The 49,013-nt window shown below is 49.4% G+C and carries 39 protein-coding genes and 1 pseudogene; 14 read left to right on the top strand and 26 right to left on the bottom strand.

What is annotated here, in order from left to right:
- Window positions 1-59 precede the first annotated feature (59 nt).
- Window positions 60-395 (top strand): serine/threonine protein kinase, encoded by a 336-nt coding sequence (locus ST42_RS11255; RefSeq protein ID WP_044073573.1) that lies wholly within the window; start codon window positions 60-62, stop codon window positions 393-395.
- Window positions 396-449: 54 nt separating this feature from the next.
- Window positions 450-1,934, top strand: a complete 1,485-nt coding sequence (locus ST42_RS11250) for an oligosaccharide flippase family protein (protein WP_044073572.1) — start codon at window positions 450-452, stop codon at window positions 1,932-1,934.
- A 55-nt stretch (window positions 1,935-1,989) separates the two neighbouring features.
- On the opposite strand, the gene ST42_RS11245 is transcribed toward ST42_RS11250, so the two are convergent.
- The 4 genes from ST42_RS11245 to aroQ form a co-directional block, all read right to left on the bottom strand.
- Window positions 1,990-2,997: a glycosyltransferase family 2 protein gene (locus tag ST42_RS11245; protein WP_044073571.1), complete on the bottom strand. Its 1,008-nt coding sequence runs from the start codon at window positions 2,995-2,997 to the stop codon at window positions 1,990-1,992.
- A 105-nt stretch (window positions 2,998-3,102) separates the two neighbouring features.
- Window positions 3,103-3,651: a GNAT family N-acetyltransferase gene (locus ST42_RS11240; RefSeq protein ID WP_082028647.1), complete on the bottom strand. Its 549-nt coding sequence runs from the start codon at window positions 3,649-3,651 to the stop codon at window positions 3,103-3,105.
- A 12-nt stretch (window positions 3,652-3,663) separates the two neighbouring features.
- Window positions 3,664-6,291, bottom strand: coding sequence for a DNA mismatch repair protein MutS (gene mutS, locus ST42_RS11235; RefSeq protein ID WP_044073570.1), 2,628 nt, complete (start codon window positions 6,289-6,291; stop codon window positions 3,664-3,666).
- A gap of 263 nt (window positions 6,292-6,554) precedes the next feature.
- Window positions 6,555-6,971, bottom strand: a complete 417-nt coding sequence (gene aroQ, locus ST42_RS11230) for a type II 3-dehydroquinate dehydratase (protein ID WP_044065688.1) — start codon at window positions 6,969-6,971, stop codon at window positions 6,555-6,557.
- 169 nt (window positions 6,972-7,140) lie between these two features.
- Here aroQ and xerA point away from each other — a divergent pair, with 169 nt between their 5' ends.
- Entirely contained in the window at window positions 7,141-8,058 is a 918-nt protein-coding gene (gene xerA / locus ST42_RS11225) for a site-specific tyrosine recombinase/integron integrase (RefSeq protein ID WP_042518080.1), read from the top strand.
- 334 nt (window positions 8,059-8,392) lie between these two features.
- On the opposite strand, the gene ST42_RS11220 is transcribed toward xerA, so the two are convergent.
- From ST42_RS11220 to ST42_RS11190, 7 genes are all read right to left on the bottom strand, one after another.
- Window positions 8,393-8,929: an RNA methyltransferase gene (locus tag ST42_RS11220; protein ID WP_042518078.1), complete on the bottom strand. Its 537-nt coding sequence runs from the start codon at window positions 8,927-8,929 to the stop codon at window positions 8,393-8,395.
- Window positions 8,926-9,354 carry a SufE family protein gene (locus ST42_RS11215; protein WP_022316900.1) on the bottom strand — a complete coding sequence of 143 codons (429 nt, stop codon included), beginning with the start codon at window positions 9,352-9,354 and terminating at the stop codon, window positions 8,926-8,928. The genes ST42_RS11220 and ST42_RS11215 overlap by 4 nt, the downstream gene beginning before the upstream one ends.
- Before the next feature lie 54 nt (window positions 9,355-9,408).
- Window positions 9,409-10,662 (bottom strand): peptidase U32 family protein, encoded by a 1,254-nt coding sequence (locus ST42_RS11210; RefSeq protein ID WP_044073569.1) that lies wholly within the window; start codon window positions 10,660-10,662, stop codon window positions 9,409-9,411.
- Between the two features lie 113 nt (window positions 10,663-10,775).
- Window positions 10,776-11,012: a hypothetical protein gene (locus ST42_RS11205; protein ID WP_156139356.1), complete on the bottom strand. Its 237-nt coding sequence runs from the start codon at window positions 11,010-11,012 to the stop codon at window positions 10,776-10,778.
- A 130-nt stretch (window positions 11,013-11,142) separates the two neighbouring features.
- Window positions 11,143-12,144, bottom strand: coding sequence for a 2-oxoacid:ferredoxin oxidoreductase subunit beta (locus ST42_RS11200; RefSeq protein WP_022316903.1), 1,002 nt, complete (start codon window positions 12,142-12,144; stop codon window positions 11,143-11,145).
- A gap of 26 nt (window positions 12,145-12,170) precedes the next feature.
- Window positions 12,171-14,021, bottom strand: a complete 1,851-nt coding sequence (locus ST42_RS11195) for a 2-oxoacid:acceptor oxidoreductase subunit alpha (protein WP_044073565.1) — start codon at window positions 14,019-14,021, stop codon at window positions 12,171-12,173.
- 521 nt (window positions 14,022-14,542) lie between these two features.
- Window positions 14,543-15,136, bottom strand: coding sequence for a hypothetical protein (locus ST42_RS11190; protein ID WP_044065694.1), 594 nt, complete (start codon window positions 15,134-15,136; stop codon window positions 14,543-14,545).
- Window positions 15,137-15,293: 157 nt separating this feature from the next.
- Between ST42_RS11190 and ST42_RS14380 the strand changes: the two are divergent.
- A pseudogene (locus tag ST42_RS14380) lies at window positions 15,294-15,456 on the top strand (IS982 family transposase); the annotation flags it as partial.
- 506 nt (window positions 15,457-15,962) lie between these two features.
- Here the strand turns inward: ST42_RS14380 and ST42_RS11185 are convergent.
- From ST42_RS11185 to miaB, 4 genes are all read right to left on the bottom strand, one after another.
- Window positions 15,963-17,096, bottom strand: coding sequence for a glycosyltransferase family 4 protein (locus tag ST42_RS11185; protein ID WP_044065696.1), 1,134 nt, complete (start codon window positions 17,094-17,096; stop codon window positions 15,963-15,965).
- Window positions 17,093-18,031, bottom strand: a complete 939-nt coding sequence (locus ST42_RS11180; RefSeq protein WP_044065697.1) for a lysophospholipid acyltransferase family protein — start codon at window positions 18,029-18,031, stop codon at window positions 17,093-17,095. The genes ST42_RS11185 and ST42_RS11180 overlap by 4 nt, the downstream gene beginning before the upstream one ends.
- 18 nt (window positions 18,032-18,049) lie before the next feature.
- On the bottom strand, window positions 18,050-19,876 hold the full coding sequence (locus tag ST42_RS11175) for an ABC transporter ATP-binding protein (protein ID WP_044073563.1): 1,827 nt from the start codon (window positions 19,874-19,876) through the stop codon (window positions 18,050-18,052).
- A 200-nt stretch (window positions 19,877-20,076) separates the two neighbouring features.
- The gene (gene miaB, locus ST42_RS11170; protein ID WP_022316929.1) at window positions 20,077-21,426 is read right to left on the bottom strand and encodes a tRNA (N6-isopentenyl adenosine(37)-C2)-methylthiotransferase MiaB; all 1,350 of its coding nucleotides are present in this window, start codon (window positions 21,424-21,426) and stop codon (window positions 20,077-20,079) included.
- A 198-nt stretch (window positions 21,427-21,624) separates the two neighbouring features.
- On the opposite strand from miaB, the gene ST42_RS11165 reads away from it, so the two are divergent.
- Both ST42_RS11165 and ST42_RS11160 read left to right on the top strand, forming a co-directional pair.
- Entirely contained in the window at window positions 21,625-22,629 is a 1,005-nt protein-coding gene (locus tag ST42_RS11165; protein ID WP_052488335.1) for an NAD-dependent epimerase/dehydratase family protein, read from the top strand.
- A gap of 160 nt (window positions 22,630-22,789) precedes the next feature.
- A complete protein-coding gene (locus tag ST42_RS11160; protein WP_022316927.1) occupies window positions 22,790-23,743 on the top strand; it encodes a phosphatase PAP2 family protein in 954 nt (317 codons plus the stop codon).
- A gap of 197 nt (window positions 23,744-23,940) precedes the next feature.
- On the opposite strand, the gene ST42_RS11155 is transcribed toward ST42_RS11160, so the two are convergent.
- Both ST42_RS11155 and rbfA read right to left on the bottom strand, forming a co-directional pair.
- Window positions 23,941-25,170 carry an FtsX-like permease family protein gene (locus ST42_RS11155; RefSeq protein ID WP_022316925.1) on the bottom strand — a complete coding sequence of 410 codons (1,230 nt, stop codon included), beginning with the start codon at window positions 25,168-25,170 and terminating at the stop codon, window positions 23,941-23,943.
- A 7-nt stretch (window positions 25,171-25,177) separates the two neighbouring features.
- The gene (gene rbfA / locus ST42_RS11150) at window positions 25,178-25,513 is read right to left on the bottom strand and encodes a 30S ribosome-binding factor RbfA (protein WP_022316924.1); all 336 of its coding nucleotides are present in this window, start codon (window positions 25,511-25,513) and stop codon (window positions 25,178-25,180) included.
- Window positions 25,514-26,524: 1,011 nt separating this feature from the next.
- Between rbfA and nadA the strand changes: the two genes are divergently transcribed.
- Window positions 26,525-27,517: a quinolinate synthase NadA gene (nadA, locus tag ST42_RS11145; protein WP_044073560.1), complete on the top strand. Its 993-nt coding sequence runs from the start codon at window positions 26,525-26,527 to the stop codon at window positions 27,515-27,517.
- Window positions 27,518-27,614: 97 nt separating this feature from the next.
- Window positions 27,615-28,739 (top strand): glycosyltransferase family protein, encoded by a 1,125-nt coding sequence (locus tag ST42_RS11140; protein ID WP_044073559.1) that lies wholly within the window; start codon window positions 27,615-27,617, stop codon window positions 28,737-28,739.
- 15 nt (window positions 28,740-28,754) lie between these two features.
- Here ST42_RS11140 and ST42_RS13305 read toward each other — a convergent pair whose 3' ends face one another.
- From ST42_RS13305 to leuS, 8 genes are all read right to left on the bottom strand, one after another.
- The gene (locus ST42_RS13305) at window positions 28,755-29,837 is read right to left on the bottom strand and encodes a glycosyltransferase family 4 protein (protein WP_052488334.1); all 1,083 of its coding nucleotides are present in this window, start codon (window positions 29,835-29,837) and stop codon (window positions 28,755-28,757) included.
- Window positions 29,838-29,847: 10 nt separating this feature from the next.
- Entirely contained in the window at window positions 29,848-30,792 is a 945-nt protein-coding gene (locus ST42_RS11130) for a glycosyltransferase family 2 protein (RefSeq protein WP_082026164.1), read from the bottom strand.
- Window positions 30,753-31,532 (bottom strand): glycosyltransferase family 2 protein, encoded by a 780-nt coding sequence (locus ST42_RS11125; protein ID WP_044064388.1) that lies wholly within the window; start codon window positions 31,530-31,532, stop codon window positions 30,753-30,755. Before ST42_RS11125 ends, ST42_RS11130 begins: the two co-directional genes overlap by 40 nt.
- 22 nt (window positions 31,533-31,554) lie before the next feature.
- Window positions 31,555-33,093 carry a phosphoethanolamine transferase gene (locus ST42_RS14645; RefSeq protein ID WP_042518055.1) on the bottom strand — a complete coding sequence of 513 codons (1,539 nt, stop codon included), beginning with the start codon at window positions 33,091-33,093 and terminating at the stop codon, window positions 31,555-31,557.
- A gap of 134 nt (window positions 33,094-33,227) precedes the next feature.
- Window positions 33,228-35,348 (bottom strand): type IX secretion system anionic LPS delivery protein PorZ, encoded by a 2,121-nt coding sequence (gene porZ, locus ST42_RS11115; RefSeq protein WP_044073558.1) that lies wholly within the window; start codon window positions 35,346-35,348, stop codon window positions 33,228-33,230.
- A 49-nt stretch (window positions 35,349-35,397) separates the two neighbouring features.
- The gene (locus ST42_RS11110; protein ID WP_022316914.1) at window positions 35,398-36,009 is read right to left on the bottom strand and encodes a non-canonical purine NTP diphosphatase; all 612 of its coding nucleotides are present in this window, start codon (window positions 36,007-36,009) and stop codon (window positions 35,398-35,400) included.
- Between the two features lie 214 nt (window positions 36,010-36,223).
- Entirely contained in the window at window positions 36,224-37,189 is a 966-nt protein-coding gene (locus ST42_RS11105; RefSeq protein WP_042518119.1) for a YitT family protein, read from the bottom strand.
- Window positions 37,190-37,440: 251 nt separating this feature from the next.
- Window positions 37,441-40,299 carry a leucine--tRNA ligase gene (gene leuS / locus ST42_RS11100; RefSeq protein ID WP_044073556.1) on the bottom strand — a complete coding sequence of 953 codons (2,859 nt, stop codon included), beginning with the start codon at window positions 40,297-40,299 and terminating at the stop codon, window positions 37,441-37,443.
- Window positions 40,300-40,659: 360 nt separating this feature from the next.
- Between leuS and ST42_RS11095 the strand changes: the two genes are divergently transcribed.
- From ST42_RS11095 to ST42_RS11075, 5 genes are all read left to right on the top strand, one after another.
- Window positions 40,660-41,784, top strand: coding sequence for an AAA family ATPase (locus tag ST42_RS11095; protein WP_044073574.1), 1,125 nt, complete (start codon window positions 40,660-40,662; stop codon window positions 41,782-41,784).
- Between the two features lie 342 nt (window positions 41,785-42,126).
- A complete protein-coding gene (gene ychF / locus ST42_RS11090) occupies window positions 42,127-43,227 on the top strand; it encodes a redox-regulated ATPase YchF (RefSeq protein WP_022316910.1) in 1,101 nt (366 codons plus the stop codon).
- A 75-nt stretch (window positions 43,228-43,302) separates the two neighbouring features.
- Window positions 43,303-44,142, top strand: coding sequence for a prolipoprotein diacylglyceryl transferase (lgt, locus tag ST42_RS11085; protein WP_044073555.1), 840 nt, complete (start codon window positions 43,303-43,305; stop codon window positions 44,140-44,142).
- Between the two features lie 80 nt (window positions 44,143-44,222).
- Window positions 44,223-45,059, top strand: a complete 837-nt coding sequence (locus ST42_RS11080) for an RsiV family protein (RefSeq protein ID WP_044073554.1) — start codon at window positions 44,223-44,225, stop codon at window positions 45,057-45,059.
- 22 nt (window positions 45,060-45,081) lie between these two features.
- Window positions 45,082-45,717 carry an O-methyltransferase gene (locus ST42_RS11075; RefSeq protein WP_042518044.1) on the top strand — a complete coding sequence of 212 codons (636 nt, stop codon included), beginning with the start codon at window positions 45,082-45,084 and terminating at the stop codon, window positions 45,715-45,717.
- A 177-nt stretch (window positions 45,718-45,894) separates the two neighbouring features.
- Here the strand turns inward: ST42_RS11075 and ST42_RS11070 are convergent, their stop codons facing one another.
- Entirely contained in the window at window positions 45,895-46,698 is an 804-nt protein-coding gene (locus tag ST42_RS11070) for a gluconate 5-dehydrogenase (protein WP_022316906.1), read from the bottom strand.
- Between the two features lie 337 nt (window positions 46,699-47,035).
- Between ST42_RS11070 and ST42_RS11065 the strand changes: the two genes are divergently transcribed.
- Window positions 47,036-47,686, top strand: a complete 651-nt coding sequence (locus tag ST42_RS11065) for a hypothetical protein (RefSeq protein WP_044064395.1) — start codon at window positions 47,036-47,038, stop codon at window positions 47,684-47,686.
- The last annotated feature ends 1,327 nt before the right edge of the window (window positions 47,687-49,013 follow it).

The following is a 49,013-nucleotide window of genomic DNA, read 5'->3' as shown; positions in this document are numbered from 1 at the left end:
CAGGGAGGGGACTGGGGACTGGGGAAAAACTATAACAATTAACATTTAAGACTATCATTATGGAAAACTATGAATGGGCAAAAGAGATGAACTGTGCCGTTACGGTGTGCGACGCCGAAGGCATCATCATCTACCAGAACGACAAGGCGGTGGAAACCTACAAAAAACATGGCAACCTGATTGGAAAGAATCTCTACGAGTGTCACTCGGAGAGATCTAAAGAGATTATCCGCCACCTGCTCGCCACCGGCGGCAGCAACGCCTATACCATTGAGAAACAAGGCGTTCACAAAGTGATTTACCAGACGGCATGGAAGAAGGACAGCAAGGTTGCAGGCATCGTGGAAATCTCTATGATAACACCTGCCGATATGCCTCATTATGTGAGAGGATAACATTTCTTTTCAAAATTAAATAATATTTGAGTCCTTCTCACGTTAGTTAATTTGATGGAAAACAGCAACAACAGCTACTCACACATACTGAAATACACGAGCCTGTTCGGCGGCGTGCAGATGCTCAATATCCTTATCGGACTGGTACGCAACAAGTTAGTTGCCGTATTGCTCGGTCCGGCGGGTATGGGACTCGTGGCTCTTTTCTCATCAACGATAAAGCTCGTGGTGGACTCAACGAACTTCGGTCTCCACATCAGTGCCGTGAGAAACATATCCATGGCATTCGACAACGGTGACGAAAAATGGCTCAGACACGAGATTGAGGTGTTCCGCCACTGGATTCTCATAACGGCATTGTTCGGTCTCGTGGTCTGTGCCGCACTCAGTTCGCTGCTCAGCGACTGGACTTTCTCATTCGGCGACCACACGTTGCACTTCGTGCTGCTGTCGCCCGTCGTGGCACTCACCACACTGACCGTAGGAGAGACCGCCATACTGAAAGCCACACGGCGACTGAAAGCCCTCGCCGTAACTTCTATCTACGGGGCAATCGGTGTGTTCGCCATCTCGGTGCCTATATATTGGATATACAACTATAAAGGCATCGTGCCATCGCTCGTGCTCATGGCACTGGTGCAGGCGATAATAGTGCTGCAGTGTTCCCTGAGGCTCTACCCCCTACAGATGCGGTTCCGCCTCGACTGCATAAAGGAAGGCACGGCATTCCTGCGGCTCGGCATAGCTTTCGTGGTGGCAGGAATGCTCGGCAGCGGTGCGGAACTCGCCATCAGAGCGTATCTCAGCAACGCTTCGGACGTGGACACCGTAGGACTTTACAATGCCATGTATGTGATGATTTTCACATACGCCGGAATGGTGTTCACGGCAATAGACACCGACTATTATCCTCGTCTGTCGGCTATAAAGACGCATGGCGAAAAACTGAACGACACGGTGAACAACCAGATTGAAGTTTCTATGAACATCGTGTCGCCACTCATCGTCCTCTTCATCCTCTTCATGCCAATCCTCCTGCCATTGCTGTATAGCGGCAAGTTCAACGCCGTGATACCTATGCTGCAGGTGGCAGCGCTCTCGATGTATGGCCGCGGAGTGTTCCTGCCGCTGGAATATATAGCACTGTCGAGGGGCAATTCCATGACTTTCCTCACGATAGAGATATTCAGCGACGTGGTACTGGCGAGCCTCGTCATCCTGGGTTTCAACATGTTCGGACTGCTCGGCATCGGCATCGCCATAACAACGGCATATATGCTGGAAATGCTTTTCGCCAGGATGGTATGCAGGATAAAATACAAATACAGGATGTCGTCCACAGTAGTGCGAACCATCCTCTTCCATCTTGCCGTAGGCATCTGCGTCTACGCCTCCACCCACATCGAGAGCAACCTGCTGTATTGTATTGTCGGAACGCTGATATTCTGTGCCGACGCATGGTTCTCACTCAACGTGGTGAAAAAGCATACGGCTATAATGGAGAAACTGAAAGGAAAATTCAAGAAGTTTGTCGGATAGCACAACAAAAGAGGGAGGATTGTTCTGGCGGTGATAAAGCCGAACTGCATTGGCATTATTTACCCTTATAGATACGGAACAACGATTTCATATTGCGACACGTGCCGAAAAAGAAATACCATACGGCGAAACATCTCTCCAATGGCGATAGGCGACGCAATACCGCCATTCTATAGCCACCAAACTTGATATTGCGCTCAAAGCCACGGAAATGCGCTATAACGGCTTTTCTCTCGTCAGGGCTTATATTTGCCCACTCACGCATATACGACACGCTGAGGGTGATGTAAATGGCCATAAGCCAGGATTTCAGCTTGGGGAATGACTTGCGGTCGTGGAAAGTATCAGAAAACAGTTTGTCGATCATTACGGCAGTGTCGAGGCGCTGAAACCATCGGATGGAGAAACACTTGGTGATGGCATTCTCGTTGCCTTGATAATAATAGAAAGTGGAATCGCAAAAACCAACCCTTCCGGCTGCGAGGAACTGTAGTCGCGTGTTATATTCGTCACTGTCGTAATGGTTGGTGTCCTGCCTGTCTTCGTCAATGAGCCTTCTGTTTATCAATGCGAAGCCATGGATAGAAAAGTCTATGCTACGATAGAAAGCCTCCTTGCCGGAGAACACCAAGGAATGGTCGCCATTCGGAGGATAAGAACCTTGTACCGCAGAAGTCGTTCCGTCAGCATATTCAAGCAGCATATCGGGTATCACGATGTCGAGGCTGCGCTTTTCCGCCTCGCCCACAGCCTTTTCAAGCAAATCAGCATCTATCCTGTCGTCTTGCGACATATAGAAGAAATATTCTCCCTGCGCCCATTTCTCCATCATCGCCAGATTGCGGGCTGTATTCCCCTTGCCGTCGTTATGCTTTGAGAACACACGAATCCTGTTGTCCCTTCTGGCTAACCCGTCGAGAATGGCGCGACTGTCGTCTGTCGACTCATCATCGAGAGCGATAAGTTCCCAGTCAGCAAAGGTCTGGCTGATCACCGAACCGATGCTGCGCTCCAGATATTCGCTGCCGTTATATACCGGCATATAGATAGAAACCTTGGTCATGATGGTGTTATTATAAGTTGACGAGTTGACGAGTTGACAAGTTAACGAATGGACAAATGGAGGAACAGACAAGCATACATCCCTATCGGAACAGCATACTATTCATCACAGCAACAGCTGCATATCCACTACATCGAGACGCCTGCCAAGTTTATAGCCCACCTGCTTGAAACAGGAAACTTCTTCGAATCCCATACTCCCATGAAAGGCTATGCTGCCCTTGTTTTCTGCCGTTATGCAGGCTATGAGAGAATGGCAACGGCCGGTCTGGCGACATGCCTCTATCAGGAGGTTCATCAGCTTAGAGCCCGCGCCATGCCCCGTGTGCTGCGCATCGAGATATATTGTCACCTCCCAGGTATGCGAATAGGCAGCCCGCTCCTTCCAGAGATGGGCATAGCAATACCCCACTACCCTGCCGTCTTGCTCTGCCACAAAACAGGGAAACTCGGCAGCGATATGCTTCACGCGTTCTGACATATCGCCAGTAGTAAGAGGCTCGGTCTCAAAACTGACGGTGGTTTCAGTGACATAATGATTATATATCCGTGTCATTTCCTCTACGTCGGTAGGACAGAAAGTACGGACAGTGAGTCCGGAAGACACCTTCGAACCGCCTTTATTCCGGTTTCTCTCTGAAAATTCTTCTTTCATGTTCATGCTCCTTTATTTTCCTCCCACAATCGTCTTTATGTCGTTCAGTTTGTTCAGCGCCTCCATCGGCGTGAGGTTGTTTATGTCGAGACCGAGAATCTCGTCGCGCACCTGACACAACACAGGGTCGTCGAGCTGAAAGAAGCTCAGCTGCTCACCGCTGCCCGGCACCGAGATATTGTCTACTGCCGCCTTTCCGGCTGCCCCCACGCCACTGTTGTCAGCCTCAAGCTGCTTGAGAATCACGTTCGCCCTATTGATGATACTCTTCGGCATACCAGCAATCTGCGCCACGTGGATACCGAAGGAGTGTTCCGATCCGCCACGCTCCAGTCGGCGCAGGAATATCACCTTGCCGTTTATCTCCTTCACGCTGACGTTGTAGTTCTTTATCCTGCTGAAGTTCTTCTCCATCTCGTTCAGTTCATGATAGTGTGTGGCGAAGAGGGTGCGCGCTGCCGCACGCGGCTGCTCATGCAGATATTCCACTATTGCCCAAGCTATCGAGATGCCGTCGTAGGTACTCGTTCCGCGGCCCAGCTCGTCGAAGAGCACAAGACTGCGCGGCGTCACGTTGTTGAGGATATTCGAAGCCTCCGTCATCTCCACCATGAATGTGGATTCTCCCATTGAGATATTGTCGCTCGCCCCCACACGTGTGAATATCTTGTCCACGATACCAATCTTGGCACTCTCTGCCGGCACGTAGCATCCTATCTGTGCCATCAGCGCGATGAGTGCCGTCTGGCGTAGCAGAGCCGACTTACCCGCCATATTCGGTCCGGTGATAATCATTATCTGCTGCTTCTTGTCGTCGAGATATATGTCGTTGGGCACATACTTCTCTCCCACCGGCATCTGTGTCTCTATCACGGGGTGGCGGCCCTGACGGATATCTATCACGATGTCGTCTTGCAGAATCTGCGGTCTCACGTACCGGTGTTCCTCCGCCGTCTTGGCAAAGGAGAGCAGACAGTCGAGCTGTGCTATGATATGCGCATCCTTCTGAATGGTGTGTATATAATGCTGGGTGTTCTGCACGAGTTCACCGAAGAGCTTTGTCTCCAGCTGCAGTATCTTGTCTTCGGCTCCGAGAATCTGCTCCTCATATTGTTTCAGTTCCTCGGTGATATATCGTTCCGCCTGTGCGAGCGTCTGCTTCCTTATCCATGTGGCAGGCACCTTGTCTTTGTGGATATTCCTCACTTCAAGATAATATCCGAACACATTGTTGTAGCCGATTTTCAGACTTGATATGCCGGTCTCCTCTGTCTCCCTCTCCTGGATTTTCAGCAGATAGTCCTTGCCGTTATATGCTATGTCGCGCATGCGGTCGAGTTCCTCGTCCACTCCGCTGCGTATCACGTGTCCTTTGTTCACGAGCTGTGGCGGGTCTGGCTCTATCTCCATCTCCAGTCTGTCGCTGAGTTCCTTGCAGGCGTCAATCCTGTCTGCCATCAGCGCGAGAGTCTTGTTATCCGACCGCTCGCAGGCATCCTTGATAGGCTGCATGCAGAGCAGGGCATTCTTCAGCTGCACCATTTCCCGTGGCGACACACGTCCTGTGGCAACCTTTGCTGTGATGCGTTCCAGGTCGCCCACTCCATTGGTGTTCTCGTCGATGATTTCCCTGAGTGACGTGTCCTTGAAGAATTCCTCCACCACGTCGAGCCGCTTGTTTATGTCGGCGGCATTGCGCAACGGGAAGCACACCCATCTGTTGAGCATTCTGGCTCCCATCGGCGAACAAGTGCGGTCTATTACGTCGATGAGCGAGCATCCGCCGTCCTGCATCGAACGTGTCAGTTCGAGCGAACGCACGGTGAAGCTGTCGAGTCTCACATATCGCTCCTCGTCTATCCGGGATAGCGACGTGATATGGCTGATATGTGTATGCTGCGTGAGTTCCAGATATTGCAGGATGGCTCCGCATGCCACGATACCGCATTTGAGATGGTCTACGCCGAAGCCCTTGAGGTTTTTCACCTCAAAATGCTTGTGCAGTTTCTGGCGGGCGGTCTGTTCATTGAACACCCATTCGTCGAGTTCGAAGGTGAAATGCTTTGTTCCGAAGAAGCGTTCGAAGTCTGCCTTCTTGCCTCTTTCATATAGCACCTCCTTTGGCTGGAAGTTACCTATCAGCTTCTGCACATAGTCGTATGGTCCTTCGGTGGTGAGAAACTCTCCCGTAGAAATATCGAGGAACGCCACTCCGCAGGATGCCTTGCCGAAGTGTATGGCTGCGAGGAAGTTGTTCTCCTTGTAGTTCAGCACGTTGTCGGTCAGGGCAACACCCGGCGTTACAAGTTCGGTGATGCCTCGCTTCACGAGTTTTTTCGTCAGTTTCGGGTCTTCGAGCTGGTCGCAGATAGCCACTCTTCTGCCTGCCCTGATGAGCTTTGGCAGATAGGTGTCGAGGGCATGATGGGGGAATCCAGCCATCTCGGTAGACGGTTTCGTGCCTGAGTTGTTTCTCTTGGTGAGCGTGATGCCGAGGATGCGACTTGCGTCAACGGCGTCGTCGCAGTATGTTTCATAGAAGTCTCCACACCTGAAGAGCAGCAGTGCGTCGGGATGTTTCGCCTTGAGCGAAAAGAACTGCTGCATCATAGGCGTCAGCCCATTGTCGTTTTTTGCCATATTATATGTGAAACTATTGTCGTTTTTGTCTTATGCCCCTGACCGTCTCCTCGCTGCCGCATCACGACGGTATGGATGTGACAATGGGGGCAAGTTGCAAAATTACGTCTTTCGGATTTAAATACCAAGAACGGAAAAGATTTTTTATTCCAAACCGGTCATCAGGAACACTACATTGAACGACCTATGACCGTTTTGGGATTATGGTTGCTTGGCTCATAAAAAAAACGGTGCTCCGCATTATGTAAAGCAACCGGAACAGGTCAGTCCAGCAGTCCTTCTATCGCCAGTCTGTATGAATTGAGTCCGAAGCCGCATATCACTCCCTTACAGGCGGCGGAAATAAAGGAATGGTGGCGGAAGTCTTCACGCTGGTGGACATTAGAGATATGCACCTCTACAACCGGACATTTTATGGCGCGTATGCAGTCGTGCAGGGCAATGCTGGTGTGGGTGTAGGCTCCGGCGTTCAGCACTATGCCGTCGAAAGAGAAGCCCACCTCCTGTATCTTGTTTATCAGTTCTCCCTCAACATTGCTCTGATAGTATTCTATCTCTACCTCCGGATACTGCTCACGCAACTTGGACAGATAGCTCTCGAAAGACTCACTGCCATATATCCCCGGTTCTCTCACGCCGAGCAGATTGAGATTGGGACCATTCACTATTTGTATCTTCATATTTCTGGATTAGTTTGTTTGTTGCAGCCTTTTTATTACCTTTGCCTTGTATTTCTCTCCTGCCTGGGCATAGCATACTCTGGCGGAGGAGTGCAGGCACTTGGGTGGCTGACATTTGCAAAAGTACAAAATAATAATCATTCGGACAACTATTGACTCGCAAACTGACATGAACGACAACGGCAACTCCAATGCGGAGATGATAAAGCAATACCGCAGATATCTGAAACTGGGAAGAAACTACTCCGAGAACACTCTCAAGGCATATATGGACGACCTGCAGAAGCTGCTCAACTATGCCAACTGCGAGGGACTGGCGCTGACGGAGGTGAAGCTGGATGACCTGCGCAACTTTGCCGCTGCCATCATCGACATCGGCATAAGCCCGAGGTCGCAGGGAAGGATTCTGAGCGGCGTGAGGGCGTTCTACAAGTTTCTGCTCATAGACGGATATATCCAGGAAGACCCTACAGAACTGCTGGAATGGCCCAAGATAGGGGAACATCTGCCAGAGGTGCTGTCGGTGAAGGAGATTGACATGATGGAGGCTGCCGTGGACATGGAGAAATGGGAAGGACAGAGAAACAAGGCAATCATAGAGGTGCTCTTCTGTTGCGGACTGAGAGTCAGCGAACTGACAGACCTGAAGATGTCGGATCTCTTTCTCGACGAGAAGTTCATACGTGTGATAGGAAAGGGCGACAAGGAGAGACTGGTACCGATATCCGAAAGCGCCATACAGGAGCTGAGGTTCTGGTTTGTAGACCGCAACGTGATGAAGATAAAGCCGGGAGAGGAAGACTACGTATTTCTGAACATCCACGGCAAACATCTCACAAGGGCAATGATATTCACCATCGTGAAGAGGCTCGCCGCTGCCGCCGGGATAACGAAGAACGTGAGTCCGCATACGCTGCGCCATTCCTTTGCCACATCGCTCCTTGAAGGCGGTGCCAACCTGCGTGCAATACAGGAGATGATGGGACACGAAAGTATCGGAACGACTCAGATATACACCCACATCGACATGCACACGCTGCGGGAGGAAATACTCGAGCATCATCCAAGAAACATGATGGACAAATAAAATCCACTCTCCTAAAAAGACATAATCCAAGCAAGCCCTGATGAGCGGCTCTGGATGATGCAGGATGATTCAGATATCTGATTTGCAAAAAAATGTCCGCATCATTTGCTCCCTCCAGCAATGATACGGACTGCAAGTTCTCGTTTAGATTTCGTGTTTGATAAAATTCTTACCACTTTTCTTGCTTACAAAGGTATTCAAAAACATCTGCATCTGCAAGCCCATATTTCCAGGTTATGGTACGAATGGGCCGTATTTTGGATTAAACGACATAAAATAGCAAGATGGGATGTATAAAAAAGCGATATTTAAGGTATAAAAATACTGACACTCATCAGAGCATCAGTCTTTTTGCAAATTCCCATATCACCATACCTGCCGTGACAGAAACGTTGAGCGAGTGTTTGGTGCCAAACTGTGGTATCTCGAGACAGCAGTCGCTCTTGTCCACCACTTCCTGATGCACTCCCTTCACCTCGTTGCCCATTATCACGGCGAAGCCCTTATGCTTGCCGATATCCGGAACAAAGTCCTGAAGCATCGTGCTGCCCTCACACTGTTCCACGGCACACACCTGATACCCCATGGCATGAAGCTCATCCACGGCATCCGTGGCGTTGTCGAAATACCGCCAGTCCACACTGTCTTCCGCACCGAGCGCCGTTTTGTGAATCTCCGGCATCGGCGGAGTGGCGGTAATGCCACACAGCCATACCGCCTCGATACGGAAGGCATCACCGCTGCGGAACACCGACCCCACATTGTGCAGCGAACGCACATCGTCGAGCATCACGATGAGCGGCATCTTGTCACTCTGCTTGAAGTCGCTCACCGTCATGCGGTGCATCTCTATAGTCTTGAGCTTTCTCATTGCTCCTCACTCTTTACCTTATATGCCAACGCATACATGCGTATCTGCTTCACCATGGCGAGCAGACCGTTGGAACGGGTTGGCGAGAGATGTTCCTTAAGACCGATCTTGTCGATGAAATAGAGGTCGGCAGCGAGGATTTCCTGTGGGGTATGACCGCTCAATACTCTGATGAGCAGCGCTATGATGCCTTTCACGATGAGTGCGTCGCTCTCTGCCGTGAATATTATCTTTCCGTCCACATAGTCTGCCTGCAGCCATACGCGGCTCTGGCATCCGTCGATGAGATTGCTCTCTGTCTTGTATTTGTTGTCGAGTGGTTCCTGCTCGTTGCCCAGGTCTATGAGCAGCTGGTATTTGTCCATCCAATCGGTGAAGTCGGAAAACTCCTCAATCACTTCATCTTGTGCTTCGTTGATTGTCATTGTAGTGTATTTTATTGTTGTTGAAAATCCATTTGAGCGTTGCGGCGTATATGCTTACTCCTCTACCCGCTCCAGTTTGAAGAGCTTGTCGCTTGGTCTCACCTTTGACGGCACAGGCATTGACACGCGCTGTCCCTTGCGGGCTTCTTCCACGGGCTCCAGGTCATAGCGTATCTCGTCGGCATTCATATAGATGACGCCTGTCGTAGGTCCGGTAATGAGCAGCTTGTCGCCCTTCTTGAAGTCGGCTGCCTCGATGGCAAATTCTGCCACGCCGAGCTTTGAGAAGTATTTCACTCCCTTGCCCACATACACCTTCTTCTCCGTAGCACAAGAGCCGTAGTTCTTGTTCCATTCTCCGAGTTTCTGTCCCAGATAGTATCCATCCCAGAAGCCGCGGTTGAAGACGGTGGCGAGACGCTCGTCCCACCGGTCTTTCTTCTCCTCCGTAAAGGTTCCGTCGATAACGCTCTGTATGGCTTCCTTGTAGCATTTCACCACGGTGTAGACATACTCCGGACCGCGTGCCCTGCCTTCTATCTTGAACACTCTGACTCCGCTCTTCATCATCTTGTCGATGAATCGCACGGTCTTCAGGTCTTTAGGACTCATCACGTATTTGTTGTCAATCTCGAGCTGGGTGCCGGTCTCATTGTCGGTCACGGTATACGAACGGCGGCAGAGCTGTATGCACTCTCCGCGGTTGGCTGAACGGTTGGCATTGTCGAGACTGAGATAACACTTGCCGCTGATTGCCATACACAAGGCTCCATGGCAGAACATCTCTATGCGCACGGGCTGTCCTGACGGTCCGCAGATGTTCTGTTCCTCTGCCAGTCTGTGCACCTCTGCCACCTGACTCATGTTGAGCTCACGGGCGAGCACCACTACATCGGCAAACTGCGCATAGAACTTCAGTGCCTCCACGTTAGAGATATTGAGCTGTGTGGAGAGATGAACCTCCTGTCCCACCTTGTTGCAATAGGTCATCACCGCCACGTCGCTGGCTATCACTGCCGAGATGCCTGCCTCTTTGGCTGCATCCACAATCTCGTGCATCAGCGGTATGTCCTCGTTGTAAATGATGGTGTTCACGGTGAGGTAGGTCTTTATGCCATGCTCATTGCAGGTGGCGGCAATCTCGCGAAGGTCATCGATAGTGAACGTGCTGGCAGAGTGTGCCCTCATGTTCAGCTTCTCGATGCCGAAATAAATGGAGTCTGCTCCTGCCTGTATCGCTGCGGCGAGGCTTTCTCTCGACCCCACCGGCGCCATGATCTCAAAGTCGTTTATATTGTAATTCGTCATAATCATTTTATCATATATATTGGCATTAGAGCGCAAAGACGCACTCTATGCCAATTTACTCGGCAAAAGTAAATAAAACATACCAAAGCGCCAACTTTATCATTGCATTTTCGTCAATCTTCCCAAAACTGGGTGTATACGCCCTTGAAATTCTTGTAGTGTTCCATGGTTTTCTGCCTTATTCTCTCATACATGGCATTTGAGTCTATGCCATTCTTCTTGAGGAGATTGCTCTTTGTATTGGTGTCTACCTTCAATCCCCCGGCCTTTCCGCCTCCGCCGCTGATTATCATCCATTTCTTGCCTTCGTCCATCGTTGCCGCAATAAATGATTTTATGTAGTGTGTCATATCTAAAAGTCTTTGGTTCAGCAAAAAGTCCAGTATTCCATCTGTTATAAAAAAAGCCAAAATGCCATATCCCGCATATATTGATATGAGGAATATGGCATCATATAAGAATAATAAAAGCGTATGCCCTTTATTTCACTTCCCAAATGTCGTTGGTTTCGAGGAGCTCCATGAAGTTGTGGTATTTCTTCTTACCCTTCACCTCTTCAATCTGCTCAGCAACGGCAGTCTCATAGGTAGGAGCCTCTACGTCGCGGATTACACCGAGAGCCACTGGGAATCCATGCTCGTTGTCCATCATGGCGAGCTTCAGCTGCAGGGTATTGTCCTCACAGTGAGCGTCGTGAACGAGGATGTCCTTCTCTGTGATGCCATTCTCGCCGATCTTCACTACCTTCAGACCGAAGCCCTCCTGCACAAGACCGAACTCGTTGTTCTCACCGAAGATCAGCGGCTCGCCGTGCTTCACGTAGATGGCGTTCTTCTTTCTGCCCTCGCTCTTGTAGATAGAGTCGTAAACACCGTTGTTGAAGATAACGCAGTTCTGCAGAATCTCGCATACAGAAGCACCCTTATGCTGCTTTGCAGCCTTCAGCACCTCTACAGTTCCTGCAGCGTCGGTGGCTACGGCACGTGCGAAGAAACGACCTCTTGCACCGAAGCAAAGCTCTGCCGGACGGAATGGGTCCTCTACAGTACCGAATGGTGAAGATTTGCTGACGAAACCGCGTGGACTGGTAGGAGAATACTGTCCCTTTGTGAGTCCGTAGATACGGTTGTTCAGAAGTATCATATTCAGGTCGATGTTACGACGCATGGCGTGGATGAAGTGGTTACCACCGATAGCAAGACCGTCGCCGTCACCGCTGATCTGCCAGATGGTGAGGTTTGGATTGGCTACCTTGGCACCGGTAGCGATGGCAGCAGCACGTCCGTGGATGGTCTGCATCGCATAGGTATTAACATAGTATGGCAGACGGCTTGAGCATCCGATACCGGAGATTACCGCTGTCTCGTATGGCGGAACGCCTAATTCTGCCATCGCCTTATGTAGCGAAGCCAAGAAGAAGTGGTCGCCGCAACCAGGACACCAACGTGGCTGTCCTTTCTTATAATCTTGTATTGTGAACATTGTCAATGAAAAATTAGACGTTTATATTACTTGTTAATGATTTCCTCAAAGCTTTCCACCAACTCGCTTACAACGAATGGCTGTCCCTTCACCTGATTGAACTGGTATGGCACGAAGCCGTCAACCTTGGCACGCAGGTAGGCAGCGAGCTGACCGAGGTTCTGCTCTGCCACTACCACCTTCTTGTATTTCATGAGCACCTCTGCGGTGTTCTTTGGCAGCGGGTTGATGAACTTGAACTGTGCAGCAGCCACCTTGTGACCCTTCTTGCGCAGCTCTTCCATAGCTGAATAGAGATGTCCGGCAGTACCGCCGAAGCCTACGATGAGCAGTTCGGCATCGTCCTTGTCGCCCAACACCTCAAGGTCTGGAACAGGGATGCGAGCCACCTTGCCTGCTCTCAGGCGACACATCTTGTCGTGGTTCTCAGGATCTGTAGAGATAGCGCCGGTGTCGCTGTCCTTCTCCAGTCCGCCGAGGATATGAGTGAAGCCCTCACGTCCAGGGATACCCCAATAGCGAACGAGAGTCTCCTCGTCTCTCTTATATGGAGTGTAGTTGCCCTTCATGCTCTCTGGAGCATAGTGAGGATGAATCTCAGGAAGCTCAGCGATGTTAGGAAGTTTCCAGGCTGCAGAACCGTTGGCAACGTATGCGTCGGTGAGGAGCAATACCGGTGTGAGATGCTCAACGGCAATCTTTGCTGCGCTGTAGACAGCGTCGAAACAGTCGGTAGGACTTGTAGCTGCGATTACAGGCATTGGAGACTCACCGTTTCTTCCGTAGAGAGCCTGCAGCAAGTCTGTCTGCTCGCTCTTTGTAGGCAGACCTGTAGAAGGACCACCACGCTGCACATCGATGATGACGAGAGGCAGCTCGTCGATAACGGCGAGGTTGATAGCCTCTGACTTCAAGCAAACGCCAGGACCAGAAGTTGATGTGGCTGCCATAGCTCCGGCGAATGATGCGCCGACAGCACTTGCACAACCGGAAATCTCATCCTCACACTGCACGGTGGTCACTCCGAGTGACTTGTGCTTTGCGAGCTCATGGAGCACGTCGGTAGCCGGTGTGATAGGATAAGAACCGAGGAAGAGCTTCATGCCAGCTTTCTCGGCAGCGGCGATAAGACCATAGGCTGTTGCCTTGTTGCCGGTGATGTCCATATAGCGGCCTTTCACCTTATTCTTTGACTCGATGCGGTATGTAGCAGGCACACCGGCATGAGTATTGTGTCCGTAGTTGAAACCTGCGTTAACCACCTTGATGTTGTTCTCGGCGATCTGAGGCTTCTTGGCGAACTTCTCTCTCAGGAAATTCTCAACGAGAGTGACATCGCGGTTGAAGAGCCAGCATACGATACCGAGAGCAAACATGTTTCTACACTTCATGATGGCCTTGTTGTCCATGCCGGAGTCGGCAAGACAATCCTTCACCATCTTTGTGATAGGACAAGCCACTACTCTATCCTCATCGATGCCCATCTCTGCGAGATAGTCGGCTGTCTTGAATTCTGCCTTCTCCAGATCCTTAGGACCGAAGCTGTCGGTGTCGATGATGATTGTAGCCTGTGGTTTAGCATGCTTGTACTGTGTCTTCAATGCAGCGGCGTTCATAGCCACCAGCACATCGCACTTGTCACCAGGGGTATAAACCTTTCCCTCACCGATGTGAACCTGGAAACCAGATACACCGGTCAGCGATCCTTGCGGGGCGCGGATGTCTGCCGGATAGTCAGGGAATGTTGAGATTCCGTTGCCGATGGTGGCTGAGACCGTGGAGAAGATGTTACCGGCGAGCTGCATACCGTCGCCAGAGTCGCCTGAGAAGCGTACTACTACCTGCTCCAACTCTTTTACTTCCAAATTTTCTGCCATAGAATTTACAGTATTGATGAATGATTTTTCATTTATTAGTCTTAATCCAAGAAGCTCCGGCTATGCACAGGACATAGAAAGAGCCATGCTTTTCAACAAAGTAATGCAAAGTTCGGAAACTTTAATGAAAGTTCAAAGCTTTTTCCCAAAATAATTTCATTACATATTGAAAACCACTTGTATTTTCACTCTCAATGCTGAATTTGTGTCATTATCCCATACCGATATATATATACAACGGAGTTGTCAGCCTTACACATTGTCAGAAAAATATCATACGATGTCTGACTTCAAGACGCCTTATAAAAAAACAAAATCCAAGCAAGCCCTAATGACCGATTTGGGTTTAAGTTGGTCGATACGAGCAAAAGTTGCCCATATCGCTGATTCTTAGTAAAAACGAGAATTTCTGAAAAACTGTCAGATTGTCTGGTTTTTTGTTGTAATATTCTGACATCCAAGCAGTTGGCTGTCTGGCAATTGTCAGCCTATTGTCTGGATGGTTTGCTGATGAAAAGGGTTTACGGCAAACTTAATTTATCAAGTCTAATTCTGACGAGGACGGACAATCCCAATTCTCTATCATAGTTTCTCTTTCCTAAGTCTGTTAAATCTGTTCTTCTAAATATAATAATAGGGCTGTCCCCACAAATTATTTTAGATGTTTTTAAGTCATATTGCTTTAAAATATTATCAAAATCTTTTTTTAAGGAAGTATTGTTTATAGCTTTTTCTACTTCTGAATAAGTAGGCTTTCTTGTATTGTTATTTTTTATTATACTTTTTGCAACTTCATAAGATTTGTCTTGAAAACAAGTAAGCTCAAATAATATTTGTTTTAATTCTGATAATTCATATTCAGAAGATGCCCTTTTCATGCAACAAGAAAATTCATGTAAAAAAGTATTGTAATCATTTTTCTTATACTTCGTTCTTTTGGCTTTCTGGAACTTAGATACTGCTGTCGTGTCATCAGGTAAAACCTCCGCCTCTTTGTCAGATTCTTTACTATCTAAATCACAATGAATAGACATTCCTAACATTGTCGGTCCATACTTATAAAAAACAAAAGAATATGCAGAAACTGAATCTTCAGATTCTACATAGAATTCCATCCTTCTTGTCAAATCGCCTAAATCAGGTAACTGCTTCACTGCAACATTATCCTGTGAATGCAGATTAGAACAAGAAAATAAAAGGAATACAAATAAATATAGACAATATTTCATTAGTGTCCAAACCCGTTGGCGGAATTAATTTAAGTTGATAAATATGAGTAAAAGGTTGTACATATCGCTGATTATACCAACTTAGTGGTGCTCAAACATTAAGTTCAAACCATCGTACGTACAACATTTATACAAAATTCATCAAAATACTTGAGATATGCAAGCAATTCTCTGAAAATCTCGCTAATGAATCGGACAATGTTCCATGTGTATGGTCAATGAATCGGGTAGCGTTCCATGCCGTTGTACTGTTCAAGAGTCTTCTGACTTGGAAGTGTGCAAAGACATGCAACACATTGATTTGTCACACCTCTACAATTCTTCAATAAATGGGCACGGTGCTTGCCCATGTGGGGCACGATGCTTACCCATGTGGGGCACGGTGCTTGCCCCAAGTGGGCACAACCAGTTTCCAAAATGTGCCCAAAGCGGTTCAAAGACGAAACGCCAGAAAAGGGGATGAAAAACGATCAAAGTCCCTATGACACTTCGATGATACTTTAATGATACTTTTCTGTAAAGAATCCCGAAAAGTATCATTAAGCCAACTCGTTGGTACAATGGACTTTATATATATGGAGAAGCCGGAAAATGATACTATGACACTTCTCTATAGAAAAAAATGAGAGTATGCCAAGAACATGACACACCCTCAATAACACTTGTTTAGTGACGGTAAAATAATAACTTGGTACGATTTGAGTAAGTAATGTCAACGACACACCTTGTTGTAGACATCCAACACTTTCTGCGCCACGTTGTTTCCCTCGAAGCGTTTCACGTATTGCTGACTTCTCTCTATGCGCTGCTCTCTGCCCGGCGCTCCACACAACACCTGCTTCACGGCTTCTGCCATTCCGCACACATCGTCGGGGTTGACGTATATGGAGTCGTTGCCGCCGGCTTCTTCAAGACAGCTGCCCGTACATGCCACCACAGGGAGTCCGCTCTGTATAGCCTCGATGACGGGGAGTCCGAATCCCTCATAGCGCGAGGGGTAAACACATGCCTCTGCCATCTGGTATATTGACGGGAGATCTTCGTGTGGCACGCCGTGGAGCATCTTCACACGGTGCTGCAGGTTGTTTGCCTCTACATACTCTTTCACCTTGTCGGCATACGGTGTGGGGCGTCCCACGATGACGATGCTGACCTCTTCGGGCAGCATGTGCAGGGCTCTCACGGCAAGCAGCACGTTCTTGCGCTCCTCGATGGTTCCCACATTCACGATGTATCTCTCTGGCAGCATATATTTGGTGTGGACCTGCTGGAGCTTCTTTTCGCTCTCTCTGGTCTTGAATTCTGTGCTGCAGCTCTGGTATATGACGTCTATTTTCGAGGGGTCAATGCCACCGAAGCGCATGATGTCTCTCTTGGTACACTCGCTGATGGCTATGATGCGGTCTGCCTCGCGACAGGTCTTGTGGAATTTCCATGCGTATATCTTGGTGTCTATCCAGTTGTAGTATTCGGGATGACACATGAATATGAGGTCGTGGATGGTGACGACGGTCTTGATGCCGGCCTTCCTGATGCCGAGAGGCAGTTCGCCGGTCAGTCCATGATAGAGGTGCACACCGTCTTTCTTCAGGTCTTCCACTATTCCTTTCATTCTCCACAAGTCTCTCGACAGCTTTGTGTAGCAGTCATGCGGATAAACGAATCTGAGGTTTGAGGATTCTTTCACCTGTCCCCGCAGCTCATCGCGTCCCATGTCGGGAGCGTAGAGTCTCAGCTGCGTTCCTTCCGGCACTATACGTTGCAAATCCCCCACAAGGGTTCTGGAATAGTTTCCGAGTCCCGAGGCGTTCCTCACTATGCGCTTTGCGTCAAATCCTATTATCATAATTCTACGTCTTTTCTTTTTATGACATGCCCGTTCTCCATGACATAATATTTGTCGAAATGCTCATGGTTTCTCTTCCATCTGTCGTGGGTCCAGAGATATAGTCTGGGATCCCTCTTTATGGTGTCCTCAAGCATCTTGAAGAAGCGTGTCGTTATCTCGTTCTCCTGCATCTCGGCAGGTTTGTCGGTAATCAGCCTGAAGGTGCAGATGTATTTGCCGCGTTCCGGTCTCTGCATGTCAATATAGAACACGGCGTCGTTCATCTTCTTCATTATCTTCTCGCCGCCGGTGAATACTGGTGTGTCGTGGTTGAGGAACGGCAGCCAGCAGTGTATGTTCAGGTATTTCGGCGACTGGTCTGAGATGTATCCGAAGAGCCACATGCGTTTCTCGCGTTTGTATCTCACAAGGTATCTCAGTATTTCCTGTTTCGGTATGCATACTCCACCCTTGCTCTGGCGTATATCCTTGAAGAGCATGTCGAATATTTTGCTCCTGAGCGGATGATATATAAGTCCGCACACCGCCTCTTTGTGACGTTTGAAGGCAAGTCCTGTGGCAGAGAGCAGTTCCCAGTTGCAGTAGTGTCCGAGGATGGCGGCGCATGTCTGCCCCTTGTCGTAATATTCTTCTATCTGCTCCGCATTTCTGAATTCTATGTGCTTGAGCAGTGTCTCGTCGCTGACGGTGAGCAGCTTCAGGGTTTCCACGAAATAGTCGCAGAGCCAATGATAGAATCCATGCTCTATTTCTTTCAGTTCCTGAGATGTTTTCTCGGGGAATGAACTGCTGAGGTTTTTCCTCACCACCTTCTTCCTGTAGCCCACGATATGATACATGATGAGATAGAAGAAGTCGGAGATGCCATACAACACTCTGTAGGGCAGTAGCGACAACACGTAGAAGATGGGGTAGACTATTTTGTATGCCATATATGAATGAATATTTTGTTACGACTGCATATCGTGCAGCTTCTTGTAATATCCGTCCTTGCTGATGAGTTCGTCGTGGGTGCCCCGCTCCACTATCTGTCCCTCGTGGAGCACGCATATCTCGTCGGCATTCTTGATGGTGGAGAGTCTGTGGGCTATCGCCACGGTGGTGCGCGTCTTCATCAGTCGTTCCAGAGCGTCCTGCACGAGTCTCTCGCTCTCTGTGTCGAGAGCCGATGTTGCCTCGTCGAGGATGAGTATCGGCGGATTCTTGAGTATGGCTCGCGCAATGCTCACGCGCTGTCGCTGTCCGCCGGAGAGGCGGCCGCCGCGGTCACCGATATTGGTGTCGTAGCCGTTTTCAGAAGCTTTGATGAATTCGTCGGCATTGGCTATGCGGGCAGCCTCTTCCACCTGCTCCTGCGTGGCGTTGTCAACACCGAAGGAGATGTTGTTGAAGAAGGTGTCGTTGAAGAGTATCGCCTCCTGGTTCACGTTGCCGATGAGCTGTCTGAGGTCGTGGATATCGAGGTCTTTCACGTTGATGCCGTCGATGAGCACCTCACCCTCCTGCACGTCGTAGTATCTCGGAATGAGGTCTACCATGGTTGACTTTCCTCCTCCGCTCTGTCCCACGAGGGCTATCGTCTTTCCTTTCTCTATCGTGAGGTTGATGTCTCTGAGCACCCACTGCTCTCCGTATCTGAACGACACATGGCGGAATTCTATGGTGTGGTCGAAGCTGGAGATGTGTTGAGGGTTCTCCTTCTCCTTGATGTCGCTTTCGGCAAGCAGGATCTTGTCTACACGCTCCATTGAAGCCAGTCCCTTTGGAATGTTGTAGCCAGCCTTGGAGAAGTCTTTCAGAGGGTTTATGATACTGTAGAGGATTACGAGATAATAGATGAACGTGGGACCGGAGAGCACCTGCTGGTTGAGCACGAGGATGCCGCCGAACCACAACACGATGATTATCATCACCGTGCCGAGGAACTCGCTCATGGGGTGTGCCATCTGCTGACGGGTGTTCACCTTGAGAATCTGGTTTCTGTAGCTGGAGTTGGTGTTGTCGAAGCGCCTGTTCATCTTCTCCTCAGCACAGAATGCCTTGATGATACGCAGTCCGCCGAGGGTCTCCTCCACCTGGCTCATGGTGTCGCTCCAGAGGGCCTGCGCCTCCTTTGACTTGCGTTTCAGCTTGCGCCCCACCTTGCCCATTATCCATCCCATGACGGGAACGAAGAGTATGGTGAAGAGAGTGAGCTGCCAACTGATGCAGAGCAGCGTGGCGAAATATGCTATTATGAGGATGGGGTTCTTGAAGAGCATGTCGAGCGAACTCATTATGGAGTTTTCTATCTCCTGCACGTCGCCGCTCATCCTGGCTATGATGTCTCCCTTGCGCTCCTCTGAGAAGAAGCCGATAGGCAGGGATGTTATCTTGCGGTAGAGCTGGTTGCGGATGTCTCTCACGATTCCGGTCCTGATCGGTATCACGGTGGCCGATGACAGGAAATAGGCTCCCGTCTTGAGGAATGTCATGGTGGCGAGGAAGAGTCCGAGCACGAGCAATGTGGTGGTAGGACCGATGTCGGCAATCAGCGCGTTGACATAATAGTCCATGTTGTTTGCCGCAACTTCCTTCATGTTGTCCCAGTTCCATGCCATGAGCTGTGGCGCTGCGGCAGCCTTCTCCGTCTTGAAGATAATCTGCAGGATAGGGATTATGGCTGCAAACGAGAATATGTTGAGCACAGCCGACAGGATGTTGAACGACACCGTCATGACGAGGTATCTCTTGTATGGCGGCACGAAGCGCCTGAGTATCTGGAAAAATTCTTTCATATAAGAAACAACCCCTTGCCAGCTCGCGGTATCAGCCACTTCCGACTTGTCTCTCCCTCATGACGGAGAGACACCGACATGCCTGGCGGACGGAACAGCAGGGGATATTTATGTTTGTTATTTATTGATTATCTGATTATGCTTTTGTCTGTCACTATATTTTGTCTGTCACAATATAGGAAGGCGGATTATGCCCCACCTCACTCTGCTGCTGAAGGAGATGGCACGAGAGTGCCGAAGAGCGTGGCGCTGGTGCTGCCCGTTATCTTCACTCTCACCGTCTCGCCCACGTGGTGGTTGCCTTTGTCGAACACCACCGCCTTGTTCTGCTCCGTCCTGCCCATAAGCTGCTGGCGGGAACGCTTGCTATAGCCCTCAACGAGAACGTCGAACTCCTTGCCCTCGTCTTTTCTGTTCTGCTCGGCGCTTACTTCGGTCTGCAGCTTTATCAGTTCGTTGAGTCGCTGTATCTTCACCTCCTCCGACACGTTGTCGGGCAGATGTTTTGAGGCATAGGTGCCCGGGCGCTCCGAGTATTTGAACATGAAGGCAGAGTCGAAGCCCACCTCCCTGACGAGCGACAGGGTCTGCTGGTGGTCTTCTTCCGTCTCGTCGTGGTATCCCACGAAGATGTCGGTGGTTATTCCGCAGCCAGGGATGATGCGGCGTATGGCATCTATGGTGTCGAGATACTGCTGACGGGTGTATTTTCTGTTCATCAGCTTCAGTATCTTGTCGCTTCCGCTCTGTGCAGGGAAGTGGATATGGTTGCAGATATTCGGTTCTTCGGCTATGACATGCAGGATGTCCTCCTTCATGTCTTCGGGATTGGAAGTGGTGAATCTCACTCTCATGTCGGGCACTGCCTGAGCCACCATTCTGAGGAGTTCGGCAAAAGACACCTTGCCTTCTTCTTTCTTTCCCGACGGCGAGAGACCGTAGCTGTTCACGTTCTGTCCGAGCAGCGTAACCTCCTTGAAACCGCGGTCGTGCAGGTCTTTCACCTCTCTGAGGATGCTCTCCGGATCACGGCTGCGCTCCCTGCCTCTGGTGTATGGCACGATGCAGTAGTGGCAGAAGTTGTTGCAGCCACGCATGATGCTCACGAAGCCGCTCACCTTCTGTCCGCCGATGCGCATCGGCACGATGTCGCGGTAAGTCTCGGTGGTGGAGAGTTCGATGTTGATGGCGTTGCCGCCGTTCTCACACTGGGCTATAAGGTCGGGCAGAGTGAGATAGCTGTCGGGACCGCACACGAGATTGGCGTGATGGTTGTCTATCAGGTCGTCTTTCACTCTCTCCGCCATGCAGCCCAGCACGCCGAGGATGACCTTGCGGCCCTTCTTCTGCTCTGCATGGAGGGTTTCGAGACGGTTGTATATCTTGTTCTCAGCATTCTCCCTGATGCTGCATGTATTCAGAAAAATAGCGTCTGCGTCGTCTTCCTTTTCGCAAAGTTCATAACCCGCCATCTGCATCACAGAAGCTACAACTTCGCTGTCTGCCACGTTCATCTGGCAGCCATAAGTCTCTATGAAGAGTTTTTTCATTATTTCCTTTATTCGTTTAAAATTGCATACTTTGGGTGCGAAATTAATAAATTTAAATTGTATTTGCAAACTTCACAACGTATTTCAACTTTTCGTTACATTTCTCACTCAAATCGTACCAAGTTATTATTTTACCGTCACTAAATAGATTATTATCAGTTTTTTCCTTACATTTGCAGCTGAAAAGAAATGACAAGAATGCAAAAAGACAAAATACTCATCACTGGCGCCACAGGTTTCATCGGCAGCTTCATCGTTGAAGAGGCTCTCCGCAGAGGAATGGAAGTGTGGGCTGCCGTAAGGGCTACAAGCTCACGGAAATATCTGCCGCAAGAGGGGATAAACTTCATAGAACTGGATTTCAACGACGAGCATAAGCTCAAGGAGCAGCTGCGCCAACACAGCTTCGACTATGTGGTGCATGCCGCCGGCGTGACGAAATGTCTGAACAAGGCTGACTTCTTCAAGACGAACAGCAAGGGAACGAGGCATCTGGTGAATGCCATCCTCAATCTCGCCATGCCTGTAAAGCGCTTCGTGTTCATAAGCAGCTTGAGCATCCTCGGACCGATACGGGAGGAGGAGCCGCATACCGACATCACCGACTCCGACACGCCACAGCCCAACACAGCATACGGCAAGAGCAAACTGGAGGCGGAGGACTATCTGCGGTCGGTGGCAGACAGACTGCCGTTCATCATACTGCGACCGACAGGAGTGTATGGTCCGCGGGAAAAGGATTATTTCATGATGGCGGAGAGCATAAAGAAACATGTGGACTTCGCCGTGGGATACAAGCGGCAGGACATCACGTTCATCTTCGTCAGCGACGTGGTGCAGGCGGTGTTTCTGGCTCTCACCAACGGAAAGACGGGCAGCAGCTACATTCTGAGCGACGGTGAGGTGTATTCGTCACGCACGTTCAGCGACCTGATACAGAAGGAACTGGGAGTGAAGCACGTGCTGCGTATCGTGGCGCCACTGTGGTTCCTGAAAACCGTGTCTACGGTTGCCGAGACTATAGCGCACCTGACGGGAAAGATTTCTGCCCTTAACCGCGACAAATACAATATCATGAAGCAGCGCAACTGGCAATGCGACATATCTCCGGCAAGAAAGGAACTGGGCTTCGAACCGAAATGCCAGCTGCCGGAGGGTGTGAGAATCAGCATGAAATGGTATAAGGACAACGGATGGATGTAAGCATCATACGGATGTAAGCGCCAGACGGATGTATGCACCAGACGGATGTCTACACAACGGATGGATGTAATACAAAAGTTGGATGCTGACAAAGAAACGGATGGAATGATTTGAACGATCGGAACGATTTAAACGACCGGAAAAGGAAAAGACAACGATTATGAAAGATTTATTCAAGATAGAGAAGAAGCCCAAGAAGGGTCTCTTCTGGCTGGAGTGGGTGATGACTGGATATCTCGTGCTGACATTGCTCATGGTGTTCTTCACATACACCAAGGTGGCAAACCCTGAGGCAATGATATGGGGCAGAGTGAGAATCATGGTGGTGACGCTGGCTCTATGGGGAGTTTACAGGATGGTGCCATGCCGATTCACGAGGTTCTGCCGCATCACGGTGCAGATGGCGCTGCTCAGCTGGTGGTATCCCGATACCTACGAACTGAACCGCATGCTGCCGAATCTCGACCACGTATTCGCCCAGGCGGAACAGTCGCTGTTCGGATGCCAGCCGGCACTGATATTCCATGAGGCAATGCCATGGAGCGTGGTCAGCGAACTGCTCGACATGGGTTATGCGGCATATTATCCGATGATAGCTCTGGCGGCGATATACTATTTTATATGGAGATACAAGGAGTATGAGCGCTGCGCATTCGTGATAATGGCTTCTTTCTTCGCATACTACGTGATATTCGTGCTCGTGCCGGTGACAGGACCTACGTTCTATTTCAAGGCTGTCGGCATAGACCAGATAACGGCTGGCGTGTTCCCCAACCTTGGCGACTACTTCAACACCCACACCGAATGTCTGCCGAGTCCGGGATATACCGACGGCATCTTCTACCATCTCGTTGAAGACGCCAAGGCTGCCGGAGAGAGACCTACTGCTGCTTTCCCAAGTTCGCATGTTGGAATAAGCACCGTGATAATGCTGCTGATATGGCACACCCGCAACAGGAAGCTGCTCTATATTATGGCTCCCTTCTATGTGTTGCTCTGCTTCGCCACGGTATACATACAGGCCCACTATGCCATCGACGCCATCGCCGGACTCATCACCGGCACGATGTTCTACTTCATCTTCATGTGGATGTCGAAGGGGATGAAAAATTGAAAGGAATAGAGAGAATAAAGAAAATAAAAGAATAAAAAAACAACAGACGAGTTGATGATGCACAATCGGACAACTCGTCTGTTTTTTTACCCAAATCGGTCATTAGGGTGTTGGCGTCGATAATTCGTCTGCCGACATTCCTAATGACCGATTTTATTGTGGTAATGCCCCGTCTACTATCCTGCCGCTACACGCCGTCAGCCCAACAGACGGCGTGAGAAATATCTCACAGGATACCACACCGCCAGGAAACCTACCGCAATCACCGTGGCAAACACCACGAGCACGTCTTCCGGATGCACGCTTACGGGATAGGCATCCACTACGAATGTGCCGCTCGACTGTCCCAGCGCCACGATACCGAACTGCTGCTGAAGCCAGCAGAGAAGCAGTCCGATGAGTATTCCTGCCAATGCTCCGAAGAAGGATATCAGTCTGCCCTCGAAGAGGAATATACGGGAAATCTGACGGTCGGTAGCACCGAGATTCCTGAGCGTCACCACATCGTCCTTCTTGTCGATTATCAGCATGGATATCGAACCGATGATATTGAAGCTCGCCACGATGAGTATAAACGTGAGGAAGATATATGCGATGAATTTCTCCACCTTCATTATCCGGAACGTGTCTGCCTGCTGCTCATAGCGGTCGAGCACACGGTAGCGGTTGCCTACGATATTCTGCATCTTCTCCTTCACGGCATTGAGGTCGCTGCCGTTCTTTAGGCGAATCTGCAGCGACGACAGCATTCCCTGCTGTTCAAACAGTGTGCGCGCCATGGTGATTGGCACTATCACGTGGTCGCGGTCGTATTTCCCCTGTTTCACCATGAAGACCACTCCCGGTGAAATCAGCGAGTCAACTACGAATCCGTCGGATGGATTGGCGAGGTCGAGCTGTCCTGTCTTCCGCGGAGCGTATATCATCAGGTTGCCGTCCCAGTTGGCATTCATGCCGAGAGTCTCGGCGAGGCGTATGCCCACCACGGCAAAGTTCAGGTTTGCAGCCTGGAGCAGAAACGTGCCGTCGCCATACAGTATGTCGTCGATGCGCGACATACGTTCGAAGTTGTCGTCAACGCCCATCACCCACACCATGGTCTGCTTGCCCTTGTATATGGCAAGCGCCTGGTCTTTCACACACTCCGACGCCACGTCAACCTCCGGCAGCTTTCTCACCTTCTGCAGCAGCGGGTCGTCGGCAGGTGCCGTCTTTCCCTCTGCAGGCACGAGTTCTATCTGCGGGTCGAAGGATGTGAAGAACGATGCCACGAGGTCGTGGAAACCGTTGAACACACTGAGTGTCACCACGAGAGCCATCGTGGCCACTGCCACGCCAACGGCACTGATGCAGCTGATGATGTTTATGGCGTGTGTGCTCTTCTTTGAGAAGAGGTAACGGCGTGCTATGTAGAATGGAAAATTCATGACTCTCCTATTTCTTCAGAAGCTCGTCGATATGCTCAATATAGTCGAGTGAGTCGTCGATGAAGAAGCGCAGCTCCGGAATGATTCGCAGCTGGTTGCGCACCCGCTGACCGAGGTCGTAGCGCACCGTCTTCTCGTTCTTTCTGATGTTTTCTATTATCTCCTCTCCCTTGTCCGACGGGAAGATGCTCAGATATGCCGTGCAGATGCTGAGGTCTGGGCTCACCCTGACCCTCGTCACCGACACCATCACTCCGTGCATGGCTCTTGTCTGACTCTGGAAAATAAGGCTCAGCTCCTTCTGCAGGAGTCTTGCTATACGATTTTGTCTTGTCTCTTGCATTTTGTAATCTTCTGTTTTTTTATTTTTCAATTCTTTCTCTTGTGGTGCAGGCTATGCGGATGGCATATTTTTCCACAATCCCTGCACCTGTCGCCAGTCCCCTCTCTGCAGGGACTTTTCATGGCGAGGCACCATATTGCCAACAAAGTTATCCACAATGCTGCCAATGGGCGAATAGTATGGAAACTTAAATACAAAAGTAATGATAATAGGGTAAACTCCCAAATTTATTAATTATTATTGTGTAAGTAAGCCCAAGTTTCGCAAGGATCAGGGGGGAAGACAGGCAAGAAGAGAATGGCAGAATCAGACTTTGGTTTTTAATCTAATACCACTGTTGTCCACACTATTATCCACAACCGGTAATTATAACCGTAGCGGTACGGTAATATAGCTGCATGGGGGAGAATCACAATGTATAGTAAGAGGAAGACTCACCCCTATTCACCGTTGTCTGAATTCTGTAAACATAAACATGGATATAAATGCCTGTATCGGGCAACCGTTGGAAAGCAATTCTGCCCATCAGGGGAAAGCTGCTTGCCCATGTTGAGAAAGCAGCTTTCCCATATGGGGCAAGCACCGTGCCCCAAAAAGTACATATTTACCCTATCCATTACATATAATTTTATCCTTCCCACACAGTTGTGGAAAACCCTGTTGATAACCGTGTTGATAAGTTGTACTTTATCCACAGCAAAAAAAGAAATCAAAAATCCCTGTGGATATCCACAAGCTTATAAACAACTATTAGAAAACTTTTCCACGAAAAAGGAGCAGCAAAAGATATAAACTTATTATCTTTGCACCGAATGTGGAAATTGTGGATAAATGAGCTTTCATGCTGAAATAGAGAAAGAAAGACACATAATAACCTGTTGATAAATCAAGATATTGTGTTGACAAGAAAATGACCAAGGAAATACGACAGAAGTTATGAACAAATCCACAGCATATCATACTACACATATTTGAATTTAAAAATTAAAAACAAAAAAGAAATATAATAATATGACTGTTGACAAGAAGTGGGTCGAGAAAGGTTATATCGACGAACCTGTGGCCGACGGCGTAGACCTGGCCAAAGAGATAAGAAACTTGTGCAAGGAGAAAAACGCTGTGATTCTCGCACACTACTATACCACCGGCGACATCCAGCAGGTGGCTGACTTCATCGGCGACTCGCTCGCACTGGCGAGAAAGGCTGCCGACACGAAGGCTGACATCATCGTGATGTGTGGAGTGCATTTCATGGCGGAGACCTGCAAGATTCTCTCACCGGAGAAGACGGTGATCTGTCCTGACCTCAATGCGGGATGTTCGCTCGCTGACTCATGCAAGGCTGAAGACTTGAAGAAATTCAAGGAGGAGCATCCTGGATATAAGGTGGTGAGCTATGTTAACACCACGGCGGCGGTGAAGGCGCTGACGGATGTGGTGGTGACGAGCGGAAACGCAAAGAAGATCGTTGACACCTTCCCGAAGGACGAGAAGCTGATCTTCGGTCCTGACTACAACCTCGGCTCGTATATCAACAGTGTGACGGGAAGAAACATGCTGCTGTGGAACGGTGGATGCCACGTGCATGAGCGCTTCTCGGCACAGGAGATAGTAAGACTGAAGAAGGAGCATCCGGGAGCTGAGGTGCTTGTGCATCCGGAGTGTAAAGGACCGGTGGTGGCGCTTGCCGACGTGGTGGGTTCTACTGCTGTGTTGCTGAAGCATGCCGTGGAGAGCGACACTAAGGAGTTTATCGTGGCTACGGAGTCCGGAATATTGTATGAGATGACGAACAAGTGTCCGGAGAAGACTTTCATCCCCGTGCCGCCAGAGGTGAGCGAGGGTTCGCTGGGCTGCTCTTGCAACGAGTGTGACTATATGAAGATGAACACGCTGCGCAAGATTTACAACGCTCTGAAATGTGAGTGGCCTACAGTGGAAGTGGTTCCTGAAATCGCCCGCGACGCTGTGAAGCCTATCGAGAGAATGCTTGAGCTGAGTTAAGGAGGAATTTGAGTTTACTTGTCTGTAAAAGTAATACATCTACCCAAGTGGAAGGTCTGGATGGGTTTGAACAGTTCCTCTATTATATAATACGAATATGAAAATATTGTTGGTTGGCGAAGCCAGTTTTCTGCACAACACTCTGAAAAAAGGACTCCAGGAGCGCGGACATACCGTAGTGACCATGTCTGACGGCAACGGATGGCACGACGCTCCGAGAGACATCGACCTGAGGAGAGACAGAAAGTGGGGAAAACTGGGCGGACTGAAAGTGTTATGGCAGATTGCGAGACACCTGACGCAACTCGTAGGCAACGATATTGTTCAGATACACAACTATCAGTTTGTTCCACTGAAATACGGGTGGAACAAACTGCTTTTCTTTTTCCTCAGACTTCTTAACAAGAAGACCGTGAAGGGCTGTTTCGGCGATGACCCTCAGATTTTCGCGCGCCAGAAAAAAGGAGTGCCGAGATATAGCGACACGTATTGGAACGGCAGACCGCAGAATATGGCAGAGAATGCGGAGCGTATCGACGAGGTGATGCTGCATGGGGCGTATGGCTGCTGGCGGTATACATCGGCAAAGGCCGACGCTCTCGTGGCTTGCCTGTATGAATATTGGTTGTGCTATAACGTGGATTCTTTTGTCCGTAAGCTTCATTATCTGCCGCTGCCTATGATTCTGCCACAGAACGGGACGGAAGGCGCCAGAAGGAAGGAAAACGGCGGTGTGGTGAAAATTCTCGTGGGCATACAGCCCAAGCGCGACTTCATGAAGGGTGCCATGCGTATGGCGGAATGGCTCGAAGCAATCAAGCTGCGCCATCCCGGCAGGATGGAGATAAGATATGTGGAGGGCGTGCCGCTCGAAGAATACAAGCGGATGCTTGCCGAGGCTGACGTGCTCGTTGACCAGCTCTACAGTTTCACTCCGTCGATGAATTCCTTGCAGGCAATGGCGCTCGGCACTGTGGTGATAGGTGGCGGAGAGGAGGAATATTATGATTTCATTGGCGAGAAAGAACTGCGTCCTATAATCAACGTGAGTCCGGAACTGTCGGATGCCGAGAACATGGCGATAATAGAAAAGGCTCTCTTTACCGACGGTATGATAGAAAGGCTCTCCCGCCAGAGCATGGCATTCGTGAAGAAATACCATGACTACAGAAAGGTGGCAGAGATGTATGAAGAGATGTACAGGTCATCTCTTCTCATTTAACCCCAAACGGTATGATTACCGGTCAGGGTTCAACAACTGTATCCATTTTCCAAATACATTTTCTTTATAATATGCGTGGCTTCCGGCTATGGCATTGTCGCCGTATTGGCGTCTGAGGGCTTCGGAGTCCATCATCGTGGTGATACCCTTGATGAGCGACGAGTAGTGGCTTTGCTCCACAATGATGCCGTTGTAGCCGTTGCGCACGATGTCGGAGGCACCGAAGTCGAAATCGAACACCACGGATGGCAGTCCGCACGACTGTGCCTCTATCAGCGCCATTGGCTGTCCTTCGTATAGAGAGGGCATGATGTGCAGGCTGTATTGCGGATATACGTCCATGATGTTGTTCGACCGTCCGCAGAGTGTTATATGCTCCTGCATGCCGAGTCTCTCTATCTCAGCCTGCAGCATGGCGCGCTGCGAACCGTCACCATATATGTCGAGATGCCAGTCGGGATGCAGCCGGGCGATTTCTTTCCAGTGGTCTATGAGCGGAAGAAATCCCTTCTGCTCTTCCAGTCTGCCCACGGCGATAGCCCGTTTCACGCTATAGTCCTCCACTCTCTTCGCCGGCTTTTTGATGAAGTTAGGAATCACCAGCGTGCGGCATGCGTTGGAATATTCCATGGCATCGCCGTTGGTGAGGCATACCACGGTGTCGGCTTTGCGCTCCATAATGGAGAACAGGCGATGGTAGGGGGTGAACGGACGTGCCAGATGCGACTCGTATATCTTGCGTGCCTTGGTGTGGCAGAGTGGGAGTAGCAGTGCTCCGAGGGTGGTGGTGAAGAATATTATATCGGGCTGCAGGCTCTTTATAGTCTTGTTCAGTCGTCGGGCTGCCGTCATCAGCGTGTTAGTGCGGCTGATGAGCTTTATCAGCTTGCCGTGGTGCTTGTCGGCGAACGGCACACCGAGATGCACCATCTTGATGCTTTCGTCAAGATGGTATAGCTCTCTGCGCTTGTCGTCGTAAACCGACACCACGCTCACTTCATGTCCGTATTCGGTAGCCAGAGTGTTTGCCTTTTCTGTCACGATGCGTTCCACACCTCCGTTTTCAGAGAAATCTTCTACGATATATGTTATTTTCATGTTTGTTTCCTTACCTTTTCATCCTGCCGAACAGGCGGCAGGTGCGTTCCAGTCCTATGGTGTTCACGAACATCGCCTTCAGCGTATCTTTCCATGTGGCATAGCCGAAGAGGGACACGTGTTGTTGTGCCAGTCTTATTTTTCCTGTCTTCTGGTATGAATAAAGCTGTGCTGTCAGCATGTCCATATACACACGGTGCCAACGGCGCTCCCTGGTGTTGATGTTCAGTTGGCTGACGAGATGCAGCTGGGCGTCGAGCAGCGACGACAGTCCGTTGCTCTTGTCGGTAGCCGCTATGCCGTTGTCGTTGTAGTGGTATAGGTATCTGCCTTTGTCTATGGTGGCTATTATCGGCTTCTGCTTTATCAGCAGTGCCATGAGTAGGATGTCTTCAAACTTCTTGCCTTTTTCGAATGCCACGTTATTGAAAAGGCTTCTCTTGTATATTTTGTTGCATGCCCAGCAGTGTTCCGTTCCCTTGTATGCCAGCCAGTCGAGGGCGTCTCTGAAGAGGTGGTTGCCGGGATTGAAGAGGGTCTCGTCGCGTAGTCCCGGTCGCTGCAGCATGGGATATTCCAGTATGTCGAGAAACGGATGTTCCTGCAGCAATGCTATCAGCGGACTGTAGGTATTGGGAGCCAGTTCGTCGTCGCTGTCTACGAAGGTGATATAGTCACCCTCTGCCCTCTCGATGCCGAAGTTGCGGGCATCGGAGAGTCCGCCGTTCTCCTTCTTCCAGTATTTTATGTTCTTGTATGTAGCGGCATACTCCTCAGCGATGATTCCGCTACCGTCGGTCGAACCATCGTTGATGAGAAGTATCTCGATATCGTCGAATCCCTGTATTCTCACGCTGTCAACACATCGTCGCAGCATCTTTTCCACATTGTATATCGGGATGATTACGCTCAATGTCATGATTTGTGTGTTATTAGGTTCTTTATTGTTTTCCATCTGAAGAGAATCTGCCTTGCCGTCGAGAAGCGGCTTCCTTTGGCGTTGCAAGACGCGGCGCTCTCGTGTCTGCGGAAATATATCAGTCGGTCGTTTATGAATGCCACGTCGAAGAAGAAAGCCGCCACGTTGCCTATCCAGATGTCGTGCATCGGTATGTCGGCAGGAAAGGGCAGCGCTTTCTGCATCACGTCGCGTCTGAAAGCCATGCAGCACCCCGTATATCCGTTGTGCCACAGCAGGTTATAGAGTCTGCCGGGTTTCATCTTTATCATCTTGTAGAAAGAGTCGTTGGTGTCGTTGAGGTCTTTGTCTGTCACTATGGCGTCGCTGACCACACAGTGGTGGCTGCGCAGGACTTCCATGCATACCGCCACCTTGTTTTCCATCCACACGTCGTCCTGGTCGGAGAGGAAGATATAGTCGCCTTTAGCATGGCGCAGGGCATTTTCGAAGTTCCGTGTCAGACTGTTGCTGAGGGCGTTTTTTCCACCTTCTTCCTTGTGATAATGCTTTCCATCTTCTTCCTTGTGATAATGTTTTCCACCTTCTCCTTTGCGGTTATCCACAATCCTTATCCTCTTGTCGCCGATGGAGCGCACTATTTCAGATGTATCGTCTGTCGATCCGTCGTCGGACACGACAATCTCGTCCGTCTCTGCCAGTTGTGGCAGGATGGACAGGAGTTGCTGGCGGATATATCTCGATCCGTTGTATGTCGCTATGCAGACGGTAATCATTATATAGTTATATAGTCATTGTCTATTTGAATACATCATACTTCTTGTCGATGTAAGGAGTGCTGATGTCGCCGGCATCGATGATGGAATGGAAGAGGAATGCCGTGTTGTATTTCTTCTTGGCGTTTCTCTCCAGGGCTGCGTATTTCTCAGGATAACGGCTCTTGTATTTGTCGGAGCACCATATCCAGCAGGCGGCGTTTCTCACCTCCTTGGTGTCGTTGGCATGTGTATATTGTCCGTCTTCGCCCAGGTTTTCGCCATGGTCGGAGAGATATATCACTATGGCGTTGCGATGGCGCAGACGTTCTCTCACCTGATGCCAGAAACTGTCGGAATATAATACGGTGTTGTCGTAGGAGTTTATGAACTGCTGCCGGCTGTTCTCCGTTATCACGCGACTCGTCAGTTCCGGTTTCCAACGGGCTGCCGACTTGGGATAATGGGCGTTATACCACCAGTGTGAACCGATGCTGTGTATGACGATAAGGTTGCGGCTGTTTGACTTTCCGTTTGTCAGTGCACTGTCAAGAGGGGGCAGCACATCGTCGTCGAGCCATGAGTCATAGATATATAGCGACTTGCCGCCGTTTACATACGTCAGCTTGTCTGCCTCCTTCATGAAATATATGAATGTGGGAACGCTCTCCTGGTTTGAAATCCATGATGTGTGGTAGCCGGCTCTCTTGAAGATGTCGATGAACGACCGTTCTGTATATGCCCTGTCCTTGGTGTTGTGGTCGGCCCTGGTCATGATATACGGCACGCTCTCGTGGGTGAACCAGTATTCTGACTCTATGTCAGGCAGTGACACCACGTTCTTCTCCTTTGCCAGCAGCGGCGTGGTGGGCCTTGCATATCCGTTGATCTGCATGTGGTCGGCACGCAGCGTCTCACCGATGATGAACACCACGTCGATGCTGTCAGTGCCACATGTCGTCTTTCCGCCGAAGGCAGGACGCTTGTCTGCCACGATGCGCTTGTTGCCGAGATATTCGTTTAGCGAGGCATAGATATTGAAGGGCAGACGGTTGGATACCGGTATTCCAAGTCGTCCGTTGTGGAAAATGCCGTATATCAGTGCCATGCAGACGATGATGTGTATCCATTGCCATTTCAGATTGTCCAGCCTTATGAATCGCCATCTCGCTATGAATATAGCCGCGATGAGATTTATGAGGATAAAAAGTATGAGCGGCAGCGTTATCATGTCTGACGTCGTTGTGAGGTCGTTGGTGAAGGTGAGGTCTATGGTCATCGGCGTCACCGTGACCTTCATTGTATAGCGGAAGAACGCCACGGCAGAAGTCAGTGCCGTCAGCAGCGGATACGCCACGGCGAAGACATATTTGTTTGCTGCTATCATCCAGATGAAGACAAAGGTTGTCATCTCTATCGCTCCCCATTGGAAAGCCTGTCCCACAAAGTCTTTCATGCTGTTGCATGGTGAGTCGTAGAAGTCGGCAAAGGCAAATTCCATTCCCCACAGCAGCGTTATTGCCAGTGTGAAGAAGACAAATCCCCTCATCTCATTCCATTTCTTCCTTATCGAATATTTCATCTGTCTTTATTTCCTTGTTTTTATATATAATGGACAAAACGCTTGATAAAGCACTTGGGCGTCATACCGTTGTTTTTCCTTGTTAATATATTATATAGGCTTGGTTATATCACCATATAAATATATATATAGACTTAGTTTATCACCGCAATCTTGCATACCGTGCCGCTGTCTCCGCTCTGCGTCGCTGTGTTCACCATATATATGCCGCTTGCCACTCTCCTGCCCTTCTTGTCGCATCCGTCCCATTGGAAGGATCCTCCGGTGCTTCGTCCTTCAGCCACGAGCACACCGTTTGTGGTTGTGATTTTCACGTCGCTGTCGTAGGCAAGTCCTACTATGTTGATGAGTCCCGTATAGTCAGGCTTCACGGGATTAGGATAAGCCCATACGTTGTCTTTGCTCATGCTCTCGTTGGTAGCCACGGCATTGCTTTCCACTGAGCACAGACCCTTTTCAGTTCCTATATATACCGTTCCCGTCTGCTTGTCTATCTCTATATCGAGGATACCGTCGGCGAGCAGACTGCTGTTTGATGCCAGGAAGTGAGCCTCCTGCACCATGTTGTCGCTGCTTATGACATACACGCCGTCGCGGCTCGTGCCTATCCATTTGCGGTCGGCATTGTCTATTGCCATCGTGGTGATGTCGAGTCCGGCAAGCAGATAGTCGGCATAATTGGTACCGTCGTTGCGGGGCACCTTCACCTGATAGAAGCCGAGCGACGGGTCGCGCTGGTATTCCTCTGTCAGTTCGAAGAGACCAACGTTAGTTCCCACCCATATATTTCCGCTTCTGTCTTCGGCGAGCGTCTTGCATCTCTCGATACCGCTTATTTCCGCCATGTCCTCGTTCACGAAATGCGTGTAGCTATATAGATTGTTGCCGTCGGCAGAATAGCAATACACTCCAGGGTTGGCATTACGTCCGTTATTTATCCAAATCCTGCCATGAGAGTCGTATCCCATGATCTTGGCATTGTTCACGGAGAGGTGGTTTATGGTCTTGTCTGGCGACGACCATTTGCCGTCGGCAGAATATTTCAGTATTCCTTTGTTTATAGCCTGATGGTTTATTACCCACAGCGTGTTGTCTTTGTCGTAGAACAACGATGTGATGATCTGATAGTTCGGATTACCTTCCAGACCGTCGACGAAGGATATCGGACTGTTTTTGTAGTCAAATCTGTTGATCAGTTTTCCGTCGAGGAATTCGTATAGTCCGCTTTGTGATCCAGCCATCACGTGGTTGTCGTTTTTGGGGTCGATGTCGAGACAAAGCATATCCTTATATATGATACCGTATTTCTCTGCTATTCCCTTGTCGTCGTAAGTAGTCCAGGTATTGCCGTCGATGTCGTACACCTGTATCGTGGCTGGCTTTTCCCTGTCCCACTCTCCACCGTTGCAGGTATAGAGCTTTCCGTTCCTTATCTTCAGAAAACCGATGGTATTGTATTTCGGTGTACCTACGGGATTTATGTCGCTCAGCGTCACGGTCTTCGTGCCGTCGGCGGTAACGGTGTATGCCTGCAGCTTCTCGTCCTCCTGGTTGGTCCAGTAGCATTTGTTTGTCTTGTCGTAGGCCACGTATTGCAGATATCCGTTGTCCCATGTCGTGGCGATGTCGTTGGCATGGTTGAACGATACATTGTCTGTCGTGGCGTGCCAGTTAGACTTGTCGAGCAGGTTTGCCGACTTGTCGGCTGCCAGTATTCCGTCGCTGGTGTTCACGTATATCTTGTTTCCGCTGAAGGCACAGTCGGTAACATTCTTTCCCAGATTGTAGGTGTCGAGGATAAGTCCCTCCTTCATGTCAATCTGCACCAGTCCGAAAGCCGTACACAGATATGCCAGACTGCCCTCTATCACCACCTTGTTTACATCCTTGCTTACCGTCATCGTCTTGTCGTAGTAGCCCGCGATGTTCGTCACGTTCAGCTTGTTGTCGAGCAGGTCGATGTTGTAGTTGTCGTATACTATGATAAGCTTCTTCGCCGTGTTGTTCCATGCTATCTGCGATATTGTGCATTCGCTGAGCGGGAACACCTTGTCGTATGTCGCCACGCTTCCGTCCGTGATGTTGTATGAGAACAAGTCGCCGGAGCTGAGCACATAAACCATGTTTCCGGCAGGCTCTATGTCTGTAATCTTTCCATAAGCCATATATGCCTTCCATTTGTCCAGATTCTGTGCTCCGGCGTTTGTCGTCATTGCGGCGAGCAATGTGAGGAGTGATATGAAGTGTCTGCGCATTTCTTTTTTTTCTTTATTGTTTTCTCTTATAACGCAACAACCTGCTGAATTATTGCTGACAGGTGGCGGAAAAGAGGAATTGTGCGAATTTCTCCACAGCCCTTGCCCTATGAGAGATTTTGTTCTTTATGTCGTTGCCGAGTTCGGCGAATGTCTTGTCGTAGCCGGTAGGCTGGAATATAGGGTCGTAGCCGAATCCCGACTCTCCCTTCTTTTCTTCCGTTATCTCGCCTTCCACTATGCCTTCCATCTCTCCCTGGGCAGCTATACCGCCAGAGTCTTCGTCTTTCAGAATATAGGCTATCACGGTGCGGAAACGCGCCTTGCGGTTTTCCTCTCCCTTGAGGTTGGCGAGCAGCTTCTTCATGTTTGCCTCGCTGTCGTGTCCGTCGCCTCCCGCATATCTTGCAGAATATACTCCGGGTTCTCCGCCGAGAGCTTCAACTTCGAGTCCTGTGTCGTCGGCAAACACACTGATATGATAATGTTCAAACACGTATTTTGCCTTTATCATGGCATTTTCTTCCAGAGTCTTTCCTGTCTCCGGAATATCCACGTGGCATTCAATGTCGTTGAGCGACAATACCTGGAATTTGTTTCCAAGAATGTTTCTCACTTCTTCCAGTTTGTGAGCGTTGTTTGTTGCAAATACTATTTTCATGTTTATTTATAGTTGACGGGTAGACAAGTTGACGAGTTGACAAGTAAACGAGTTGACGAGAAGACAAGTCTTATGAGTTTACAAGTCAGCAAGACCCCTCCTGACATCTCCTTGTGTGAGAGACAGTATTATTTTCCTCATACTTCCTTATATGTTCTGAGTACTGTCTCTCTCTCTCTTCTGGGGAATGTCAGGAGGGGTCTTCTTCTATTTGTCAAGCATTCTCCTGTTGTTTTTTCATTTCCTTTTCCAGTTTCTGTGCCTTCACCTTCACCTTTATCGGATCGAAGCCCTCTCCGAATACGCCCTGCACGCTGCTTTGGCTTACGAAGGCATTAGGGTCTATAGACTTTATGACGCGGAAGATTTCCACGCTTTCCCTTTTCTTTGCCATGAGGCAGATCACCTTTATAGGGTCGCCGGAATACCATCCGTGACCGTCGAGTATTGTCATTGTGTGCTCGGTCTCCTTTGCTATGGCGTTGGCAATCTCCTGGTGTTTCTTTGAGAATATCATGAACTGCACGGACTGTCGCTGCCAGTTCATCACGAAGTCGAGCATGTTGCATTCGATGAACATCGTACATAGTCCGAACACCACCATCGTGCATCTCTCTGGGAACGTACCGAAGGATTCGATGAGCAAGCTGCTGCTGATGATACAGAGGTCCACCATGATAAGTCCCATACCGAGCGAGATATTGTGGTATTTGTTCACCACCGCCGCGATGATGTCGGTACCGCCTGTACTGCCGTTGTTGAGGAACACGATGGCGAGCGCCGTTCCCGTGAGCATACATCCGATGACGAGCGACATGAAGTCGTTGCCCTCTCCCATCAGCTTATAGAAAGTGCCGTCGGGCATCTCCACCACTTTCTGCGCTATGTCGAGCATCACGGTCAGTGCGAATGTGGCATAGATTGTCTTTGCCAGAAACCGCCATCCCAGTATCTTCAGTGCCGCCACTATGAGCGCGGCGTTGATGATGAAGAAAGTCCACTGCACCGGAAATTTCGTTGCATAGAACACGATGGCTCCTACACCGGCGATACCGCCCGTCACAATCTCGTATGGCAATAGGAAGACGGTGAATCCGAATGTGTATAGCATAAGTCCGAGAGTGATGAAGAAATAGTCTTTTATCTCTCTTCCCAGCGCCTTGCCGGCGTTACTTCTCATGAATTGTATTATTCCGCCACCATTTTTCTGTGCGAAAGCTGCATTGTTGTTGTCAGTTGCCATAATAAAAAGTTAGTTGTTAGAGACTCCTGGTCTCTGCTGTTTGATTAGTATATGAGTTAAGGTTATTTATAGGGCCGGTTTTTCTCTTTGCCAGGCCTTGTTTCTTTCTTCTCAGAATGTTTCCAATCCCCTCCCCTGCTCCATCCGCCATTTATCGGCAGCAGGTCAGGGAAGGGATTGTATAAGGATTATTTTATCACCACGTTAACGATTTTCTTAGGCACCACGATGACTTTCACAACCTGTTTGCCTTCGAGGTATTTCTGGCTCTTCTCGTCGGCGAGCACCTCGTTCTTTATCGTCTCGTTGTCGGCGTCAACGGGGAATGTCTTCTGGTAGCGCGCCTTTCCGTTGAACGATATCGTGAGCTGCATGCTGCTTTCCACGAGATATTTCTCGTTGAACTCAGGCCATTTGGCGTCGCATACCGTAGTCTCGTTGCCGAGCTGATGCCACAGCTCCTCTGCCACATGCGGTGCGAATGGTGAGATGAGAACCACGAGGTCTTGCAGCACCATCTTGCTGTGGCATTTCATCTGCTGCAGTTCTCCCACGCAAATCATGAATGCCGAGATGCTCGTGTTGTATGAGAAGTGCTCAATGTCGCGGGTCACCTTCTTGATGAGCTTGTGTATGCTCTTCAGCTGTTCTGCCGTAGGCTCTTCGTCGGTTGGCAGGAATTGTCCGTCGCGGCTGAAGAACAGTCCCCATAGCTTTTTCAGGAAGCGGTGGCAACCGTCGATGCCGTTGGTGTCCCAAGGCTTGCTTGCCTCCACCGGACCGAGGAACATCTCATACAGGCGCAGAGTGTCGGCACCGTATTTCTCTACGATCATGTCGGGGTTCACCACGTTGAACATCGACTTCGACATCTTCTCTACTGCCCATCCGCAGATGTATTTTCCGTCTTCCAGTATGAACTCGGCGTTCTCATATTCAGGTCTCCATTTCTTGAAAGCCTCCAGATCGAGCACGTCAGCGTTCACGATGTTCACGTCAACGTGTATCGGAGTAGTCTCATATTGGTCTTTCAGTCCGAGGCTCACGAACACCGGTGCCTTTGAATGGTCGTCGCTGTTTATGCGGTATACGAAGTTAGAGCGTCCCTGTATCATTCCCTGGTTCACGAGTTTCTGATATGGCTCCTCTTTGCAAGAGCATCCGTAGTCATACAGGAACTTGTTCCAGAAGCGCGAGTAGATGAGGTGTCCTGTGGCATGCTCCGTACCTCCCACGTAGAGGTCCACGTTCTGCCAGTATTCGTCCACATCCTTTGCCACGAGTGCCTTGTCGTTGTGTGGGTCCATATATCTCAGGTAGTAAGCCGACGAACCGGCGAATCCAGGCATGGTGTTCAGCTCCAGCGGGAAAATCGTGGTGTCGTTGATGAGCGCCTTGTCCACCACTTCGTTCTTCTCCGTGTCCCAAGCCCATTTCCTGGCGTGTCCCAATGGCGGCTCGCCTGTTTCCGTAGGCTTATACTGGTCTACTTCAGGCAGTTCCACAGGCAGACACTCTTCCGGCACCATGTATGGCATACCGTCCTTGTAGTATACGGGGAATGGCTCACCCCAGTATCTCTGTCGTGAGAATATGGCGTCGCGCAGGCGGTAGTTCACCTTCACCTTTCCGATGTCATTCTCCGTAACGTATTTCTTTGTCGTTGCGATAGCCTCCTTCACGCTCAGTCCGTTGAGCGAGAATCCGGCGATGGCGTTCTTTGCCGTTGGTGCCGGTGAGTTGCATACCGTTCCCTCTTTGGCGTCGAAGCTCTCCTCGCTAACGTCGGCACCCTCGATGAGCGGGATTATAGGCAGGTTGAAATGCTTGGCGAATGCGTAGTCGCGTGAGTCGTGGGCAGGCACAGCCATGATGGCTCCCGTACCGTATCCTGCGAGCACGTATTCAGAAATCCATACAGGGATGTTCTCGCCCGTGAAAGGGTTCACGGCATAAGAGCCGGAGAACACTCCCGTAACCTTGTGGTTTGCCATGCGGTCGAGCTCTGTGCGCTTCTTCACGTAGGCGAGATATTCGTCCACCTCAGCCTTCTGTTCGCTTGTGGTGAGTTTCTCCACGAGTTCGCTCTCAGGCGCCAGCACCATGAATGTCACTCCGAAGATAGTGTCAGCACGTGTTGTGAAGATGGTGAAGTCCCAGTCCTGTCCGGCCACTTTGAAGTTCATCTCCGTTCCTTCCGAGCGTCCAATCCAGTTGCGCTGGGTCTCCTTGATGCTGTCAGTCCAGTTCACCTGGTCCAGTCCGTCGAGCAGTCTCTGTGAGTAAGCGCTGACGCGCAGACACCACTGGCGCATCTTCTTCTGCACCACGGGGAATCCTCCGCGTTCCGACACACCGTCCACCACCTCGTCGTTGGCGAGCACCGTGCCGAGACCGGCACACCAGTTCACCATCGTCTCTCCGATGTAAGCTATGCGGTAGTTCATGAGCACCTGCTGCTGCTCCTTCTCCGTCATCTGCTTCCATTCCTCGGCGGTGAATGTCAGTTCCTCGCTCTTTGCCACGTTCTCTGCCGCCTCGCTGCCTTTCTCTTCAAACATCTTCACCAGCTCTTCGATAGGCATTGCCTTCTGGCATTTCTGGCAGTAGAATGATTTGAACATCTTCTGGAAAGCCCACTGTGTCCACTTATAGTATTTCGGGTCGCATGTGCGCACCTCTCTGTCCCAGTCGAACGAGAATCCTATTTTGTCGAGCTGTTCTCTGTATCTTGCGATATTAGTCTCTGTGGTCACTGCCGGATGCTGTCCTGTCTGTATGGCATACTGCTCCGCCGGCAGTCCGTAAGCGTCGTATCCCATCGGGTTGAGCACGTTGAATCCGTTCTGTCTCTTGTATCTTGCGTAGATGTCAGAGGCGATATATCCCAACGGGTGTCCCACATGGAGTCCTGCTCCCGAAGGATAAGGAAACATGTTGAGCACGTAGAATTTCTTTTTCTCCTTGTCTTCCACGACTTTATAGGTCTTGTCTTCCACCCACTTCTGTCGCCATTTCTTTTCGATTTCGTTGAAGTTATACTCCATTGTGTTATATGTGTTTTATTGTTTTTCGTGAATAAAAATTGTATTTATATGTTGAGTTCAATCTGCAAAGTTAGTCATTATATTCTGTATTTACAAGTTTTGATATTTTTTTGTTCAAGTTCGTCATGTCTTTGACATTCAGTATTATGTATTCCCTGTCGGGTGTGATGTCGTTAATAGCTTCAATTGCATTTTCACCGGCAAGTCCTAACGTCTGGTTTTCGTCAATGCAATGAAATACCCGCAAGTGTAATGAAAAGGTGCCATAAAATTGTGTGTAAGCAAATAAATCGTTATATTTGCAAAGTGATTACGCAAAATGCGTAACGCAAAATGCGTAATGATAACAAAACGTTGGTTATGAGAAAGATAGACAATCCTTTTTTGTTGTATGGATACGAAGGACCAGAGTATTTCTGCGACCGTAAGAAAGAGAGCGAAGACATTATATCATCGTTGACAAATGGCTGCAATCTCACCCTTATGAGTCCGAGAAGGTATGGCAAGACAGGTCTTATACGTCATGTGTTTCATAAGATAAAGGAGATGGACAACGATGCCGTCTGCTTCTATATTGATATCTATGCCACCAATTCTTTGTATGATTTCGTGCAGACATTCGCCAAGGCGATAGTCGGCAAACTCGACACGCCGCTACAGAAAGCCGAGAATGCGATAACAAAGGTTTTCAAGGGTAGTCAAATCACGATGTCTACCGACTTCATGACCGGCCTTCCTCAGGTGTCGCTCAGTTTCTCACCACAGTCGTCGGAATCCACTCTCGACGAGATATTCTCATATATAGCCCAGTCAAAACGCTGTTGCTACATTGCCTTCGATGAGTTTCAGCAGGTGTTGGAATATCCTGAGAAAAACGTAGAAGCACTCTTGCGCACCCATATCCAGACTATGAGCAACGCCCGCTTCATATTTTCCGGAAGCCGTTTGCACATGATGATGGAAATGTTCAATTCACCAAAGCATCCCTTCTACAGAAGTACGGAGAAATTGAGCCTGCATACCCTCGACGAGGCTGTTTATTTTGCCTTTGCAGAGGATAAGTTGAGAGAGAAAAACGTTTCCATCTCACCGGAATTTTTCCATGATATCTACGACAGCGTGGATGGAGTGACATGGTATATACAGGCAGTGATGAACCGCCTCTACCGTCTCTCCGACATGGAAGTAACCCGTAAGAAACTGGACGAGGTGGTGCGTCAGATAATACTGTCAGAAGAAGAAGACTACAAACGCCTGTTCCATCTGCTCACAGCTAACCAGGCAAACCTTCTGCTGGCGATAGCGAGGGAAGGCAGCGTGGCGGAACCTATGTCGGGACCATTCATCAGCAGGCATCAGCTCAAGACGGCAAGTAGCGTGCAGAGAGCCTTGAAATATCTTGCTGACGAAGAGTATGTATATCTTTCAGACAAAGGATATATCGTGTACGACCGCTTCTTCGGAGTCTGGCTCAGAGGATTATGATCAGGCATACCATGCGCAGGCAGAAATGAAACATCCCTTTTTACACTCGTAGAATGCAAAATTTAATGAAATATATGCCTGCGGCAAACAGTTTTCTCGAAATTATGCGTCCGTTGAGTGTAAAATTCTTATATTTGCAGATTGATAGTAAAAACAGAAGACGGCAGACGGGCATTCGGGTTGACGAGGAAACGAGTTGACACGGATATTTTCATTTGCCCATACAGTCGCTGTTTGCAAGCTCTGCCCTCCCCCATTGCCGGATGCCAATTCCGGAATAAGGGGCAGGGTGATAATGTTTTTTTTCAGAAAACAATAAAAGAATAAATATAAAACTAAGACATGGCACTAAAATGTGGTATCGTTGGACTCCCTAACGTGGGAAAGTCCACTCTTTTCAACTGCCTCTCAAGCGCTAAGGCACAGGCGGCAAACTTCCCTTTCTGTACTATAGAACCTAACGTCGGTGTTATCACCGTGCCCGACGAGCGACTCACGAAGCTCGCCGAGATAGTACACCCCGGACGCATCGTGCCGGCAACCTGCGAGATAGTAGACATCGCCGGACTCGTGAAGGGAGCAAGCAAGGGCGAAGGACTCGGAAACAAATTCCTCGGAAACATCCGTGAGACCGACGCCATCATCCACGTGCTGCGCTGTTTCGACGACGACAACATCACACACGTTGACGGGACGATAGACCCCGTGCGCGACAAGGAGATAATCGACACCGAGCTGCAGCTCAAAGACCTGGAGACCATTGAGGCGCGACTGGGCAAGCAGCAGAAGGTGGCACAGGCAGGAAACAAAGATGCCAAGGTGGAAGTGGGTGTGCTCGAGGCTTACAAGGCAGCCCTGGAGCAGGGAAAGAACGCACGCACCGTGGAATTCGACTCTAAGGAGGAACAGGAAGCAGCACGCAACCTCTTCCTGCTCACCGCAAAGCCTGTGCTCTACGTATGCAACGTTGACGAGACTGCCGCCAAGACAGGCAACGAATACTCAAAGCGCATCGAAGATATCGCCAAGGAAGAAGGAGCGGAGACTCTCGTGATAGCCGGAAAGACAGAGGAAGACATCGCCGGACTGGAGACATACGAAGACAAGAAGATGTTCCTCGACGAGCTCGGACTGGAAGAGAGTGGTGTGAACCGACTCATCAAGAAAGCCTACTCGCTGCTCAACCTCGAGACTTTCATCACCGCCGGAGAGATGGAGGTAAAGGCATGGACATACCACAAGGGATGGAAGGCGCCACAGTGTGCAGGAGTGATACACACCGACTTCGAGAAAGGTTTCATCCGTGCAGAGGTGATAAAATATGCCGACTATATCCAGTATGGATCAGAGGCAGCCGTGAGAGAAGCCGGAAAGCTCGGCATCGAAGGCAAGGAGTATGTGGTGCAGGATGGCGACATCATGCATTTCAGATTCAACGTGTAGACGCCCCGTCAACTCGTCAACTTGTCAACTCGTCAACTCGTAGCATGTCAACGACATGTGAATAAAAAATAGAAAATGCTTTTCATTGACTGGAACCCAAGCATAGAGGCCTTCAGGATAGGTTCCTTCGCCATGCGCTGGTATGCCCTGTGCTGGCTGATAGGACTCCTGGCGGCATACTTCATAGTGAGGCGCCTGTATATACAGCAGAAAATCAAGGAGACGCTCTTCGAACCGCTCTTCATATACTGCTTCCTCGGAATACTCATCGGCGCACGACTCGGACACTGTCTGTTTTATGAACCGGACTATTTTCTCTCCTCAGGCCAGCACATGGTGGAGATGTTGATACCCATACGCTTCCTGCCCGACGGAGGATGGCGCTTTACGGGATATGCCGGACTGGCAAGCCACGGCGGAACGATAGGACTCATCATCACGCTGCTGCTATACGTCAGGAAGACGAAGCTGAACCTATGGACGGTGCTCGACAACATCGCCATAGCAACGCCTATAACGGCGTGTTTCATAAGGCTTGGCAACCTGATGAACTCGGAGATAATAGGAAAAGTGACCGATGTGCCATGGGCATTCGTGTTCCAGCAGGTGGACATGCAGCCAAGACACCCGGGGCAGCTGTATGAGGCGATAGCCTATGCGCTGCTGTTTGTCATCGGACTGTATTTCTACAGAAAATCTCCGCAGAAGGTGGGCACGGGATTCTTCTTCGGACTCTGTCTCACATATATCTTCACGGCACGCTTCTTCATAGAATACACCAAGGAGGTGCAGGAGGCTTTCGAGGCCTCTCTCCCACTCGACATGGGACAGCTGCTGTCGATACCGTTTGTCGTAATCGGCATATTGTGTATGAAAGGCGGGAAATGGATGACATGGCTGGCACAGAAAGTATGATCCCCAACACCAGATAACCCTTTGGGCTGTACAGTCTGGCAAGACATGCTGCCACTATTATTGATCTAAAAAAAACAATTATGAAAACAAAAGGCATTATTCTGGGAGCTTTGGCCACATTGGCCATGTTCTCTTGCAGCGGAAACAAGGCTACTGCCAGTGAGCAGTTGCAGACAGACAAGGTTGTCGCCAATGAGCAGTTGCAGACAGACTCTGTGGTATACAACCATAGCGACAAGAGGATGGAGATAAGAATAGTCTTCGACTACCCCACTGCCGGCAATCAGTATCTCAAAAACTCCATTGCCGAATATATCAGTGAGCAGCTCGGAGCCACTTACATGGGATCGCTCGGAAACAAGGATTCGCTGTTGCAGCATTATGTGGCAGACACGAAGAAATATCTCAATGCCAACATCGAGGAACTGGGACTTGACGCCGACCAGATGGTGTCGTGGAGCGCGGATATCAGAAAAGACTGTGAGACAGACAAATACGTGACCTACACCTGCGGCATCTACCAGTATCTTGGCGGTGCCCACGGCATAGGCAACATGAGCGGCATGACGTTCCGCAAGAGCGACGGCAGACGCTTCGGCAGCGAGATACTGAAACAGTCTGTCTATGGCGACAGATCTTTCAACACCATTCTCAAAGAGGGAATGAAAGACTATTTCCAGGAGTTCGACGGCAAGAGAATGTCCGATGATGAACTGCAGAGTATGATAGTGGGAGCCGATTGCACAGTGGATTTCCTGCCGCTGCCAAAAACAGCACCGTATCTCACCAAGGAGGGCGTAATGATTATCTATCAGCCATACGAACTGTTTTCTTATGCCGCAGGCTGCGTGAGATTCATCGTGCCATTCAGCAAAATCAAGCCATACCTCAATGCTGAGGTGCTGAAGATGCTGTAAGTATCATCACTCAGATTGGACAATGAATTCAGAAATAGAAAAGTATATCCTCGATCATAGCGACCCGGAGGGCGATTATCTGTATCGCCTATACCGCGCCACCAATATCCATCTGCTGCATGGACGCATGGCGAGCGGACATCTGCAGGGTAGGGTGCTGAAGATGCTCGTGAGGATGATCCGTCCGAAGAACATCCTCGAGATAGGCACCTTCAGCGGCTATAGCGCCATCTGTCTGGCAGAAGGACTGGAAGAGGGAGGAATGGTGTATACCTTCGAGATAAACGACGAGCAGGAAGACTTCACGCGTCCCTGGATAGAGCAGTCGGCAGTCGCCGACAAGATACGCTTCATCATCGGCGATGCAATGACCGAGGCTCCCAAGCTCGGAGTGGAGTTCGACATGGCATTTGTTGACGGCGACAAGCGCACGTATATGGAGTCGTATGAGATGGTGCTCTCGCTGCTCAGACCCGGAGGATTCATCCTTGCCGACAACACACTGTGGGACGGACATGTGGTGGACCACGCCTACGACAAGGACAAGCAGACACACGGCATTGAGGCATTCAATGACTTCGTGGCGCGCGACCCCAGAGTGGAGCGTGTGATGCTGCCGCTGCGCGACGGACTCACGCTGATATACAAGAAACCATAACCCCAAATCGGTCATTATGCCGTTTGAAAGAAAAACAATGCGCCTCAAGCTCTTGTCGATGACAAAGATGCTTGAGGCGCATTTATTTTCTATTTCCCCAGACAGGTCTCAGAGAGAGACACACACAGGGTGGGGGAGTGATATTTTTACGGCCGTGTTCCTTCTGTCGTCAGCATATCAAGGCTGCTTGCCGATATAAGCCAGGATACCACCGTCAACGTAGAGCACGTGACCGTTTACGAAGTCGCTGGCATCAGAAGCGAGGAATACGGCAGGACCCATCAAGTCCTCTGGAGTTCCCCAGCGTGCGGCAGGAGTCTTGCTGATGATGAAGCTGTCGAAAGGATGGCGGCTGCCGTCAGCCTGACGCTCGCGCAGCGGAGCGGTCTGTGGAGTGGCGATATAGCCCGGGCCGATACCGTTGCACTGGATGTTGTGCTCGCCGAACTCAGAGCAGATGTTGCGGGTGAGCATCTTCAGTCCGCCCTTTGCAGCAGCGTATGCAGAAACAGTCTCACGACCCAGTTCGCTCATCATTGAGCAGATGTTGATGATCTTGCCGTGGCCCTTCTTTATCATTCCGGGGATAACGGCCTTCGACACGATGAATGGAGCATTGAGGTCGATGTCGACAACCTGGCGGAAATCCTCCACGCTCATCTCTGTCATAGGGATGCGCTTGATGATGCCGGCGTTGTTCACGAGGATGTCGATGACGCCAAGTTCCTTCTCTATGTCGGCAACCATCTTCTTCACCTCCTCCTCATTCGTAACGTCGCAGATGTAGCCCTTTGCTTCGATGCCCTTAGCCTTGTAGTCGGCGAGAGCCTGGTCCATATGATGCTGTGAACGGCAGTTGAAGGCAATCTTCGCACCTGCCTTTGCGTAAGCCTCGGCAATGGCGAAACCGATACCGTAGGCTGCTCCCGTAACGAGAGCTACCTTGCCCTCAAGGGAGAAATTCTTTGAGAATGTATCCATATTAGTATTTTTTAGTTAGTTTGTTATTTATCGAATATGTATTATTTAGTTTGTCGTTTTTATTGAAAGGCAATAAGACCGTATCCCTAATACCCGTTTTGTCTTATATTCCTTATTTTCATTCTGTTGCCCTCTTGTGGCGGCAGTATCTTGGTTCGTAAAGCTTGTTATATGAAAATCCTTGTTTTCATAACCGTTTGTGGCTGTTTAACCCCAATCGGTCATTAGGCCGTTTAAAACGGGTATTATTATTATCAGCGCACAAAGTTACGAAAAATAATTCTTTTGTTTCCACATTTTTTCTTAAGTTTGCAGAAATTAATCAAATGATACTACTATGGCTGGCATTTCTTCTCTTTGGCAAGATGATTATTGGCTTCTGGTGATGCAACTGTATATGCGCAAACCCGTAGGGCTGAAACGTATGTACAGCAGGCAGATGGTGGATCTGAGCATCGAACTGCATCTGCCGCCGTCCTTTATATATGAGAAGATGTTCGACCTGCGCAACGGTGCCACACCGTTTCTCAGCAGCTTGATGCAGCGCTACAAGGACAATCCCCGGCGGTTGCGTGCCGACGCTGCCAAGGTGAGGAGCATGATGGGATTCTCCTGCGCTTCGGCATTCTATGATGGGGTGGAGGTGAAGGAGACTTTCGAGAAGGATTTCCGCCAGATTCCTCATTGTGAACCGCTCACGCCGGTGGCTCTCATCCTCGTGCTCGACCTCTATTTCCGTCTCACGCCGATTACGATGGTGGCGTCCACACCAGAGGTGGAGGAGCTGGCGCGGCTGATAGGCGTGAAGGCAAGGGTAGTGGAGGATGTGCTCAACGTATATCAGATTCTCGATCCGTATCTCAACAGACAGGAGTTTATGGTTACGCCGCTGCTCCAGCCTTGTCAGCAGATATGGCAGCGCTATGGCAACGGCAGCATAGAACAGCTCGCGGCACTTGCCGCCCAGCTGCGCGACTATTATGCCTGACGATTTCCGCCTGTCGTGACATTGGACTTCATTACTTTTATATATATAATAAGGGTAATCAAAACTACAGAAAATGGGCAAGCAGCGTGCCCATGTGGGGTAACGTGCTTGCCCATCATGGGCAACGTGCTTGCCCCTGTTGGGCAGATTTTCTGTCAGACGGATGCCCAATAAGTTGATGTTGTAATACCCATATCCCTGTTTTCAGAATTCTGCCAACGCATGCCATTCCTGTCGTCAGAATTCCTTTCATCTGATAATTGTAAGTAAGCGTATCCGCGATACAGTCTTGTACACATTCAACTATCAGCCCTTTCATCAGCAAACCATCCAGACAATTGGCTGACAGTTGCCAGACAGTTAACTGTTTGTTTATCAGGATATTACAACGAAAAACCAGACAATCTGACAGTTTTTCAGAAATTCTCGTTTTTTACTAAAAATCAGCGATATTTGCACCTTTTACTCATATCTACCAACTTAACCCCCAATCGGTCGGTTGTTAGGGCTTGCTTGGATTTTGCTCTTTTAGAAGAGAGGATTTGGATTAAACCCAAATCGGTCATTAGGCCGTTTAATGTATAATTTTAATAACTGCTTGCAGTCTTTTGCTTTTTATAAGGCGTCTTTTGCTTGTTTTTAATTCGCAATAGCCCGCTATTACTCATTAAAAGCCAAACAAAATCCACTCTTCTAAAAAACAAAATCCAGGCAAGCCCTAATGACCGATTTGGGTTAAAGAGACAACACTGTGTGCTACAGATTATCATATACCTTCGCTCCAAAGTCTTCTGAAAAAATCAATGATATAGATACACTCTACATCTCCCATCTTTCTGTTGATTGGATCTAACGAAACTATCAACAGTTTGCTTTCAGGATAATCAGAGGCGAAAGTCTTCATAAAGCAGAGAAGGCCGACGACTGAAGCGCCCCTTTATAGTTGTATCCAACAAGTCAATGTATATACTGTCTGGAAATTTCTGACGCAAAAAGGTACTTTTTCCTGTCTGACGGGCACCAAACAAAAATATACTATCCTCTAACTCCTTGTCAATATGGCATATACGTTCAATCATACATTATGTATTTGTTCGTTTATATTGCGGATTTTCATAGATTTTCCGCAACGGTATTGCGGATTTTCATGGATTTTTCGCAACAAAGATACAATTATTTATTGAAACATACAAGCTTTATCCCAAATCGCTTTCTATGTTAATATCCAAATGTTTTGACCATTATTTTCAATTTATGCTGAGATTTTATATTCAGGGGTGAATGTTTGGCGATTTCTGACCATGGCTGTGACCAAATGTACAAGTTT

Source organism: Prevotella pectinovora (genome assembly GCF_000834015.1).
Lineage (GTDB): Bacteria > Bacteroidota > Bacteroidia > Bacteroidales > Bacteroidaceae > Prevotella > Prevotella pectinovora.
The sequence above is the reverse complement of the archived record's forward strand: the minus strand, read 5'-3'. Positions and strand labels throughout refer to the sequence as shown.

What these genes read in the sequence shown, in the direction of transcription:
- ST42_RS11165 (WP_052488335.1), top strand. Translation starts at nt 21,625, where the DNA reads ATGCAAAAAGACAAAATACTCATCACTGGCGCCACAGGTTTCATCGGC.
- ychF (WP_022316910.1), top strand. Translation starts at nt 42,127, where the DNA reads ATGGCACTAAAATGTGGTATCGTTGGACTCCCTAACGTGGGAAAGTCC.
- ST42_RS11075 (WP_042518044.1), top strand. Translation starts at nt 45,082, where the DNA reads ATGAATTCAGAAATAGAAAAGTATATCCTCGATCATAGCGACCCGGAG.
- aroQ (WP_044065688.1), bottom strand. Translation starts at nt 6,971, where the DNA reads ATGAAGATACAAATAGTGAATGGTCCCAATCTCAATCTGCTCGGCGTG.
- ST42_RS11095 (WP_044073574.1), top strand. Translation starts at nt 40,660, where the DNA reads ATGAGAAAGATAGACAATCCTTTTTTGTTGTATGGATACGAAGGACCA.
- ST42_RS11215 (WP_022316900.1), bottom strand. Translation starts at nt 9,354, where the DNA reads ATGACAATCAACGAAGCACAAGATGAAGTGATTGAGGAGTTTTCCGAC.
- ST42_RS14645 (WP_042518055.1), bottom strand. Translation starts at nt 33,093, where the DNA reads ATGAAATATTCGATAAGGAAGAAATGGAATGAGATGAGGGGATTTGTC.
- ST42_RS11250 (WP_044073572.1), top strand. Translation starts at nt 450, where the DNA reads ATGGAAAACAGCAACAACAGCTACTCACACATACTGAAATACACGAGC.
- miaB (WP_022316929.1), bottom strand. Translation starts at nt 21,426, where the DNA reads ATGAAAAAACTCTTCATAGAGACTTATGGCTGCCAGATGAACGTGGCA.
- ST42_RS11155 (WP_022316925.1), bottom strand. Translation starts at nt 25,170, where the DNA reads ATGAATTTTCCATTCTACATAGCACGCCGTTACCTCTTCTCAAAGAAG.
- ST42_RS11185 (WP_044065696.1), bottom strand. Translation starts at nt 17,096, where the DNA reads ATGATAATAGGATTTGACGCAAAGCGCATAGTGAGGAACGCCTCGGGA.
- ST42_RS11175 (WP_044073563.1), bottom strand. Translation starts at nt 19,876, where the DNA reads ATGAAAGAATTTTTCCAGATACTCAGGCGCTTCGTGCCGCCATACAAG.
- ST42_RS11140 (WP_044073559.1), top strand. Translation starts at nt 27,615, where the DNA reads ATGAAAATATTGTTGGTTGGCGAAGCCAGTTTTCTGCACAACACTCTG.
- ST42_RS11070 (WP_022316906.1), bottom strand. Translation starts at nt 46,698, where the DNA reads ATGGATACATTCTCAAAGAATTTCTCCCTTGAGGGCAAGGTAGCTCTC.
- ST42_RS11240 (WP_082028647.1), bottom strand. Translation starts at nt 3,651, where the DNA reads ATGAAAGAAGAATTTTCAGAGAGAAACCGGAATAAAGGCGGTTCGAAG.
- ST42_RS11245 (WP_044073571.1), bottom strand. Translation starts at nt 2,997, where the DNA reads ATGACCAAGGTTTCTATCTATATGCCGGTATATAACGGCAGCGAATAT.
- ST42_RS11110 (WP_022316914.1), bottom strand. Translation starts at nt 36,009, where the DNA reads ATGAAAATAGTATTTGCAACAAACAACGCTCACAAACTGGAAGAAGTG.
- ST42_RS11105 (WP_042518119.1), bottom strand. Translation starts at nt 37,189, where the DNA reads ATGAGAAGTAACGCCGGCAAGGCGCTGGGAAGAGAGATAAAAGACTAT.
- ST42_RS11220 (WP_042518078.1), bottom strand. Translation starts at nt 8,929, where the DNA reads ATGAGAAAGCTCAAGACTATAGAGATGCACCGCATGACGGTGAGCGAC.
- ST42_RS11210 (WP_044073569.1), bottom strand. Translation starts at nt 10,662, where the DNA reads ATGACGAATTACAATATAAACGACTTTGAGATCATGGCGCCGGTGGGG.
- ST42_RS11080 (WP_044073554.1), top strand. Translation starts at nt 44,223, where the DNA reads ATGAAAACAAAAGGCATTATTCTGGGAGCTTTGGCCACATTGGCCATG.
- porZ (WP_044073558.1), bottom strand. Translation starts at nt 35,348, where the DNA reads ATGCGCAGACACTTCATATCACTCCTCACATTGCTCGCCGCAATGACG.
- ST42_RS11180 (WP_044065697.1), bottom strand. Translation starts at nt 18,031, where the DNA reads ATGGCATACAAAATAGTCTACCCCATCTTCTACGTGTTGTCGCTACTG.
- mutS (WP_044073570.1), bottom strand. Translation starts at nt 6,291, where the DNA reads ATGGCAAAAAACGACAATGGGCTGACGCCTATGATGCAGCAGTTCTTT.
- ST42_RS11130 (WP_082026164.1), bottom strand. Translation starts at nt 30,792, where the DNA reads ATGGAAAACAATAAAGAACCTAATAACACACAAATCATGACATTGAGC.
- ST42_RS11195 (WP_044073565.1), bottom strand. Translation starts at nt 14,021, where the DNA reads ATGGCAGAAAATTTGGAAGTAAAAGAGTTGGAGCAGGTAGTAGTACGC.
- ST42_RS11125 (WP_044064388.1), bottom strand. Translation starts at nt 31,532, where the DNA reads ATGATTACCGTCTGCATAGCGACATACAACGGATCGAGATATATCCGC.
- ST42_RS11065 (WP_044064395.1), top strand. Translation starts at nt 47,036, where the DNA reads ATGGCTGGCATTTCTTCTCTTTGGCAAGATGATTATTGGCTTCTGGTG.
- rbfA (WP_022316924.1), bottom strand. Translation starts at nt 25,513, where the DNA reads ATGCAAGAGACAAGACAAAATCGTATAGCAAGACTCCTGCAGAAGGAG.
- ST42_RS13305 (WP_052488334.1), bottom strand. Translation starts at nt 29,837, where the DNA reads ATGAAAATAACATATATCGTAGAAGATTTCTCTGAAAACGGAGGTGTG.
- leuS (WP_044073556.1), bottom strand. Translation starts at nt 40,299, where the DNA reads ATGGAGTATAACTTCAACGAAATCGAAAAGAAATGGCGACAGAAGTGG.
- ST42_RS11190 (WP_044065694.1), bottom strand. Translation starts at nt 15,136, where the DNA reads ATGGAATTCTATGTAGAATCTGAAGATTCAGTTTCTGCATATTCTTTT.
- nadA (WP_044073560.1), top strand. Translation starts at nt 26,525, where the DNA reads ATGACTGTTGACAAGAAGTGGGTCGAGAAAGGTTATATCGACGAACCT.
- ST42_RS11205 (WP_156139356.1), bottom strand. Translation starts at nt 11,012, where the DNA reads ATGACACACTACATAAAATCATTTATTGCGGCAACGATGGACGAAGGC.
- ST42_RS11255 (WP_044073573.1), top strand. Translation starts at nt 60, where the DNA reads ATGGAAAACTATGAATGGGCAAAAGAGATGAACTGTGCCGTTACGGTG.
- ST42_RS11160 (WP_022316927.1), top strand. Translation starts at nt 22,790, where the DNA reads ATGAAAGATTTATTCAAGATAGAGAAGAAGCCCAAGAAGGGTCTCTTC.
- ST42_RS11200 (WP_022316903.1), bottom strand. Translation starts at nt 12,144, where the DNA reads ATGTTCACAATACAAGATTATAAGAAAGGACAGCCACGTTGGTGTCCT.
- lgt (WP_044073555.1), top strand. Translation starts at nt 43,303, where the DNA reads ATGCTTTTCATTGACTGGAACCCAAGCATAGAGGCCTTCAGGATAGGT.
- xerA (WP_042518080.1), top strand. Translation starts at nt 7,141, where the DNA reads ATGAACGACAACGGCAACTCCAATGCGGAGATGATAAAGCAATACCGC.